This is a genomic window from Ktedonobacter sp. SOSP1-85, assembly GCF_016587415.1.
In the GTDB taxonomy this organism is placed as follows: Bacteria; Chloroflexota; Ktedonobacteria; order Ktedonobacterales; family Ktedonobacteraceae; genus Ktedonobacter.
Genome location: NZ_BNJI01000003.1, coordinates 399157 through 456827, shown reverse-complemented (window position 1 = coordinate 456827; position 57671 = coordinate 399157). Strand labels below are relative to the sequence as shown.

General features: G+C 52.9%; 45 protein-coding genes and 4 pseudogenes (2 of these 49 only partly in view). 26 read left to right on the top strand and 23 right to left on the bottom strand.

The window, feature by feature from the left end; all coding sequences use genetic code 11:
• A protein-coding gene (locus KTE_RS40095; RefSeq protein WP_201391865.1) for an efflux RND transporter permease subunit crosses the window boundary here: on the bottom strand, positions 1-1520 show its 5' portion. Its footprint begins 1675 nt before the window's first position; only the first 1520 of its 3195 coding nucleotides appear in the window; it begins with the start codon at positions 1518-1520; the stop codon falls past the left edge of the window.
• Positions 1521-1689: 169 nt separating this feature from the next.
• Here KTE_RS40095 and KTE_RS40090 point away from each other — a divergent pair, with 169 nt between their 5' ends.
• From KTE_RS40090 to KTE_RS40080, 3 genes are all read left to right on the top strand, one after another.
• Complete coding sequence (locus KTE_RS40090) at positions 1690-4101, top strand: ATP-binding protein (RefSeq protein ID WP_201391863.1); 2412 nt, start codon at positions 1690-1692, stop codon at positions 4099-4101.
• Positions 4102-4114: 13 nt separating this feature from the next.
• Positions 4115-4774 carry a response regulator transcription factor gene (locus KTE_RS40085; RefSeq protein ID WP_201391861.1) on the top strand — a complete coding sequence of 220 codons (660 nt, stop codon included), beginning with the start codon at positions 4115-4117 and terminating at the stop codon, positions 4772-4774.
• Between the two features lie 581 nt (positions 4775-5355).
• Positions 5356-5787, top strand: a complete 432-nt coding sequence (locus KTE_RS40080) for an OsmC family protein (RefSeq protein WP_201391654.1) — start codon at positions 5356-5358, stop codon at positions 5785-5787.
• A 205-nt stretch (positions 5788-5992) separates the two neighbouring features.
• On the opposite strand, the gene KTE_RS40075 is transcribed toward KTE_RS40080, so the two are convergent.
• Positions 5993-7120: an RNA-guided endonuclease TnpB family protein gene (locus KTE_RS40075; RefSeq protein ID WP_201391859.1), complete on the bottom strand. Its 1128-nt coding sequence runs from the start codon at positions 7118-7120 to the stop codon at positions 5993-5995.
• A gap of 445 nt (positions 7121-7565) precedes the next feature.
• The gene (locus tag KTE_RS40070) at positions 7566-8141 is read right to left on the bottom strand and encodes a hypothetical protein (RefSeq protein WP_201391857.1); all 576 of its coding nucleotides are present in this window, start codon (positions 8139-8141) and stop codon (positions 7566-7568) included.
• A gap of 91 nt (positions 8142-8232) precedes the next feature.
• Between KTE_RS40070 and KTE_RS40065 the strand changes: the two genes are divergently transcribed.
• Both KTE_RS40065 and KTE_RS40060 read left to right on the top strand, forming a co-directional pair.
• Positions 8233-9735: a PLP-dependent aminotransferase family protein gene (locus tag KTE_RS40065; protein ID WP_201391855.1), complete on the top strand. Its 1503-nt coding sequence runs from the start codon at positions 8233-8235 to the stop codon at positions 9733-9735.
• A 145-nt stretch (positions 9736-9880) separates the two neighbouring features.
• Positions 9881-13054 carry a LuxR C-terminal-related transcriptional regulator gene (locus KTE_RS40060; protein ID WP_201391853.1) on the top strand — a complete coding sequence of 1058 codons (3174 nt, stop codon included), beginning with the start codon at positions 9881-9883 and terminating at the stop codon, positions 13052-13054.
• Positions 13055-13151: 97 nt separating this feature from the next.
• On the opposite strand, the gene KTE_RS40055 is transcribed toward KTE_RS40060, so the two are convergent.
• A complete protein-coding gene (locus tag KTE_RS40055) occupies positions 13152-14687 on the bottom strand; it encodes a zinc ribbon domain-containing protein (protein WP_201391851.1) in 1536 nt (511 codons plus the stop codon).
• A 334-nt stretch (positions 14688-15021) separates the two neighbouring features.
• On the opposite strand from KTE_RS40055, the gene KTE_RS40050 reads away from it, so the two are divergent.
• From KTE_RS40050 to KTE_RS50250, 4 genes are all read left to right on the top strand, one after another.
• Positions 15022-15252, top strand: a complete 231-nt coding sequence (locus tag KTE_RS40050; RefSeq protein ID WP_201391663.1) for a hypothetical protein — start codon at positions 15022-15024, stop codon at positions 15250-15252.
• A gap of 120 nt (positions 15253-15372) precedes the next feature.
• Complete coding sequence (locus tag KTE_RS40045; protein ID WP_201391849.1) at positions 15373-16509, top strand: epoxide hydrolase family protein; 1137 nt, start codon at positions 15373-15375, stop codon at positions 16507-16509.
• A gap of 102 nt (positions 16510-16611) precedes the next feature.
• A complete protein-coding gene (locus KTE_RS40040; RefSeq protein WP_201391847.1) occupies positions 16612-17901 on the top strand; it encodes an MFS transporter in 1290 nt (429 codons plus the stop codon).
• Positions 17902-18172: 271 nt separating this feature from the next.
• Positions 18173-18421, top strand: a complete 249-nt coding sequence (locus KTE_RS50250; protein WP_201391845.1) for a DUF1272 domain-containing protein — start codon at positions 18173-18175, stop codon at positions 18419-18421.
• On the opposite strand, the pseudogene KTE_RS48445 reads toward KTE_RS50250, so the two are convergent.
• From KTE_RS48445 to KTE_RS40020, 3 genes and pseudogenes are all read right to left on the bottom strand, one after another.
• A pseudogene (locus KTE_RS48445) lies at positions 18374-18862 on the bottom strand (pyridoxal-phosphate dependent enzyme). The gene KTE_RS50250 and the pseudogene KTE_RS48445 overlap by 48 nt on opposite strands.
• Entirely contained in the window at positions 18804-19055 is a 252-nt protein-coding gene (locus KTE_RS48440) for a hypothetical protein (RefSeq protein ID WP_236600951.1), read from the bottom strand. The pseudogene KTE_RS48445 and the gene KTE_RS48440 overlap by 59 nt, the downstream one beginning before the upstream one ends.
• Complete coding sequence (locus KTE_RS40020) at positions 19030-19929, bottom strand: TrmB family transcriptional regulator (protein ID WP_236601050.1); 900 nt, start codon at positions 19927-19929, stop codon at positions 19030-19032. The genes KTE_RS48440 and KTE_RS40020 overlap by 26 nt, the downstream gene beginning before the upstream one ends.
• A 298-nt stretch (positions 19930-20227) precedes the next feature.
• On the opposite strand from KTE_RS40020, the gene KTE_RS40015 reads away from it, so the two are divergent.
• Positions 20228-21493 (top strand): ROK family transcriptional regulator, encoded by a 1266-nt coding sequence (locus KTE_RS40015; protein WP_201391841.1) that lies wholly within the window; start codon positions 20228-20230, stop codon positions 21491-21493.
• A gap of 138 nt (positions 21494-21631) precedes the next feature.
• Positions 21632-22825: a xylose isomerase gene (xylA, locus tag KTE_RS40010; protein ID WP_201391838.1), complete on the top strand. Its 1194-nt coding sequence runs from the start codon at positions 21632-21634 to the stop codon at positions 22823-22825.
• A gap of 180 nt (positions 22826-23005) precedes the next feature.
• On the opposite strand, the gene KTE_RS40005 is transcribed toward xylA, so the two are convergent.
• Both KTE_RS40005 and KTE_RS40000 read right to left on the bottom strand, forming a co-directional pair.
• The gene (locus tag KTE_RS40005) at positions 23006-24052 is read right to left on the bottom strand and encodes a hypothetical protein (protein WP_201391836.1); all 1047 of its coding nucleotides are present in this window, start codon (positions 24050-24052) and stop codon (positions 23006-23008) included.
• 115 nt (positions 24053-24167) lie between these two features.
• Positions 24168-27272 (bottom strand): LuxR C-terminal-related transcriptional regulator, encoded by a 3105-nt coding sequence (locus tag KTE_RS40000; RefSeq protein WP_201391834.1) that lies wholly within the window; start codon positions 27270-27272, stop codon positions 24168-24170.
• A 225-nt stretch (positions 27273-27497) separates the two neighbouring features.
• Here KTE_RS40000 and KTE_RS39995 point away from each other — a divergent pair, with 225 nt between their 5' ends.
• Entirely contained in the window at positions 27498-28445 is a 948-nt protein-coding gene (locus KTE_RS39995; protein ID WP_201391832.1) for an NADP-dependent oxidoreductase, read from the top strand.
• Between the two features lie 6 nt (positions 28446-28451).
• Here KTE_RS39995 and KTE_RS39990 read toward each other — a convergent pair whose 3' ends face one another.
• Together KTE_RS39990 and KTE_RS39985 are read right to left on the bottom strand one after the other, a co-directional pair.
• The gene (locus KTE_RS39990; RefSeq protein WP_201391830.1) at positions 28452-29297 is read right to left on the bottom strand and encodes a phosphotransferase enzyme family protein; all 846 of its coding nucleotides are present in this window, start codon (positions 29295-29297) and stop codon (positions 28452-28454) included.
• 96 nt (positions 29298-29393) lie between these two features.
• Positions 29394-30125, bottom strand: coding sequence for a MerR family transcriptional regulator (locus KTE_RS39985; protein WP_201376067.1), 732 nt, complete (start codon positions 30123-30125; stop codon positions 29394-29396).
• Between the two features lie 185 nt (positions 30126-30310).
• Here KTE_RS39985 and KTE_RS39980 point away from each other — a divergent pair, with 185 nt between their 5' ends.
• Positions 30311-31618, top strand: a complete 1308-nt coding sequence (locus KTE_RS39980; protein ID WP_201391828.1) for an erythromycin esterase family protein — start codon at positions 30311-30313, stop codon at positions 31616-31618.
• A gap of 81 nt (positions 31619-31699) precedes the next feature.
• Positions 31700-32161 (top strand): VOC family protein, encoded by a 462-nt coding sequence (locus tag KTE_RS39975; protein ID WP_201391826.1) that lies wholly within the window; start codon positions 31700-31702, stop codon positions 32159-32161.
• Positions 32162-32252: 91 nt separating this feature from the next.
• On the opposite strand, the gene KTE_RS39970 is transcribed toward KTE_RS39975, so the two are convergent.
• From KTE_RS39970 to KTE_RS39950, 5 genes are all read right to left on the bottom strand, one after another.
• Positions 32253-33722, bottom strand: a complete 1470-nt coding sequence (locus KTE_RS39970) for an MDR family MFS transporter (RefSeq protein WP_201391824.1) — start codon at positions 33720-33722, stop codon at positions 32253-32255.
• Positions 33723-33802: 80 nt separating this feature from the next.
• Positions 33803-34297 (bottom strand): hypothetical protein, encoded by a 495-nt coding sequence (locus KTE_RS39965; RefSeq protein ID WP_201391822.1) that lies wholly within the window; start codon positions 34295-34297, stop codon positions 33803-33805.
• Positions 34298-34505: 208 nt separating this feature from the next.
• Entirely contained in the window at positions 34506-34958 is a 453-nt protein-coding gene (locus KTE_RS39960) for a DUF3995 domain-containing protein (protein ID WP_201391820.1), read from the bottom strand.
• Between the two features lie 16 nt (positions 34959-34974).
• Positions 34975-35970, bottom strand: a complete 996-nt coding sequence (locus KTE_RS39955) for an alpha/beta fold hydrolase (protein ID WP_201391818.1) — start codon at positions 35968-35970, stop codon at positions 34975-34977.
• 97 nt (positions 35971-36067) lie between these two features.
• Positions 36068-36709 carry a TetR/AcrR family transcriptional regulator gene (locus KTE_RS39950; protein WP_201391816.1) on the bottom strand — a complete coding sequence of 214 codons (642 nt, stop codon included), beginning with the start codon at positions 36707-36709 and terminating at the stop codon, positions 36068-36070.
• A gap of 559 nt (positions 36710-37268) precedes the next feature.
• Between KTE_RS39950 and KTE_RS39945 the strand changes: the two genes are divergently transcribed.
• From KTE_RS39945 to KTE_RS50245, 5 genes are all read left to right on the top strand, one after another.
• Positions 37269-37514 (top strand): hypothetical protein, encoded by a 246-nt coding sequence (locus KTE_RS39945; protein ID WP_201391814.1) that lies wholly within the window; start codon positions 37269-37271, stop codon positions 37512-37514.
• A gap of 225 nt (positions 37515-37739) precedes the next feature.
• The gene (locus tag KTE_RS39940; RefSeq protein WP_201391812.1) at positions 37740-38999 is read left to right on the top strand and encodes a tyrosine-type recombinase/integrase; all 1260 of its coding nucleotides are present in this window, start codon (positions 37740-37742) and stop codon (positions 38997-38999) included.
• A 621-nt stretch (positions 39000-39620) separates the two neighbouring features.
• A complete protein-coding gene (locus KTE_RS39935; RefSeq protein WP_201391810.1) occupies positions 39621-40913 on the top strand; it encodes an MFS transporter in 1293 nt (430 codons plus the stop codon).
• A 511-nt stretch (positions 40914-41424) separates the two neighbouring features.
• Positions 41425-42660, top strand: a complete 1236-nt coding sequence (locus KTE_RS39930) for an MFS transporter (RefSeq protein ID WP_201391808.1) — start codon at positions 41425-41427, stop codon at positions 42658-42660.
• A gap of 523 nt (positions 42661-43183) precedes the next feature.
• A complete protein-coding gene (locus KTE_RS50245; RefSeq protein WP_201394545.1) occupies positions 43184-43591 on the top strand; it encodes a DUF5372 family protein in 408 nt (135 codons plus the stop codon).
• A gap of 550 nt (positions 43592-44141) precedes the next feature.
• Here the strand turns inward: KTE_RS50245 and KTE_RS39920 are convergent.
• Positions 44142-45833, bottom strand: coding sequence for an ABC transporter ATP-binding protein (locus KTE_RS39920; protein ID WP_374226885.1), 1692 nt, complete (start codon positions 45831-45833; stop codon positions 44142-44144).
• 863 nt (positions 45834-46696) lie between these two features.
• On the opposite strand from KTE_RS39920, the gene KTE_RS39915 reads away from it, so the two are divergent.
• The 5 genes from KTE_RS39915 to KTE_RS39900 all read left to right on the top strand — a co-directional run bounded on the left by KTE_RS39915 (position 46697) and on the right by KTE_RS39900 (position 50019).
• Entirely contained in the window at positions 46697-47155 is a 459-nt protein-coding gene (locus KTE_RS39915) for a hypothetical protein (RefSeq protein ID WP_201391807.1), read from the top strand.
• Positions 47156-47787: 632 nt separating this feature from the next.
• Positions 47788-48306 (top strand): hypothetical protein, encoded by a 519-nt coding sequence (locus tag KTE_RS39910; RefSeq protein ID WP_236600948.1) that lies wholly within the window; start codon positions 47788-47790, stop codon positions 48304-48306.
• Between the two features lie 398 nt (positions 48307-48704).
• On the top strand, positions 48705-49121 hold the full coding sequence (locus tag KTE_RS48430) for a transposase (RefSeq protein WP_236600947.1): 417 nt from the start codon (positions 48705-48707) through the stop codon (positions 49119-49121).
• Complete coding sequence (locus KTE_RS48425) at positions 49042-49758, top strand: transposase (RefSeq protein ID WP_236600946.1); 717 nt, start codon at positions 49042-49044, stop codon at positions 49756-49758. Before KTE_RS48430 ends, KTE_RS48425 begins: the two co-directional genes overlap by 80 nt.
• Before the next feature lie 3 nt (positions 49759-49761).
• The gene (locus tag KTE_RS39900; protein WP_201391805.1) at positions 49762-50019 is read left to right on the top strand and encodes a hypothetical protein; all 258 of its coding nucleotides are present in this window, start codon (positions 49762-49764) and stop codon (positions 50017-50019) included.
• Positions 50020-50144: 125 nt separating this feature from the next.
• Here KTE_RS39900 and KTE_RS39895 read toward each other — a convergent pair whose 3' ends face one another.
• The 3 genes from KTE_RS39895 to KTE_RS39885 all read right to left on the bottom strand — a co-directional run bounded on the left by KTE_RS39895 (position 50145) and on the right by KTE_RS39885 (position 53720).
• Positions 50145-50282, bottom strand: a complete 138-nt coding sequence (locus KTE_RS39895) for a hypothetical protein (RefSeq protein WP_201391802.1) — start codon at positions 50280-50282, stop codon at positions 50145-50147.
• 420 nt (positions 50283-50702) lie between these two features.
• Positions 50703-52634, bottom strand: a complete 1932-nt coding sequence (locus KTE_RS39890; RefSeq protein WP_201391800.1) for a hypothetical protein — start codon at positions 52632-52634, stop codon at positions 50703-50705.
• A gap of 267 nt (positions 52635-52901) precedes the next feature.
• The gene (locus KTE_RS39885; RefSeq protein ID WP_201391798.1) at positions 52902-53720 is read right to left on the bottom strand and encodes a sugar-binding protein; all 819 of its coding nucleotides are present in this window, start codon (positions 53718-53720) and stop codon (positions 52902-52904) included.
• Positions 53721-53725: 5 nt separating this feature from the next.
• Here KTE_RS39885 and KTE_RS39880 point away from each other — a divergent pair.
• Positions 53726-54118, top strand: a pseudogene (locus KTE_RS39880) (D-lyxose/D-mannose family sugar isomerase); the annotation flags it as partial.
• A gap of 23 nt (positions 54119-54141) precedes the next feature.
• Here KTE_RS39880 and KTE_RS50240 read toward each other — a convergent pair.
• From KTE_RS50240 to KTE_RS39865, 3 genes and pseudogenes are all read right to left on the bottom strand, one after another.
• Positions 54142-54811 (bottom strand): annotated as a pseudogene (locus KTE_RS50240) (chromate transporter); the annotation flags it as partial.
• 354 nt (positions 54812-55165) lie between these two features.
• A pseudogene (locus tag KTE_RS50235) lies at positions 55166-55540 on the bottom strand (ClbS/DfsB family four-helix bundle protein); the annotation flags it as partial.
• A 41-nt stretch (positions 55541-55581) separates the two neighbouring features.
• The gene (locus KTE_RS39865; RefSeq protein WP_201391791.1) at positions 55582-56046 is read right to left on the bottom strand and encodes an HIT family protein; all 465 of its coding nucleotides are present in this window, start codon (positions 56044-56046) and stop codon (positions 55582-55584) included.
• A 543-nt stretch (positions 56047-56589) separates the two neighbouring features.
• Between KTE_RS39865 and KTE_RS39860 the strand changes: the two genes are divergently transcribed.
• On the top strand, positions 56590-57671 hold the 5' portion of the coding sequence (locus KTE_RS39860; RefSeq protein ID WP_201391789.1) for an RNA polymerase sigma factor. The gene runs 196 nt beyond the window's last position; 1082 of the gene's 1278 nt are visible here — the first part of the coding sequence; the start codon lies at positions 56590-56592; its stop codon lies beyond the right edge, outside the window.

Here is a 57671-nt window from a genome sequence, read left to right as displayed (position 1 = left end):
GCGATCAATAGAGAGGCCAGAAGCGCGATGGTAACAGCTACTGAGAAGGGCTGGAAGAACTCTCCAACTAGGCCGGTGGTGAAGGCAATCGGCAAGAAGACGGCAACCGTCGTGAGTGTTGACGCTGTGATGGCGCCTGCGACCTCGCGTACGCCATTGAGAACCGCAGTGCGCTTCTCTTCACCGGAGTGCAGATGGCGATAGATGTTCTCCAGCACAACGATGGAGTCGTCAACCACACGCCCAATAGCAATGGTCAGACCACCCAACGTCAGGATATTAAGTGAAAAACCACCCACCCACAGTCCAATCAGAGCAATGATGATAGAAACAGGGATAGAAATGGCGGTCACGAGTGTAGAACGGATTGAAAGCAGGAAGAGCAAAATGGTGAGAATCGCGAATCCAGCCCCAATGGCCCCTTCTCTGACCAGGTCATTCACTGAGGCCTGGATCGATGGGGCCTGATCGGCAATGACCGTAATCGTTGCCCCTGAGCCGAGCTTTTGTTCTAGCTCTGACAGTTTGTTCTTCACCTCCTGGGAAACAGAGACGGTATTAGCATTCGAGTTTTTTGTAATAGAGATTCCCAGGCTATCTTTTCCATTGGTACGCGTCAGCGTAGTGGAGGGAGACAACACTTGCTCGACAGTCGCCACATCCTCAAGTTTGACTGGCTGCGAGGGGGTAGACTGGGTTGTCGTTGTGGGTAAAGTCATCCCAGGAGGAAGTTTCTGACCACCCGGCATGGATGACGATGCTTGTTGGGAGGTGCTGCTTCCCCCGCTCACAACAAGGTTTTTCAGGTCATCTAGCGTTGTGACAGCGTTATTGACACGTACAGCAACGGTCTGCCCATTGTCTTTCACTTCACCGACCGAGATCGTCGTATTGTTGGCCTGCAAGATGCTCTGCACCTGGCTTGTGCTCAATCCCTTCGCCTGGAGTTTCTTGAGATCAAGCGTAATCTGGACGATCTGAGCGCGCACGCCGGTTACCTGAACCTGGCCTACGCCATTCAGGCCCTCCAGAACGGGCGTGACGTCCTGGTCCAGCTTCACAGCTAGATCTTGCTGATTACTGGAAGAGGAGACAGCCAGGCGAATAATCGGTTGATCCGCAATGTTAAATGTGTTGACCTGGGGTGCCACACTTGAAGGAAGGCTTGTCTGGGCCTTATTCACCAATTGCGTCAACGTTTGATTGGCTTTATCCAGATCGACACTATAGTCATATTGCACAATAATTTGAGAGACACCCTCACTGGAATAAGATGTTATTTGTTGGAGTCCTTGCACTCCCTGAATACTCTTTTCAAGTGGATTAGTGACCTCTTGCTCCACACTCTGGGGTGAAGCGCCAGGATAGACCGTGACGATAGAAATCGCGGGAAAGGACAACGATGGCATGAGTTCCTGCTTGAGCGATGGAATGACAAACGCTCCAACCAGTATCACCGCTATCGTTACCAATGCCGCGATGCTGCGATTGGCAAGACTTAAGCGAGAAAGAGAAGACATAGTGCTCTCCTGATAAAATTTATAGAATCTTACAATGGTTGTACTTTCGTCAGCTTAACGGCACCAAGGAGCACCTGTCTACAGGGAAACCCCTAATGTTTTCCTCGCTCAAATCCGTTACAATACTGTAGGCAACGGTTACTCAGAACTTCAGAAGCAGGGACATCGCATGGATAAAGCAAAAATCTCTTATTTCCTCACGCATCGCTGGCTGGTGATTCTGTGCGGTCTGACCATTCAGGTGTTTGTGATTATACTGGCGTATACCAGTTCATTTCAACCAACTCAATCTGATATCACGCTTGTCCCGGTTGCGGGGCGCTCCGATGTCTGCCGTATTGTACATGTCTCAATGTTTACCGATGCCTGGATCAATGGCATTGAGCCAGGGATGCTTGTGCACGCGATCAGTGCACCGTTCTCTGTTGATCATTCCGAGGCTGGGACACTGGTGCATTGCCAGCCAACGGCATCATCCATCTATGTCCAGGTCATTGGCCACAACATCGTCCTTCACCTCAACGCAGCTATCTCTACGTATCCCCTTTCATCACTCATCGTGTCCTGCTTTATGGCCATCATCTTTAGCCTGACCGGGATTACCATCTATCTTCGGGCCACTGACCGGCCAGCAGCGCGTATGGCATACGGCCTGTTCTACTGTGCCTCCTATCTCTTCTTCCTGATGAATGCCAAAAGTCAACTCTGGACGAATATTGTCTTCTATATTCTGGGGTCGATGACATGGGGCATGGCAGCTACCTTTGTTTGTTTGCTGCCTCGCATCCCACCTGGACAGAAATATCGAATGCTGTCCCTCTTACCATATACGCCCCTGATCATTGGCCTCGTTCTCATTGCCTGCGATTTACCCATCATCCTGTTTCTCCCCTGGGCGCGTTCAATGGCTGCGCTTATTATCGGGATATACGCCGGAATCTGCGTCCTGATTATTGGCGGGATCATGTTCTGGGGACTACGCCATCTCAGTTCCTCTGAAAAGCAAATCAGCCGGTTAATGATTGCTGGCGTTGCCTTTTTCTTGCTCGCGCAAGCACTGAGGCATAATGTGATCATTCCCAATTCATTCGTACTCAATAGTTTTACCCACCTGCTTCCTGCCCCCCTCATGTTGTTGCCCATTCTCTGCGGCTACTCACTGATCCGTCATCAGTTTTTGGGTCTGACCAGCCTGCTCAGTCGCCAGGTGATGCGGGTCCTGATGTGGCTCATGCTGGCTTGCTTCTTTCTTGTTCCGACCATTATGCTTATCGAAACCATCCAAAACAGCATCGCGTCACAGATCGTACAAGACTACTGTTATGCTGGCTTATTGATTGTCAATCTCTGTCTCTTTCCCCAGGCCTGGCATGCCATCCGCAATCTCGGCGACCAGGTTTTCTATCATGATTTTTATGAATATAATCGCTCGCTACGCGAGTTGAGTGCTGAACTCACACGTTTACAACATTTTGACCAGATTTGCGCGTTTATTCTGCCACGCCTGGCAAGGCTACTAAACGCCACCGGTGTTGCCTTGCTGGTACGCACGCAGGGCCATGCGACGACCAGTGCTGACCACAAATACCTTGTACTACCATGGCACATCTATCTCAATACAGAGCCTCCTTTCCTGGCTGGTGAGCGATTGGCAGCCATTGCGAACCTGGCACTCACGCATATCAGGCCACACTCAGATGAACCGCTTCTACTCGATGGCGTGCTCCTGTTAGCACTCTCTGACGGTGATACACTCAATGGTTTCCTTTGCCTGGGGCCAAAGCAAAACTATGAGCCATATAGCCGTCAGGATAAAAGCTTCCTGGCGACACTGGCAGCCCAGCTTTCCGTGCTGGAAGTGAACAGCCGTTACCTGGAACAGACCCAGGCGAACGCGCGTCAGCTCACCGCGTTGAATCGGCGTGTCATCTCAGCGCAAGAGGATGAACGACGACACCTGGCTCTAGAACTGCACGACGAGGTACTACAACAGGCGCTGCTCCTGGTGCGACAGTTATCAGATGCGAGCATCACGAACGACGTTGCCGCCCCTTTGCCGCTTGCACGCTCGCTGGTGAGCAGCCTGCGCCGAACCTGTTTGGAACTGCGCCCTCCGCTGCTCGATGATTTAGGGTTAGAAGAGGCCTTACGCTGGCTAGCTCAGCAGACAGAGCAACGTACCAAATTCCTGCAAATTACCGTGTTCTGTACCAGAACAGACAACACCCGCCTGCCATCCGAGGTTGAATTAGCCTTCTATCGTATTGCGCAAGAAGCGTTTTCCAACGTGACCAAACATGCACAAGCCAGCCGCGTGATGCTGCGCTTACGCTCCACCCCGATGGGAGGTACCTCATTACTCATCTATGATAATGGACGTGGTTTTCTCAAAGGCAAACCTGAGCATGAGCAGCTAGGTCTGATAGGTATGCACGAGCGTATGATCGCGGTAGGAGGTCAGTTACAGCTACGCACACAACCTGGACGTGGCGTCATTGTTCGTGCAACATATAGATCACAAAGTATTCTCGAAACGCTCTCCCAGAGAGATGATGCCTTCACCTCTCTTGAAAGAGCGTAAAAGGAAAACGACCATGAAAGAAAACATTAGTATCTTGCTCGTTGATGATCACCCAATGATGCGCGAAGGCACAAGGCGGTTATTAGAGGAGGACCCAGGGTTCTCTGTGGTCGGCGAGGCAGGTGATGGTGCGCAAGCTCTCGCCTTGTGCCAACAATACATGCCTGATGTGGTAATCCTGGATATTTCCATGAAAGGAATGAATGGCTTCAGTGTCGCGCGCTTAATGCTAGCACATGAGAAGCCGCCAGCGATCCTGGTGCTCACTGCCTATGAGCAGAGTACCTATGTCCAGACGATGTTAAAGTTGGGAGTGAAGGGCTACTGGCTCAAAAGTGCCCGCAGCAGTGATATCCGCCAGGCTGTTCTAGATGTAGCAGAGAATAAAAGAACATTGGACCCGGAAGTACGCGAGGTGCTGGAGGAGTATGAAGCCCATGCTCTCACACCAGTAGAACAACTGACTAATCGCGAGCTCGCAGTGTTACGCCTGATTATCCAGGGCACACGCAACAGTGAGATTGCCCAGCGGCTCGCTATTTCTGTTAAAACGGTCGAGGCCTATCTTACCAGCATTTATGGCAAACTGGGCGTACAATCACGCGCGGAAGTTATCGCTCTGGCCCAGAAACAAGGTCTACTATTGGAGGATGAGCCAAATATCACAACCTAATGCATTGGCACGGAAACTATCTACCCTTCAGTATCAAGAGGGAATACGCATCAAGCTAAGGAGTAGGTGCTTGCCTCCCACGTCCGGCCGGAGAAAAAGCTAGTGCTTCTGAAGGGCGCACCTACCTTTTTCTCCGGCCGGACGTGGGGCGTATCAACTGGCCAATGCAGCCGCTCAGCAGGTGCGAAAGGTAGGTGCGCCCTTCAGAAGCACATCCTCTCGCACCTGCATGAGCAGCGGGCCGCCAGTGGTCTGAAAAACGCCTTTTTTCCCTTCGCAATCCCTTAACTTGATGCGTATTACCCTTCAGTATCAAGGGAGCATTTTCTTAAGTCTATGCATGAGAAAGTGCTATAATAGCTGCAGGAGAAGGACAATATCAGAGATTGGCTTGATACTAGCAAGACGCCCCTGTACGCCAGTATCGAATAGGCGAGAGCCATTTCATCCTGGCATGTACACATTAACTTGCTTCGGAATTACGATATGCCCATGTTCCTTTGATGAGGAAATAAGGTCCAATGAAAAGGACCACTTCATTGTTGAAGCTAATTGATGAGAGTCATAAAGGAGACGTAATTATGCCAACACGTACAGCAGACGCCGAATGGCAAGGGGATCTTCGGCAGGGTAAGGGGACCATGCGTGTGGGGAGTGGAGCCTTCGAGGGCAGCTATTCGTTTAAATCACGCATGGGCGATGAGACTGTCGGCACCAATCCTGAGGAACTCATTGGCGCAGCGCACGCCGGCTGTTACTCGATGGCGCTGTCGAATGCGCTCGCAAGTGCTGGCTTCACGCCAACGAGAGTGCACACAACCGCGCGCGTACACTTCAATCAGGTGCCCAGCGGATTCGCCATCAACCCTATTGACCTGGAGACCGATGCCGTTGTGCCAGGCATAGACGAAGAGACCTTCCAGAAACTTGCGCAGGATGCCAAGGAAAATTGCCCTGTATCCAAAGCGCTCGCGGCCACACCCATTAACCTCAAAGCAACCTTAATCAAATAATACTTCTCAGGAGCAAACTTCTCGCTGAAGTGTATTTTCTGATGAATGGGAGGGGAACCATTTTCCGTTATCCGAAACTTACCCAAATATGGACAAGCCACATCTCGTGTTCGGTTCCTGCTTCATCCACCACTGCTTGATGTCTCAAGTCTGACATGATGTCCACAGGCGTTGACTTCCGGTGTAACTCACCGTAGTTTGCGCATTATGTTAGTCGTGCGAGGTTTTTTGCGGCGTTATAGTCTCGATCCGTAACATAGCCGCAATCCTCGCACACAAACACACGTTCATTGAGTCCAAGCGTTTCGCGCACTGTGCCACAGCAGCTACAGATCTTCGACGATGGCTCCCAGCGTGACACGATAACAACCCGCACGCCCGCATAGGCCGCCTTGTACTCAATCTGCTGTTTAAACTCGTACATGCCCACATCGGCTATCGCTCGACTCAACTTGCGATTTTTGAGCATGCCTGAAATGTTGAGATCTTCCAACACTATAGCAGCCGGGCGCTCATCATCGGGCTTGGTTCTCGCCACGAGAGCACTCGTCGCCTTGTGCAGAGCATCTTGACGCACATAGGCAATACGCGCATGCATCTTTGCCAATCGAAGCGCCGCTTTTTTGCGATTGGTTGAGCCTTTCTTCTTGCGTGAATGCCGCCTGCATGTTCGTTTCAATCGAGTGATTTTTTTCCTCAGTGCCTTGGGATTGTCAAACGTCCTTCCATCAGAGACGACGGCTAACGTCTTGATGCCCAGGTCGACCCCGATTACCTCACCGGTTGCAGGCGTTGGCTCCAATTGCTCCTCATGCACGCAGATGGAGACATACCAGCGCCCACTATGCTCATAGATGGTGGCACTGCCAATCTTGGCGTTCATCGGCACGTAGTTGTGTTCCTTGAGTCGGAGCAGGCCGAGACGTGGCAATTGGATCGCATCAGGAGACACCCGAATGGTTCCGGTGAAGCGTGCCCCACCCAGGCCGCGCTTCTTGCTCTTGAATCTTGGGTAGCCACATTTGCCTTTCCATTTGCCCTCTTTCTTGAGGCGACATTTGCGAAAGAAGTGTTTGAAGGCCTGGTCCAGGTCACGCAAGCCCTCCTGGAAGGCGCACTTACTGACCTCGTACATCCACGGCAGAGAGGGTTTGAGGGCATTGATCTCACGATGCAAATCGATAGCAGTAGGCGTTTTCTGACCAGCCCTGTAGGCTTCCTGTTTGCGACGAAGGCCATAATTGTACGCCCAGCGAGAGGCTCCGGCATGTTTGCGACAAAGCGTCTGTTGCACATTATTGAGGTCAAGTTCTACCCGATAACCACATACCATCTTCTGCTTTTCTTCCTTTGTTTTGACTGTAGAACAAATATACCACAAAGCCGCTGCTTTTGCAAGGGAAGAGAAGTCTATGGATGCCTTTCTTTGTCTACACGCTCGAAAACAAATTATAGCCCCTCCCATTCATTATTAACAAAGTTCAGACCCCTTCCAGCCCTCTGTCGAGTGAGCTTGTTACTCATCCTATCATGCTCGCTTCCTCGATGCACAGGTGAGCATCATTCTCCTTACCAACCGTGGTGGAGTCCCTGTCTGGGATCTCGGGAAGGCCATTGCAGAACGTTTCCTTCTGCCTGGGGGTAAGAGAGGTTGTCCTTTGGCTCACAATGCATCTGGAAGGTGCCAACATTGATTGACTTTGGGGGAAGAATAGTAGGAGACGAGACACGTATGCGGGATTGAGTCTTCGATCTCTTGCACTATCCTTCCCGCTTGCTTATCGACCAGGTGCAAAGATTGGTTGTACTTCTACCTGCACGCCCTTGATCTCTTCTGCCAACAGGCTTTTTTGTGAGCTATGTAAACAATATTCCAGTGCTGGCCCCATCGTCATCTGTCGCTGCCACAAGATGCCTTGCTGATCGTATTGCCTCTGATGCAGAATTTCGTACAGTTTGTCGTAGCTCATGCCAGAGGGCTTACTGAACCAGGTAGCGAAATGCATCTCAGACACCTGGGTGAGATTGATTGCCCCTTCCTTCAAACGATACAGACCACCAGTCCCATTGTTCGCCAGGCGCGCAACCTGATGATGCGGCTCTCGGCAGATTTCGGTAACCGCTGCATTGTCCAATGGATCCAGTGCCGCCGAATTCTCAACGAGGTACCAGTCTTCGTACACTTCACTCCCCTCCACCATCCACGGCAACTGGGCCATCTCCAGGACCAGAGAACCCACAAAGCCCTGTGGTTGCCGCTCTTGCAATACCTGGTGAAATGCGACCAGTTTCTCCTGGTATTCCTCTCTCGCTACGTTACTCGCCCGCTGATGCCAAAATACATATGCTAACATCTTTTTTCCCTTTCATTTCTTCTTGAAGATTGCTTCTTTGTGCTATACTACAAGGAAAGTGGATGCAGGGAAAGGACCACTAATTGCAAAAATGAAAGAACCACTTGAAGGAGAGGTGCCCACATTGGCGAGAGCTTCCCTTGATCTGTCAATCACGCTGGATCGCAAGCACAAGGAGTCACTTCATACCCAATTGGTGCAACAACTACGCCAATCCATTACCAATGGGCTGCTTCCAGCCGGGGTACAATTACCATCAACGCGAGCATTCGCCGTAGATCTCGGCCTCTCGCGGAATGTCGTCATCGCAGCATATGATGAGCTTTTTGCTGAAGGGTATCTTGAGGGGCGGCATGGATCTGGAACCTACGTCAGACAGGATCTTCCGCTACACACTCGCCTGTTACGCCCTTCTCCGCCCCCCTGTCCTCGATGGGTTCGTCCTCCAACGCTCCCTGCGATCTCCGCGCCTTCGCCAGATCCCCATATGATTGAATTTCGGCTTGGCACTCCCACGATCACGCCCCTCTCGACACGTATCTGGCATGAGGTCTGGCGCAAAGCCATTGAGCACTTGCCACCAAATATGTGTGGATCACCAAACGGAGACCCACGCCTTCGAGCGGCCCTGGCGGATTATCTTGGGCGAGCGAGGGGCATTGCTTGCCAGGCAGAAGATCTCATTGTGACTTCTGGTGCAACGCAAGCGCTGGATTTGCTCGCGCGAGCCATCCTGGGACCAAACGACCTCGTAGGCTTCGAGGAGCCGGGATACCCTGTAGCTCGTCATATCCTGGCTGCTAGCGGCGCGCGGATTCTTCCGTTGCCTGTTGACGATGATGGGATGTGCGTGGATCAGCTTTCCCAGGGCCCGCTTGCTCCTGTGCTTGTTCATGTCACACCATCCCACCAATACCCCCTTACGACCAGGCTCTCAGTGACTCGCCGTCTGGCGCTGCTCGACTGGGCACAAACAAATGACAGCCTGATTATCGAAGATGACTATGATAGCGAGTTCCGCTTCCATGCTCCTCCGCTGCCAGCACTTGCCAGTCTCGATACCACGGGGCATGTGGCCTACATCGGAACCTTTTCGAAGGTGCTTACCCCTGCTTTACGTATTGGCTATCTGCTTGTTCCATCGCCGTTGCGGGAGCCAGTCGAGCGCTTGAAACGATTTTCCGATTATCACACGTCCTGGCCGACACAGCAAGCACTGGCAATCCTGCTCTCAGAAGGGCATCTCGATCGACACATTCGCCGGATGCGGCACCATTATGCACACAAACGCCAGGTGTTAAAGGAGGTTCTCGCTCCTATCGCTCACCTCGCGCAGTTACGTGGCCTTGATGCCGGTTTGCATGCGTATCTCGAACTCCGCGCGGATCTGGACGCCCATCGTGTTGCTCAGGATGCAAAGGCGCGCAGCATTCTTGTTTCAACGATAGATACGTGCTATGCCGGAACGCCAGATCGCAATGGTCTTCTTCTTGGGTATGGAGGGCTTTCGGCGAAAGATGTTGTGCGCGGAGGACAGGTCCTCCGAGAGGTAATTGAACACCTTGCTGGCGAGACAAGAAGGAATCTCGGTTGAAAGGTTTGTTCTCAGTGCTGACGCGTCCAAAATTGGACTGCACCCGCTTGTGTTGCCGTTTGCAAATCGTATTTGTTTTCTTCATCTCTACTATACTTACCCTGTTGGGGAGTTGGGGATGAAAGATATTGTGTGAAAGGAATCCATGCCAAAGCGACCCACACATACACTCATCTGGTCGAGCGAGAACAACGCCTATCGTCTTCATGTTCCGGAGCAACAGCCCCAACTCCTGATGGCAGAAGATGAAGATTCCTGGTTTACCTGGTTAGCGACGCATTCCTCCTTCTCCTTCCAGGGCCGCTCTGGTCATCTCAGCGTTCTCAAAGAGGCTCGCTCACGGGGCGAGGGATATTGGTATGCTTATCATACCGCGGCTCGCCGTACTCACAAACACTATCTTGGACGAACCCCTCATGTGACCTTCACGCGCTTAGAAGAAGTGGCTCAAATTCTCAGCAGCAAGACAGTATCCGCCACTCTTCCATCCGCCACTCTTCCACCTGAGTTTCCGCAAGACCATTCCGGGCATAAGCCGATGCTGTTACTAACCAAACTCTCTCATCCGCGTCTCCCTTCCTCGTTGGTAGCGCGAGAACAATTGCTTACACGGCTCGGTGCCACGCCCCTCCATCGACTCACGCTGCTCTCTGCCTCCGCTGGCTGGGGCAAGACCACCCTGCTCTCTGCATGGGCGGCTCGTGCTTCTTTCCCCATTGCCTGGCTCTCGCTTGATGAACTGGATAATGATCCAATACGTTTCTGGGTCTCGGTACTCGCCGCTCTACGCACCTGTCTGCCTGGGATTGGAGAGGTGGCCCTGGCAATGCTCCATTCGCCTCAGCCCACGCCTCTCACCACTGCCTTAACTACACTTTTGAATGACTTGAGTGTTCTGACAGAACCAATCATCCTGCTACTGGACGATTACCATCTTATCGATGAGCAGGCTATTCATGATTCGTTGCTCTTTCTGCTTGAGCACCTCCCAACGCATCTGCATCTGGTGCTTGCCAGCCGCGTTGATCCCCCATTGGCACTTTCACGACTGCGTGCTCGCGGTCAATTGCTGGAGCTACGGGACGCCGATTTACGTTTCTTGCAAGATGAAGCCGCTGCATTTTTGACACACACCATGGGTCTCGCGCTTGAAGACGAAGAAGTAACCCAACTGGCGCGCCGTACAGAGGGTTGGATCGCGGGATTGCAACTGGCAGCGCTCAGTCTCCAACAGCGTGCGGATCACGCTACTTTGGTGCAAAACTTTACCGGCAGCCACCGCTATCTGCTGGACTATGTGCAGGAAGAGATTTTGGAGCGCCTCCCTCTTCCTCTTCAAGTCTTTTTGCTCCAAACCTCGCTTCTGAGTCGCTTAACCGCCTCTCTCTGCCAGGCCGTCACGACAGAAGCGAGGAGCCAGGAAATGCTAGAAACGATTGAGCACGCCAATCTCTTTCTGGTTCCCCTTGATACAGAACGGCGTTGGTATCGCATGCACGATCTTTTTCGTGAAGCGCTACTCGCGCGTTTACAGGCCACCCAGCCGGAACTGGTGCCACTACTCCATCAACGAGCAGCACACTGGTATGAAGAGCGAGGAGCGTGGCAAGAAGCCATAACACACGCGCTAGCAGGGGCAGACTTTGCATATGCCGTAACGCTAATAGAGCAGACAGCCGAGAAGTTCTGGCTCCATGGTGAGAGCCAGACGCTCTACCAGTGGGTCATGGCGCTCCCCGAGGTACAAGTACGCGAACATGCTCGCATTGTCCTGACTGCGGCACTCTATCTGCTGAATGCCAGTGCGTCAATCATTGTCGCACAACGCGGGAAAACACGAACGCAGGTGGAACACTTGATGGCACGGGTAGAGGCAGTGCTCAGGCAGCAAGGCGAAGAAATGCTAGAAGCTCAGGAGGTGGCACTCCTCCAACGGCGTCTGTTCCTGCTACGTCTCTGGAGCGACGCGATTGAAGAGACGGCACGAGGTGATCGTGACCAGTATCGTCTCATCGAGCAGCGCATGCAGCACATGGACCAGGAAGACGAGATGATCTGGCAGATGATCCCGCTCTCCGTCACATTCATTCTGCACTGGACCTTGCTGGGAGAAGGAACCTCCCTGGTCCAGCGGTTTGTGGACGCAAAGCAGCAAGCATTGCAGTCTGGGAGCCACTTTGCAATCATCAAAGTCATGCAATGGCTGGCCGGAATCGCTCTGAGGGCGGGACAATTACGCCTGGCGCACCAGGAAAGCGTCACGGCGCTCAACCTGATCGCCCAGATTGATGGATATGCTCTCCTGGCAGGGTACTTTTCGTACTGGCGAGCGTGTATTTTGTATCAATGGAATCATCTGGAAGAGGCTCGTTGCCTCCTGAGAACACTGATCCAGGATGCAGAGACCTACCAGCAAATAGATTTGCAGGTTATTGGGCGTCTATGCTTGATAGACATAGAACTTGCAGCTGGAAAGTATGCTTCCGCTTCCCAGATACTACAACAGACACAAGCCCTGATCCAGAGCCAGGGGTTTTCGCTGCACCATCTTCTGCTCATCTCTACCCAGGTAAGGTATTGGCTAGCGACAGGAGACCAACCCCAGGCCGCACGCTGGGCAGCACAAGCGTCATTTTCTCAGGATACCTGGGAGAATGAGCGCCAAGGGGAGTTGCTGATGCTGGTTCGAGTCTTCTTAGCGCAACAGCAGTACCATGCTGCGCGCGAAACCCTGGAACGTTTCAGCGAGCACCTTGACCAGCGAGAGGACATCGAAATCACAATCTCTTTTCTGGCGCTCTACGTGGTCGCGCTACACCAGACAGGGGAGAGAGAACACGCGCGAACTATCCTCATGCGTCTACTCACTCTGACAGAACCAGAGGACAATGTTCGCGTGTTCCTGGATGCTGGCAAACTAATGCGCCACTCGCTCCAACGCTTCTTGAACGAACCGCAACACAAAACGAATGCCGCACCTGTAGCGTTTCGGCTCTTCGTGGCAAAATTGCTGACAGCGTTCGAACAGGAGGAACAGAGGCAGGCTTTGGGGGATGTGGTGCAGTCCGAAGTAGCGCAAGAGCAAAAGAACCGTACAGCAAGTCCCCCTTCAACACCTGTACTCCTGGACCCGCTCACAACCCAGGAGCAACGGGTGTTACGCTTGCTCGCAGTTGGACAAACGTATGTTGAAATGGCGCAGACCTTGATTGTCTCCCGCAACACCATTAAGACTCAGGTCAGCAGCATCTATCGCAAGCTCGGCGTGAGCCGTCGCGCGGAAGCTATCGCGTTGGCCCAACGTTTGTCTTTGCTCTAACGCACTCTCATTTCCACGTGACACTCCGCATGGGCTAAAGCCCAGCAGCTTCTGACACGGCTCCGTAAGCGCCTCCGTGAGACATGCCCCGTAGGGGCTACTCAAAATGGAGGCGTAGTGTGGTAGCCATATCTGAGGGGCGCGCACCCATCCGACGCAATCCCCCCTGGGCGGTGCCAGGCCCGTTGGCGTGATCCCCTTGCCTGGCTTGAGCAATAGATGGTTGCCCTTCGCCTTCGGCATCCTGGGAGATCCCAACACCTGGGTCTTTCGACCCCCTCGTCGCACGTCGCGAACGAGCATGAGGCTTTTCCTTCAACGGTTCTTGGGAGCGCTCGATCAAGCGCTGCCCGATTCTCAGACTGGCATTGCGGTCAGCATGGGTGTGCATCTGGCATTGTGGGCACAGACACAGTGGCGCACCGGGCGTGTATCCCTCAACCGGCTCGCCCTCATTGTAGCGAATGACGGGCGCGTGGCAGCGATGGCATTCCCGGCTCGTATGGCGCGGATTGACGCGGCACGTGATGAGACCACCTGCATTCCACGCCTTGTACTTTGCGTACTTGAAGATGCGCCCTTTCATCCAGTAGGCGCGTTTGAGGTTGCTGCGGCGCGAATACCTCCCTTTTTCCGGGCGCAGGTTGCCCAGATGCTCGAAGACCAGGATGCTTGCCTGCTGCTCGATGGCAAACTGGACAATGCGAGCGCTCACCTGGTGCGCGATGTGCTCATCGACGTGCCTGACCTTGCGCCACAGATCAGCATTGTCCTGTTCCCCTTGGGCAATGACGCCAGTCTGAGATCGGTTGTGCGCAATGCGTCCGAGCAGTCTTTTCCTAAAGCCCGATACCGCTGTGCCCTTTCCAATGAAGGAAGTAGCCAGGATGGTGCCTTCGACTGCTTGGACGGTACACACGGCGAGATGCTGGTCGAGGTTCACATCGACCGCGCAGAGACGTGTCTCTTTGGATACTATCTGTTCAACAACCTTGGAGGGGGCCTCCAACGGTTTCTCGATGGGAGTATGCAACCACCAGCGGTTGCCCTTGCGAACCAGTTGCGGGCTCCCTAGTGCGTACCCCTCGGGAATATCGCGAGAAAGCGCACCAATTTTGAGCCAGGACCAGCACGAGCCAGTCCACACTCTGAGCATGATGGAGTGCTGAGAGCGTTCTTTCCATAAGCCGGCGTAGAAGGAGGCCGATTTGTTCCAGGTGCGCGGCGGGACCGGTGGCCGCTCCCTGAACGGCTGCTTCTTCTTGCCCTTTTTGCATGGTTTGGCTTCGTGCTTCTCTTTGCGTGCTCGCCACGTTTTGAGCGAGGAGAAAAAGGCGCGCGCAGAGCCAAGGGCCGCATTGATGGCGGCGCGGCGGAATATCGCGGGGATATCCGGGGCGATGTCGGAGAGTGGCAGAATGGGATGGGGGCTCTTCTCCGTCGCATGGGAGAGTTTCTCCAGGGCGGTGAGGGCCTCCTTGTTCTTGAGAGAGAGGATACCCTCATGGGCCTGGATGACCTCAAAGTAGAAGGCCACGACACGATTGTAGAGCGCCTGATGCTCCGCGAAGGAGTGGGCGAACTGTGGCGGATACTGCAACGCTTGTCTGATGGTTTTCGTGGCTTTTGCCATGTTTCGTACTTTTCTCTCAAAAAAATATATTGTGTCTCTTGTAGAGTATACTCCAATGTCTTGGAGTTGTCAAACATATGTTCTATATTGTGCGATGCAAGGGCGAAAGCCAGGACACGCCTCACCGCCGCCGTTGAAACGGCGCAGCTTGCGACGGGCTAAAGCCCGTTGTGTCATCAGTGCCTTTTCTGGGTCATCCGGTATTTCCCCAAATAGCATCGTTATCACCCTTTACAATCACGAACAAGAGTGATGATTCTCCCTGCTTTCTCCCCTATACTTCTCTCAAGCACCGCAGATACGTGCCAGAGGAAGCAGAGGAAGGAGAACGCATATGCGTGTACAGATCCGTGTGAAGGAGCATCTCGACCTCTCCTGGCAAAGCAGATTTGAGGACCTATGCATTGCACATCAAAGCGATGGTACCTCGTTGCTCTCAGGAGAGCTTCCAGATCAGGCGGCACTCTATGGCGTGCTGCTTACCATTCGTCGTCTCGGTTTGAGCTTGCTCGACCTCTCGACGAGCGCGCATCTTTCATATAAAGAAAAAGGAGAGCAGGGATAAAAGCGATTCAATACACGTGACACATTCACTATAAAGGAGGGTCTATTCTGCCCTCCTTCGGCACTATACTGTCTTTGTAAGCAGAGAAAAAGCAAGATAGACGCAAGGAGCGACGGATCTATGAGCATTCAACCATTTCACATTGCTATCCCACAAGCCACCCTTGACGATTTGCGTGAGCGCCTGGCTCGCACCCGCTGGACCGATGAGGTCGAAGGTGCGGGTTGGGAGTATGGTACGAACCTGCAATACATGAAAGAGCTAGCCAACTACTGGCAGCATGAGTACGACTGGCGGAAACACGAGGCGGAACTGAATACCTTTGCGCATTTCAAAGCCGATGTTGATGGCGTGGGCGTCCACTTCATCCATGAGCGCGGCAAAGGACCAAACCCAACACCACTGTTGCTCCTCCACGGCTGGCCCGATTCCTTCTATCGTTATCACAAGGTCATTCCCATGCTGACTGATCCCGCCCGCTTTGGTGGTGACCCGAACCGCTCGTTTGATGTGATCGTTCCGTCCATCCCCGGAACCGGGTTTTCAGACCGCAAAGCGATGAACAACGATGCGCACGCTGACCTGTTCATCAAATTGATGCGTGATGTTCTCGGGTACGACCAATTTGTCTCCGCAGGAGGTGATGGCGGGACGCTGATCACCATGTCGCTCGCGCGCAATTACCCGAAGGCATTAACCGCCATCCACCTGACGGATGCTGGCTATCCAGATTTCACAAAGACCTACGATCCTCCCTTCTCACCTGCTGAGCAGGAGTTCGCGGGCTTCATCGGGCAGTGGTGGATGAAAGAGGGGGCGTTTAACATGATTCAGTCCAGCAAGCCACAAACCCTTGCGTACGGTATGAATGACTCCCCTGCCGCTCTGGCGGCCTGGATCATGAGCTTCATTTGTACTGGCTCAACGGTGGAGGACATTGAGCAGCGGTTTGGCAGAGACGAGTTGCTCACCAATATCACGCTTTATTGGGTTACGCAGACGATTGGTTCCTCGTTCCGCTGGTACTATGAGATGGCTCACGCAACTCCAAAAGCAAACGCGGAAGAACGTCCATCTGTTCCCGCAGCCGTCGCTCATTGCCCCTGGGACGCTCCTCTGCCCCGTGAATGGGCTGAGCGGCAGGTGAAGCTGAAGCACTTTACCGACTTCCCTCGTGGTGGGCACTTCACGGCCTGGGAGGAACCCGCATTGTACGCAAACGATCTCCAGGATTTCATTGGCCAACTCGGCAAATAGCCGACTTGCTTGATGCGGATCATCATTGGCGGCGACTTCGTTTGCCGCCAAGGTTTTCTTTCGTTCCAATCTGATTGGAGCAAGTGAAGGATACTCTCCACCATGAACACACTGAACAGGACGGATCTTGTGGGAAGGCGTAAATGGCAGTTCCTTCTTGGAGTGTGGATTGATGCTCTGGGTTCAGGGCTATTTCTTCCATTCTCGTTGCTTTACTTCACAAATGTCGCCAGATTGCCTCTGGCTGCCGTTGGAGGTGTGATCACCATCAGCATGCTGCTGAGCCTGCCTATGACTCCACTGGCGGGTATGCTGGTGGATCGCGTGGGAGCACGCCGAGTCATCCTCATTAGTATGGCGCTTGCCGCTTTGAGTTGTCTGGGCTACCTATTTGTGCGTACCATTCCGCTGCTCGCGTTGACGACATTGCCAGGAGCCATCGCAGGCCGCCTGTTCTGGGTAGCCTTACCCACTTTTATCGCAAGTATTTCTACAGAGGGGAAGGCGCGAGATCGTTGGTACGGGCTAGTGGGCGTGGCGCAAAACGCGGGAAATTGCATTGGAGGCGCACTTGCAGGGCTCCTCGTTGCCTTTGGAGGTCCCACTGCTTATCAGGTGATATTGTACGTTGATATTGCGAGCTTTTTACTCGCAATGGCCTGTATCTGGAGCCTACCTGTAAGCGAGCAGGCGGTATCTGAATATCAACCTCTGAATGGCCCCACAGGGCCGGGGGGCTATCGGGCGGTCCTGCGTGACAAAACGTTTCTGGGTATTCTTGTCAGCAGTTTTGTTTTTGTGCTTTGCTTAATCATGCTCTCAGATATTGTTCCCTACTACCTGGTGAATGTGCTGCATTTACCTTCCTGGATCGTTGGTGTGGAAGCAACATTCAGCGCAACCCTCCTCACGCTGCAAGCATTGATCGTACGGCTCGTTGTTTCCTTGAGGAGGACACGTATCCTGATCCTTGCTGGATGGGTGTGGATTGGATCAGGTGGTTTGTTTCTCCTGGCGCTTGCCCTCCCTTCCAACTGGCTGATTCCTTACATCTTATTGGTCGTTGGGATCTATACTTGTGGAGGACTGCTCTATGGCCCGGCAATGAATGCCCTGGTCGCTGAAATGGGGCCAGGGCCCTCACGTGGCCGTTACATCGCAACGTATCAATTCGCGGCCTGGGGATTGGGCCAGACTATCGCACCAACCCTGTTCGCGTCGCTGTTCACATTGGGACCGGCCTATCCCTGGATCGTCCTTATTGGGCTGACCCTCTTTGCCAGCCTGTTCTTGCTTAGACTAGAGGCGAGAGACTCGAGGCTTGGAGTGATGCGCAGATCTACATCGAGTACTCTCACATCCTGTGAAGAGTCAGCCGTTGTAGCTGATTGAGCTAACAAGGCATGAAACCATGAGAGCGGTCTTTTGTCGCCTGGATGCGCATGTCGATGCTTCAGTCTTCCTTTCCTGCGAGTGGCTCCCTTCTTTTTTGCAACAAGTGGCCCTTTCCTCAGATCCACGTTCTCTGTAATATGATGTTTAGAGCAAATCAAGCTAACAAGACCAGCGTTCTCCTTTCCCCTTCTATAGAACAGGAGTCTCTCTTGTCAGGGGAAAAGGAGAGAATATGCTTTTTATCTCTCTTTCATGAAGGAGGCTATCTATGCTTGCTATGCGCCCAAACTGTGAATGCTGTAATCGGGACCTTCCTGCGGATAAAGACGGGGCTATGATCTGCACCTTTGAGTGTACCTTTTGTATAACTTGTACTCAGGACATCTTGAAAGGCCAATGCCCGAATTGTGGGGATGAGCTAGTTTGTCGCCCTCTCCGTTCATCTGCAAACTTGGAGCAATATCCAGCCTCAACGCAGCGAGTCCTCAAACCTGAAGGCTGTCTGATGAAGGCTTAGTTCTGCATTTTCCCATTCGGGTTCCACGCCAATGATCTGAATAGAGGGATTGAGCAACTTGATCGCGAGGGCGATACCAGCAATTAATCCTCCTCCACCAATGGGGACAAAGACGGCGGCAGGAGCACATTGTTCCATGATTTCGAGTCCAATGGTTCCCTGTCCCAGCAGAATGTCTCGGTGATCATAGGGCGGAATGAGCCCCAGGTGGTGTTCTTCCGCTAATTGCTCGGCAAGCGCTCGTCGCGCCTGAGATGTAGGCTCAGCCTATACAATGGTTGCTCCAGCTTTTTGGGTGCGTTCGACCTTGAGCGCGGGCGCATCGGGAGACATCACAATCGTCGCGGGAATGTGCTGGAGCGAAGCGGCCAACGCCACGGCCTTAGCGTGATTGCCGGTGGAATACGCCATAACCCCTCGCCTGCGCTGTTCGGGCGACAGGCGTGCGATGCAATAGGAGGCTCCACGTATTTTTGAATGAGCCTGACTGTTGGAGGTTCTCGGCTTTGAGCAGGATGGGATGCCCGGCTTGTGTTAGCAACGAGGAAGCCTCCACGATAGGCGTCGTGATGATCTGCGGAGCCAGGATCGTCTGAGCCAGACGAAAATCAGCAAGGGTGATGTCCAAGTTCATCAGTCACTTCTTTCAAGTTCAGTGATACTCCAGGAGGCGTGAGCGTTCCTTCTAGTAAATGGCGCAATGGTTGATCAGGATCGAGACCAGCAAGCGTAATGCGGCTACTCAGATCGGTCAACTGCGATGCCAGTTCACGTTTTTGAGCCACGGGTAAACGCGACCAGAGGTGTAAGGTGAAGCGTTCGTGAGCTACATAGAGCCCAATAACACTTGCCAGATAGCGATTCCATGCCCAGATTCCTGCACTGTGTGTTCCATCTTCTGTAAGAACGCCAATGATCCCGTGAGGCCATGAGGCCAACAGCAGGAGCCTCCCCTGCTGTGCGGAGCGAATATCATCAGCTGCGAAATGCTCGGTTGCCTCCGGCCATGCTGCGGGAGGGATACCAAAGGAAATCGCTTCGATGGGAAGACGACGCTGCTGTGCTTGTTGGAGGGCTGGCGCAAGCGCTTCTAACTCGGACGGAAAGCCAGCCAGAAAGAGGGGTCGGTCGGCCTCCTGAGTAACCATACGGCATCGCTCGAGCAACGCTTGAGCATCGGTAATCGAGACAACTTGAGCTTCTTCATGGCTCTCTTGAAGGCGATGAAGGGTATGTTGTGCCTGCTTGGCAGCCAGAGAGAAACGCTCCTGCTGAAGCGCCACAAATTGCGGGAGCGGAAGTGCAAGAAAGCGATCTTCGCTGCTACGCACAATGACCTGTTTCTCAAGTAACCGTCCCAGACAAGCATAGACATTCCCACGAGCAATTCCACTCCTCTTGGCGACTTCATAGCCAGTTAAAGGACCAAAACGCAACAAGGTAGCGTAGCTACGAGCCTCATTATCGCTGAGCCCGAGAAGCATCAATTGATGAAACAGTTCTTCCATCACGAGCACAGGCCTCCTTTGCATCCACGTTCATTTCCTCACAGAGGATCCTACTTTTAGTATACCTAACCAGGTATACTAAAAGCAAGTTTTCTTATTTTCTTTGGGATCTTCGTAGCGCAAGGAAGTAGGGTAATACAGTGCTTAGGTACTTCGTGAAAGTAGCGAAAAAGCGAGCGGAGGGCAGAGTCTTGACAGGAACGATCGTCTTCAGGTATATTTCTTTTTAGAAGCAAAGTTAAGTAAGTTTCTTTACTTATCTGCTCGCCCTCAAGGCCATAGTGAAAGATGAAGAGCAGTGACATCGTTTCTTGAGATCCCGGCGGTTCCCGGCAGTTTGCGGCAGATGAATCGACTGACCGTCTTACGTTTGTTGCGCAAATTTGGCCCCATCACCAAACCCGCGCTGGCCGAATATAGTGGGATTAGTCGTCCAACTATCACCAAATTGGTCGACGAACTGGAAGAACAGGGCTTGGCGGAATGTGTTGGGATAGCCACGCCGACCGCCAGTGGCGGTAAACCTGGTGCGCTATATCGTTTTAACGCGGAGGGGGTGCAGAGTGCAGGGGTCTTTCTCACAGTAGATACCGTGCGCGTCGCGCTGGTCAATGGGAACGGGCGCGTGTTAGGTCGTCTTGAATGTCCCCTGGGGCCGGATCGGCGACCAGAACCTGTCATAAATGCGATCGTCGAGACCTTGCAGGAGCTTCTCGCCTCTCTTCATGTTACACTCCCTCAACTGCTCGGTATAGGGATTGGCGTGCCAGGTTTGACCTCATTCGCGACAGGAGTAGTACATTTTGCACCGCATTTCCCGCAGTGGCAAGATGTACCAGTGAGAGACCTGTTAAAGGCCAGGCTAGGCATCGAGGTGTGGGTAGATAATGACTGCCACGTGCAGGCACTGGCTGAACGTCATTTTGGCGCTGGCCAATCCTGCACAGACTTTGTCTCGGTCGAAAGTGGTATCGGGGTCTCTGCCGCCTTTTATTTACAGGATACCCTCTATCGTGGCGTCGGGGGAACGGCTGGTGAAATCGGCCATATGACAATCCAGGAGGATGGACCGTTGTGCGAGTGTGGCAATCGAGGATGTTGGGAGACCCTGGCCGCAACCACCTGGATGGTAGAGCAAGCATGTCAGTCTGGGCAGACCACGTGGTTGCCCCTACCCACCGACGCACGCGTCGAGAATGGGGCAATAACAACGCGAGAACCTGATGTCATGAATACACTTGCACACGCGATCTTTCGCGCTGCGCAGGAGGGATACCCAGAGGCCATTGATCTTGTTCGTCAGCATGCCATGCACTTTGGTGTAGGGCTTGCCACCATTATTAACACCCTCAACCCACAATGCATCATTATCTGGGGTGACTCAATGAAGGGGGGCAACCTCTTTCTGGAAACCGTGCGCGCTGTTGTCCGTCAGCGCGCCCTGGGGCGCCCACGCGACATGTGTACCATCATCTTTTCATCGTTTGCCCAGGATGTCGGCGTGATTGGGGCGGCGAGTCTTGTCATAGATGCGCTGTTTACCTATCATCAGCCGACATCATAACGTTCTTTGTGTAGCAACGCGGCAGGCTGGTTTTCGTCTGTCCAGAGTTCATCACATGTAGCCCGCATACGGGCATGACCCGGCAAAGCTCGATGGAAGAACTTTGCGGAACATAGTTCAGAGAGGATAAGAAACATCATGACTCAGATCAAAGAAGCAACCAGTGATCAGTATACGCCAACGAAGGCAGACAAATTTAGTTTTGGTTTATGGACCGTCGGGAACCAAGGACGTGACCCCTTTGGCGAGGTTGTCCGCCCTGAACTCCAGTCAACGTACATTGTCAAAAAGCTTTCAGAACTGGGAGCCTGGGGTGTGAACCTGCATGACAACGACCTTGTCCCCTTTGACGCCACCCCTCAGAAGCGCGACCAGATCGTACGCGACTTTAAACAGGCACTCAACGACTATGGCATGGTTGTCCCCGAGGCCACGACCGACCTTTTCCGCCATCCCGTCTTCAAGGATGGCGCTTTTACCTCGGTCGATCCCAGTGTGCGGTCTTTTGCTCTGCAAAAGACCATGCGTTCCATCGACCTGGGCGTAGAATTGGGCGCACCCATCTATGTCTTCTGGGGAGGGCGTGAAGGCGTGGATGCCGAGGCCAGCAAGAATCCCGTCGATGCCATCAAGCGTATGCGTGACGCCATCAATTTTCTGAGCGAGTACGTCCTTGACAATGGCTATCAACTGCGTTTCGCCCTGGAACCCAAGCCCAACGAACCCCGTTCCGATACCTATTTTCCGACCATCGGTCATATGCTGGCCTTCATCGCTACTCTTGACCATCCCGAAATGGTTGGTGTCAATCCCGAAGTGGCCCATGAGCACATGTTGGGGCTCAATTTCGTCCATGGAGTTGCTCAGGCGTTGGAAGCTGGAAAACTCTTCCATATTGACCTCAACGACCAGAAGGGCCCACGGTATGATCAGGACCTGCGCTTCGGGAGTGAAAACATCAAGAGCCTGTTCTTCCTGGTCAAATTGTTAGAGGAGCAGGGGTATACAGGCCCACGTCACTTTGATGCCCATGCCTATCGTACTGAGGACGAGCAGGGCGTCTGGGACTTTGCTACTGGTTGTATGCGCACCTATAACATATTCAAAGAGAAGGCGCGTCGTTTTAACGCCGACCCCGAAATCCAGGCCCTGTTACAGGAGATCAACAGCGGCGACTCCGTCCATGCCGCCCTCTTCAGTGGTGGATATAGCAAAGCGGCTGCGAATCAGATCAAGGCGATCGACTTCCAGCCTGACATGCTGGCGCGACGTGGCTATAAATACGAGAAACTCGACCAGTTGACCATTGAACTCTTGCTTGGCACGCGCTAAGCACAGGAACTGAGCGTCATCCTTGAAAAGAGCAACGAGGTTACTATCTTTGTATCCTCATCGTTGCTCTTTTCTCACTCATCAACAATGGCCTCTTGATAGCGTTTTGATGTTTAACACCTACAGGCTGAATTCTTGTCACACCTCGGGTTCTGACGATCTCAGGTCAATCCCCAGTGATCAGACATCTGCCGCAAGTTGCTGGCGCGCTGATCTGCTTGCCTGAAGTGAGGGCAGAACCACCAGCAGAGCCATCAGAAGCGCACGGCCACAGGCATCTCCAGTGAGTTCTAGCACATTGCCTACGCGCATCATTATCGGCCATGAGGTCTGCCCAAGTAAAGGAATCCAGGCTTCCAATGCCGCCCCAACCAGCGCGATATATAGGCCTGTGGACCAGCGTGATTTGGGCATCACGGCGATGATAGGCAGCATTGCCAGCACAAAGAGTATGCCACGTACCGCCTCCAAGACGAGTGTGGTTGCAGTGGAAGGCACTACTGTATGTAGTGAGGCAATAAATGCCGAATCGTAATAATACGCGTGTTCAAGTGGTGTCACCAGCATCCCGAAGAACAGGTAAATCGCCGCATAAGGCACGCCTGCGATCACGATGCGCCAGGTCCAGGAGAAAAAACGACGCTCACGCATCACCTGAGTAAAGCGTGGAGCGTTCCGTGCATCCTCATTCGCCGGAATCAGCCAGGCGATGATACCGGTGATGAATAGCAGAGGCAGTCCTTCGATAATCAGCGCCGCAACCAGGGAAAACGGGGTTAACAGGCTCGTGTAAAAATATGCCTCGATCATATCGGTAAGTGTACCAGTGATATAGAGTGGCACAAAAATCGCTAAAAAACGCGGAAAACGGTGGTAAAAGACTCGACGGGCCAGAGGAGTCATACTTGCCACATAGAACACACCAGAAATAACACGGATAATGATATTTTGTGCGGTGAATGTAGCCGATGGTTTCCCAGATGACAAGAGAGACGCAAACACGGTGAGCACAACCGCCGATAACAATCCTCCAATGACGACACGAACGATCAGATGCATTGGGGTGATATCCCTCTGGTGCGTTTTTGCAATATCTTGTTGTTTATTCATTCTTTCTACCTTTATTTTTAGAGCAGAAACAGTAGTATTTAGGTAAATTGCAACAAGGCCTTCCGCCGTCGCACTACTAGTAAGGTAAGTTGATGTGTGCGGCGTATGTAATGCCATGAGCCCTACCTTCCACGACTGTAGCCGATAAAAAGGGGGTATGTCATCACCTAAACGAGGTATTGCAATGTGCAAAGATGAAATCAATCGAGCAACTATCGAGAAGTGGGAGATGTTAGAGCAAGCCTAGTTCCCTGGCACGGGCAATTGCTTGCGTACGGCTATGGACATTGAGTTTGTCATAAATGTGTTTGGTATGCGTCTTGACTGTGTTTTCAGCCCGTACGAGACGTCGGGCTATTTCCCGATCTGTGTATCCTTCCGCCAGGCAGCGCAAGATGACAAATTCATGTTCACTCAGCAGTTCTGTGCTTGCGCTGTTCTCGGCAGGTTTCTCTGCCATATCTTGCTTGTCTAGCATAGCCAGGAGTTGTCGGGTGTAATTTGGAGAATAGTTCGCTAGTGGCTTGAGATTGCGCAAAATCTTGAGAAGAGGTAGAAGCGCTTCACCCATGTCAATAAATGTACGGCTATAGCCCAGAGGTTCGGCCAGTTCTAACGCCAGCGCTAGCTCTCCTGTTGCTTCAGGAACATGTTCTTCCGCGTACAATGCGAGAGCATGAAGAATCAGCCATTGGATACGACGCCTTTTATTCGGTCCATTCATGAGAGGACTCTGAAGTTGCGCGAGCAATCTCTTCGCACCAGGGAGATTGCCCTGTGCGAGGTACAGGCGGATCAGGACCAACAATTCAATCAGCAGAAAATAGGTTGATGGCAGCGAGGCAATGGTCTCCACTTCACCATAGAAGTAGAGCCCTGTAGCGTGGGCGCAGCGAACAGCAGCATCTATGTCATGTGCAGCCAGCCAGAGAACAACGGGGCGGCGTGTGACAAAATCCAGAAAGAACGGATCGTTGGTCTGGTGGGCCAGTTCCTGGGCTTGCTGTAAGAGCGTGTGCGCGTCCTGCAGACTGCCCTGAGCCAGTCTGACATCAGCCAGTGTCAGCGTGCAGTCAATCGCCTGGATACTATTTCCGCCACGCCTGGCTAGTTCAAGACCTGCGACCAGATGGTTCTGCGCGCCCTCCAGATCATTCCACTCATACAACAGATTTCCATATCCAGCATGGATATGCCCCATCACGGCGGAATGCATCAGACCATGATGGGTAGCGAGCTGAATACCTTGTCGATACGTCGCATTTGCCAGGCCAGGCCGACCCAGCAAAACCTGTGTCTGCCCCAAGAGATGTAAAGCAGTGAGTGCGCGATAAGGATCATGCCTCTGAAGGTCAGGGTGAACAACTTCACGCAACACCTGCTCAGCTTCGACCAGGTTGCCAGCATGCAAGTAAGCCCCGCCCATTGCGGCTCGCACGCTGGTCCTCCACTCCAGATCATCCTTTGGTAGGAGAGCCAGAGCCTCGAACACGTAAGCCAGAGACTTCTGCGCTTCTCCTCTCGAGCTATACAGATGTGCGTAGAGTGCTGCTACGCGTCCACGAAACGTATCAACCATGTTGGAAGCTATCTTCTCAATGCCTACGTGTTCCAAATCGCGCAAGATTTCTTCCGCCTGGTCCAGACGCCCACTTGCAATGTACAATCTGACCAAAGCCTGGCATAGCCAGGGGCGCTCTGTCAGTAAATCAGTTGGCAAAAGTTCCTTCCAGAGTGTGACACTGGCAAACTCATTCTGTTTGAGCATCGTATCAACCAGACGCTCAAGCAGATCTGCTGCGCGTACAAAATCCGTCGCGGCCAGCGCGTGTCGGATCGCATCTTCCAGCAAATTATGTTGCTCATACCACGCACTGGCCAGTCGATGGAGTGTGCCAAAATACTCTGGTTGTTCCTGGCGCACACGATTACTCAAGGCCTCCATTAGGAGATGATGATAGCGATACCAGCGGCCTTCGTTGTCCAGAGGAAAGAGAAAGAGATTCTTCTGTTCCAGGTAGGCCAGCATAGTTGTCCCATTCTTCTCGCCAATCAGAGTATCACAAAGGGAAGCCGTAAAGCGTTCTAGTACCGAGGTAGCCAGCAAGAAACGTTGCACATGCTCTGGCTGGCGCTCCAGCACCTCGTCTACCAAGTAGCTCAGAATAAAACGATGGCTCCCTTTGAATGAAGAGATAAACTGAGCAGTATCCTGGAGCGAATACAATGAAAGAGCGGCCAGTTGCAAGCCGGTAATCCACCCTTCGGTACGTTCCATCAGCATCTCTATATCAGCCTTTGCCAGCGCAAGATGTTCGGTCTGCGCAAAAAAGACCTCGGCCTCGGCGGATGTGAAGGAGAGATCGGCGGAATGTAGCTCAACGAGATGACGTTTGGCACGGAGTGAGGCAATAGAGAAAGGTAACTCGTGACGCGAGGCGAGCACAAGATGAACGTGCTTGGGTAGATGGTCGAGGAAAAACACCAGTGAGTCATGAATAGCCTGCGCTTCAATGAGATGATAATCATCCAGGATAATCACTGTCTCGTTGCCCTCTTCGCCTAGAATATTTAGCAATTCGCGCACTGTTGGTACGAGCGACACAGGCGGCTGGGAGCGCACCATTTCCAGGAGAGGTGTGACATTCTCAAGTGAGGCTCGTTGCAGAGCAGCAAGAATGTACGACCAGAAACGCGCGGGATCGTTATCTTCTTTATCCAACGCGACCCAGGCGATCAGCGCAGAAGATTGGCGCACCCATTCGCTGAGCAAAGTCGTTTTTCCAGACCCTGCCGCGGCAGAGAGCAGAATCAAGCGGCGCCGCAGGCCCACATTGAGGCGCTGGACAAGCCGAGCGCGCGCGACCAGATGTGCCTGGAACACAGGGATGTGCAATTTTGTATGCAACAGATGGTAAGTAGGCCGATTGTGCACTATCTTGTGGCTCTTACTCACGTTTAACGCCGCAAGAACTGCTGATTTCTCGTTTTTTTCTGTCACCCATGAATTACGTTTATCGTCTTCCTGCTCCAGACGTTGAGCCAGTTCCTGAGCCACAGCCTTGAGTCGGGCCATTGTTAACTGGTTGCTTTTGCCTAGATAGACTCGATAGAGCTTTCCTTGCTTTTTGCGATAAGCCCGCCAGTACGAGCCACCACGACCATTAGATACCCGTTCTTTGCGCGCGGAAAATGCTCCATACTGACTATGAAAGGTGAATTGCGCCACCTCCTCAACCCAGGCATACCAAGCAGGAGTCTCAACAGCCAACAATGGAACCAAAGAAGGTTTTGTAGAGGCATAGACGTATGCGTCTTCCTGTACAACGTATTTCATTGAGGACTGGTCTTCTTTCTAGTTAGTTCCCGAACAGTATAACATCAGTTCGGGAACCAACACCAGAATCGTCGTCTTATCCAAAGCTTTTTTGGACTGGTCGAGAATAGATTAGGAGCCTACTCTCTTGCCCATTAGTACAGGTTAGATACTGACCGTTTGCCTCACGACCTTGTTACACTACCATGCTACTATTGAAGGCAAATAATAGAGGAGGTTGTATGTATGCCGCCACAGACAATGAAGGCTATACAGGTTCAGCAATATGGCGGACCTGAAGAACTAAAACTTGAGGAAGTAGCACGGCCAGAGCCAGCCATAGGTGAGGTGCTGATACGTGTTCATGCTACGGGTGTACTGCCAATTGAGTGGAAGATCCGTCAGGGAGCGTTTCACGCCATTATGCCAGCATCTTTCCCTTATATTCCAGGTAGTGCTGTTGCTGGAGTCGTAGAGGCGGTTGGTCGTGGCGTTAGTGAGTTTCGGAAGGGGCAGGCGGTCTATGGTCGCAGCAATAAGGGAAGCTATGCCGAGTATACAACCGCTGCAGTAGAGAACCTGGCACTTAAGCCAGAAGCGCTCAGCTTCGATGAAGCGGCGACGATTTCAGGTGGAGCAACAACTGCCTGGACGGCACTCTTTGAGACAGCTGAATTGCGAGCTGGACAAAGCATCCTGATTCATGGGGCGGCGGGTGGCGTGGGACTCTTCGCCGTCCAGTTTGCCCGCTGGAAGGGGGCACGAGTCATTGGAACTGCGTCGACGCCTAATGTAGACTTCGTACGCTCCCTTGGCGCCGAGACTGTAGTAGATTATACAACGACGCCATTTGAGCAGGTGGTGCAAGATGTAGATGTCGTGCTGGACCCGATAGGCGGCGATGTATTGGGACGTTCTTTGCACGTGGTCAGGCGAGGGGGCATACTGGTATCGCTTCTTGTATCACCATCGCAGGAGCAGGCGCAAGCGTTAGGCATCCGCGCTACGAAGAACACGGCTTCGCTTCCCTATCCATCGACCCGCCTCCTGGGAGATATAGAGCAATTATTGGTCAAAGGCCAGGCGCGAACCGTTATTGCGCGAACCTTTCCCCTTCACCAAGCAGAACACGCCCATGAACTCAGTCAAAGTGGTCACGGGCGCGGACGCATTGTGCTTCATATAGCCGATTGAGCTTAACTATGCCTCTATAGCAAGCTCCAACTCGATCCTGTATTTCGCGGCGAGATCGTGAAAGCCTCGATTCAGCAACCACGTGATCGAACCCAGTAGGCGCAGAAGGCGATAGTGGGCCAGTAAGTGCTGTGTCTCTGCGTTGTTTGCGATGGTGCCATAGCCCTCTAGGAAGGGAGCTGTCAGCGCATGGTCCCACAGCGTGAGAACCGCGATATCCAGGAGCGGGTCGCCAGGCTGCGCGTCGATAAAATCCAGAAAGGCCAGAACCTTCTGGCTCTGGGGATCAAGCAGAATATGCTCATCCTGAAGATCACCATGAAGCAGTCCAATTGGGCGTTGTGCCAGAAGAGGCCGCAGGCGTTCAAAGCGTTCTCGCAATCCTCTTGCTTGCCCCTTATCGAGCACGCCTGCTTGCCTGGCCTGCTCGATCTCCAGGTTGCCCCACCACAAAATAAACTCTTCCCAGTGTTGCTGGCCTCCTGAGAAGGGCGGTTGTGCGCCCAACCCATGTAAGCATCGCAGATACACTCCTGCTTCCCTGGCGGCGTCTGGATAGTGTGAGGAGAGAGGAACGCCGATCACCTGGCGCATGGCGAAGACTGCGGGCGGACCCGCTTCAAAGTTCAGGACCTTCGGTGTTGGCAGCCCGGCTGATGCCGCCTGCTGTGCGACTTTATAATCACGTCGTAGCGCTCGTACGTCGCTATATACCTTCAAGGTAATGCGTGCCTCTTCAGCCAGGAAGATAGCGCGATCAGGTTGTGTATAGAGCGGCTTCAGCGGCTCTCGTGAGCCAGTAAGGCGCGTGAGCATGTCCGTAGCTGCTAATGCTAAACTGTGATTAGCCAATATTCCTTCTCCATAATTCTATAGCCGAATCAGTGGCAACACAAAGGCAAGAGACGCCTTTTCCCCACACATGTAGGGCCCAAGCTAACATGGACCTTACATGCTCTCTAGCTCCCCACAAAACTCGTGTACATAGTGCTGAAAGTTGGCCATCGCCTTAACACACAGCCAGCTTGTTCGCGTCAGTTCCTCGCGCCTCTTCTCCACTGTCACAATAGCTTTTTCTGGCCGACCTGCCGCCAGCTCGTCCAGGACTGATTGGATCACATCGAAGTTATAGCCAGCCTCCCTGAGCAGGACGATCACGCGCAGGCGCTGCATCTGTTGCTCGTCATAGAGGCGATAGCGGCTATCCTGGTCGCGTACCGGGCGCAGAAGACCCTGCTGTTCCCAGAAATGCAGGGCCGAGACACGCACACCCACCTGCCTGGCTGCCTCTCCCACGCGGAGACTCTGGGAAGGGTGCGCGCTTTGTAGAGAAGCGGGTTGCGCGGCCAATGCATGCAGCGCCGAAAACGTCTGCTCAACTTGCAGACGTTTGTTGGCAAGCTCGGCGTGGCGTGAGTCTATCAGGGCCAGCGAGGCAGAAAGGTCCCCCTGGTGAAGGGCCTGCATAATCGCCGACGTCCGTTGCCAGCTATAGCCACCGACCATGCCGCGAGCGGTCTTGAGCGCGGCAAGGTGGCGCTGGGTATAGAGACGATAGCCGCTCTTGCTGCGCGAGGCCGCTGGTAGCAGCCCCCAGGCCTCATAGTTACGTACCTGCTGAACACTGATCCCTGTGGCCCTGGCCAGGTCAATAGTACGCAGAGAATCGCGAAGTACCATGTAAAACCCTCAGATATATGTGAAGACTTTTCGCATTTACATGCCTCTTTATACCACATGGAATCAGAACTTAACTCTCCATACTTGCATCTGTGTTATAAAGTAGGTGTGATCTGAAAAAAGCCTGGCCAGCGTGGATCTGAAGCAGATGAAAGCAAAAGTGAAAACAACGGAGGTTTTGCCTGATGACTCACCCGGTCCTCACATATACAACCCTCGATGACTGGATTGCGCGCGAGGCGCTTCCCTTCTCTCTCGATGAACCGAAGGCCTTCAGCGCCGCTGTCGACCAGGTGAGCGCTTCCCTTAGCGATTCGGTGGAACTGCTTGGCTTAGGCGAAGCGCTTCACGGAGGCGAGGACCTTCTCATTCTACGCAACCGCCTCTTCCAGCACCTGGTGGAGGCGCATGACTATAGCGCCATTGCCATTGAGAGCAGTTTCCCTCGGGCGCACATCGTGAACGAGTACATGGCTGGTCATGGTCCGGCATCGTATGAGGCAGTGCAGGACACTGGATTTAGCCACGGTTTTGGCCGACTCGACGCAAATCGAGAACTCGTGGAGTGGATGAGGCAATACAATTCCGATCCTTCCCATCATATCAAACTCCAGTTTTATGGCTTCGATAGCCCAACTGAAATGATGGGCAGCGATAGTCCACGCCAGGTCCTGCACTTTGTGCTCGACTACCTCACCTCGGTTGATCCTGCTAGCGGCCAGGAGTATTGCCAGCACATTGACCTATTGCTTGGTCAAGACACCGATTGGGAGAATCCGGCCGCCATGATGGATCCGGCGCAGTCGACAGGCCTCTCGCCAGCCGCAACGGCACTACGAATTGAGACGGAGGACCTCATTTCAGAACTGCACGTACGCCGTCCCGAACTGGTGGCGATGAGCGACGAGCGCCGCTACTTAGAAGTTGTGCATTATGCTAGAGTGGCAAGGCAGTTACTGAACTATCACGCCACCGTGGCGCGAGTAACGAGCGACCGAACTGCCAAACTTCTCGGTATGCGTGATGCATTGATGGCGGATAACCTGGTGTACATGGTGGCGCGTGAGCGGGGCCGAGGGAAAGTATTTGTCTTCGCTCACAACAGCCATTTGCGCCGTGGTAAAACAGAGTGGCAGCTCGGCCCCGATCTCCACACATGGTGGCCGGCGGGCGCGCACCTTCATGAGATGCTTGGCTCGCGCTATGCCGTCATCGGTTCAGCAGTGGGTGTTTCGGAGGCCAATGGCATCGGCCAGCCCGAACCCGGCACGCTTGAGGGCCGCCTGACTGTCATGCCGGGGCCAGCACGTTTCCTTCTCACTCACCGGGAGCAGGGGCTTCCAAACGCGGAGATTACAGCACTTCCAACTCGCTCTGGCAGCGCGAAGAACCCTACCTACTTCGCCCTCACGCCTCAAAGCCTCACTGATTTCGACTGGCTGGCCATCCTGGACGCAACAACATACAGTCGTGGTGGTCCATCGTTACCATAAGGGCATTAACATTGAACACGCGTTCTTTTTTGTGTATACTGAGTTATAGAAGGATGAACAGTTTTGCGGAGGAGTCGGGATATGTATTTTGCCTCAGGCAAATCGGTAACGAATCGCTCTATACCAGCGAGCACAGTTATTCCTGTACTGGCTTACGAAGATGTACTGCAGGCTGCAGAGTGGCTTTGCAAAACATTTGGTTTTAAAGAGCGCCTACTCATAGGCCATCATCGCGTTCAGCTTACGGTGGGTGATGCTGCGGTTATTGTAAATGAGGGGAAGCCAGAAACGTCTTCTCGCGCTGAGAGTCACTCTGTACTAATACGCGTAGAGGATGTGGACCGCCACTATGAATTTACGTGCGAACGTGGCGCGCACATCTTGCGACCACCAACAACTTACCCTTATGGGGAGAGGCAATACATCGTCGAAGATCCTGGTGGCCATCGCTGGACCTTCTCACAATCCGTCGCCGACGCTGACCCCGAGGAATGGGGCGGGACCTGGCCCAGCACAGAAAAAACCTCAAAGGAAGGCTTTTAAGACACCTAGAGGCCCGACGCTGCTAAAGCACGCATCTGCGTATAATGGTATATAGATGCGCGCTTTAGCAGCGTCGGTCAGCTCTATTGCGTTATATGCCGGCTTCGACCTGGAGCGCAGACTCCAGTACCTGCTCGGGCTCGACCTGTTTCCCGCGCTGACGCATGGTGGAGGCAGCGTCCTTATCGCGCACGCGCAGGGCGAAACTGACTGCGATGACCGCGAGAATGGCCGAGGTGATGAAGGCGGCGTGATAGGCCGTCAGATTCGGCTGAACGCTACCATTGGCGATATGTGTCATTCCGACGGTGCTCATGACGGTACTGATAAGCGCTACGCCAAGCGAGGCTCCCACCTGGCGCTGGGCATTGTTCAGCGCCGAGGCCTGGCCGGTTTCAGCAGGCGAAATCGTCGCGAAGGCCGCAGCCTGCACAGGGATAAAGGCATAGGCCATGCCTGCCCCGGTCAAGAACATCAGCCCACGCATCACCCACAGGCTGGTATCCATGCCCATGCTAAGCATGCACAGCTCGATAATCGTAACCCCGATCAAGCCACCAGCGATGAGGCGGCGTGGTCCCACCTTGGGATAGAGACGCGCCACAATCTGGGTTGAGACGAGAACGCCGAGCGCCTCGGGGAAGGTCGTCAGGCCCGAGGTAAACGCGGAGACGCCACGCGCCTCCTGGAGGAAGAGCGGGGCAGCGTAGAGCAAGCCCATAAAGCCCGCGCCCGAGAAGACTGTGACCAGGTTACAGGTGCGGAAGAGCTTGTTATTGAACAGGTGCAGATCGAGCATGGGATGCGTCGAGCTGAGCTCGACAAACACAAAGGCAACCAGCATAAGCAGGCCCACGATACCCGTGCCCAGAATGGTACCGTTGGTCCAGCCATAGACCGGTCCCTCGCTCAGCGCATACATGGTCAACGCCAGGCCGATACCTGCCAGGAGGAAGCCCAGGATATCGAAGCGCTTATTAGTGTTTTCGTAATACTCATGCAGGAAGAACAGGGCGAAAATACTGGCCAGGATGCCCAGGGGGACATTAATATAAAAGACCCAGCGCCAGGAGAGCTTATCCACCAGCAGGCCTCCGATAATCGGACCCGTGGCGGGCGCGATCACGGTCGGGATATTGAGGATGCGTGAGACCTGCACACGCTCCTCGGGCGGAAAGGTCCGGTAGAGAATGGCGGTGCCGACAGGGGTCAGGGCGCCACCCGCCAGGCCCTGCAAGACGCGAAACGCGACCAGCATTGGCAGGCTCGTTGCCAGGCCACAGAGGGCGGAGGCGACAGTAAAGAGGACGAGCGCGCTAACAAAGATTCGCTTGGTTCCCACGCGATCACCCAGCCAACCCGAGACAGGAATAATCACCGCCAGGCTTACGAGATAGCCCACAACAATAGCGTCAATAGCCGTACCAGTCACATTAAACTGGCGGCTCAAAGCGGGGAGAGCCACGTTCACGACCGTCGAGTCCATAATACTCATAAACATTGCCGCGACGAAGACCACACTAACCGCCACCTTAGGATTCATCTGCACACGAGAAGACATTGATGCTCCAATTCATAGTATTTTAAGAAAAATATGTGGATATATACATGAACAAAGTGGGAAGCTGCAAATCTTCCCACTTACTCCTGGCTGGCTTTTTTCGGGCGGCGTGTATGTTGGAGACGTTTCTTTTGAGAATTGAATTCTCCACGCGACACACAGACCGGGCAGGTACACCAGGCGCGCTCACGCGCATCTGGCATATAGCGCCAGCCCACCACTCGCGAAATAGATTGGACTTTGCGAATATCTTTGGCGCTAATTGAGCGCGGAATGATCAGCTCAAACCCTTGCGGGTCATCTTGCTGCATAAGTTCGCTGATAGCCTCAGTCACGGGTAGATGCTCATGCGGTCGAGCATAACGGCCAAACCAGACCATTTCCTCATCCGGCACGTGAAAGTAGATGCCCACAAAGGTACGCTGTCCTCGGCGCTTGAGTTCGCGCAGCCACTGATGCGAGACATAGTAATTTTGCATGACGGGCATACAATAGACACCACGCCCCTTGCGGATACCAGCTTTGCGAATACGTTTTACATCTTTTGTAGCTGTCAGGTGGACCAGAATCGGCATAGAAGATACCATCCATTACTCTCTCAAAAGGGGGAGCGGTTCACACATTACTGACCGCTTACTCTTCTGACGAGTAGCGGCCGGATTTTGTCACAAGAAAAGGCGTTGTGCCTCCACTGAAGGCTCTGAAGAAAAGAGACGCCGTCCTGCCCCATCCAACAGGCTCCGGGTGAAGCAGGAAGATACGCAAAGCTGTTTCTCTCAAACCTTAGAAGGACGCTGCCGCCGCCGCGGCGACAAAGAGTACCAGGCAAAGGGGCGTATAAACTATGAGATTGAGTTTGTAGAACATTTCACTCCTGGATGCGGCCAGGCGTAGTGCCCACACAATCCCTGCTAGACCACGCAGTAGGAGTCCTATCGTAACGGCCAGAGTGCCGAGTTGAAGCAACGAACTGGGAATGAGTTGTTCAAACATCCCAAGATAATGGACCCGAGCTAACACAATCAAGGCACCACAAAACAGCAGGCAGGCGAGTGGAACAAGGACCGCTGGCCTGAAGGAGCGGGTTTTGTTTATGTTGAGTACCGCCTGCGCCAGTGAGAGTTTATCGCGTGCGGGCCAAAGTCGGCCTGTCGCCCAGTATATATGCAGTAAGCCATCGGCTACAAGCGCTAATGAGACCAAAATTCCCGCGAGTTCTTTTATATATTGATCCATTATTTCCTCCTCTTCCCTATGCGGCTAAAAAGCTCAAGAGCAACTGTTTCACTTTTTCAGGCTGATCATCATAAACGAGGTGTCCGGCATGATCGAGCACAACAATGGTGGCCTGTGGGTCCAATTGGTGCCAGCGCCGAACATAGCTGGATGAGTCCTCAATCGTATCTTGCTTGCCCCAGATGACCAGGGTCGGCGTCTTCATTTTTGGAATGAGTTGATCTGTCACGCTCCAATCAAGATTGCGTTCTAGCACCCACTGCGAGACCAGGTTGCACTGAAAAGTCAGCGGGGGATAGAGTTCTTGTGCCATATCAGCTGTCACCTCTGACTTATTGGCCAGGAGTCCCTCCAACAGTTGCCTCGTCGCATCAACGCTTGTTGGCATAGAGAGCTTCATTGCGGCTTCGCCAATTACCGGCCACTTTGCAAGCTCATAAAACCACGGGTCGGGGAGATCTAAACCTGTATTGTCCATGCCGACATATTTGATTACCCGCTCAGGATGTTTCTCGGTAAAGTACAGAGCCATGCCACCGCCCCAGGAATTACCGCCGAATACGGCCCTGGGGATGTGCAGCTTATTCATAAACGTTAGCAACGACTGGTCAATCGAGTCCAGCGTGTAAATGGTTGTAAAGTTGGGATTCTTTGCGGTCGGCGTTGTATACCCATCACCTGGCGGATCAATGACGTAGACTGAGTAATGTGGTGCCAGAGCGGCGGTGATAGAACGAAATTCATAGATCCAGGCACCACCACCTGGCATGAGTACGACCGGCTCTCCACTCCCTTCATGCAGATAATGCAAACGAAAGTTGCCCGCGTCGATGTAGTGATCGAGGTGCTGCTCCTGAATTTGTCTCAAATAGGCAGGTACATGTGTATGATCCTCCGGAGGCATGTAGATATAAGCAACGAATAATAAGGCAACGAGGCAAAGTGACAACAAAGCGACAAAACTATAAATCGTTCGACGTAACCACCTGTGCTTTAACCAGAAATGTTTCATATGCTTCTCTCTTTCTATTGATAGCCATATATTCGCTGAACATACAGCGAATATAGCAGGTAAAAAAAACAGCCTTATCTTACAAGGATAGGATCAATTAGTCTGTATTGGGATGGTCAGGGATGTCACCAAGCAACAGATGCACAACATGCTGTTTATACCGGGCATGGAAGTTGGGATCATGGACATTGACGCCCAATGGTCTGAGGAATGTTTCAGCATGGGCCGTAGGGAACCAGCAGAGAGCGGTGAGAGCAATGAGAAATTGCTCGGCATCACCTTGCCACCCTAAATCCTCCTGTAACGCGTGTATGGCCTCGCGCAAGAGCTGGAACTGAGATGGAAGATTGCCCAGGTAGCGGGCGCCATGCAAAGCTTCCCACTCGGTCAAACGCACAAAAGTTGGATGCGTTGTAAGGTCATCAAACAGACGCTCAATGACCACACGCAGAATCTCCTGCGCATTGACACCAGGAGCATGTGCCTGTTCATGAATAAACGTGACCAACTCTTGCGCGTGTGTAAAGGTTCGTGCCAGGACAGCGCGATAGAGGCCCTCCTTCGAACCAAAAAAGTAGTTGGGCAGACCACGCGTCACTCCTGCCAGATCACAAATCTCCTGAAGACTCGCAGCATCATAGCCTTTTTCCGCAAAAACTGTTTCAGCGGCATCCAGAATCGCTTGTTTGCTGGCCTCGGCAGCCTCCGTTCTGCGGGTGCTTTTCCCCTGCTTGTTCATGTTCACCTTCACTCTCAAAACAACATCGAATATTTTACTCGCTATACGTATAACTAATTTAGCAAAAAACAGAGTGATAAGTCAAGAGGCAAACTGCTTATAGTGACTTCTGAGAGGAGATCATCTGCTTTCAGAAGACTATGAAATATCTGTTCTTGGAGCGAAAAAGTCTGAGTGACATATATGCCCAAAAGGGAAGAAATTCTTCGTAGATGGAACTTTCGCTTGGGAAAAGCTCATGTATAAGAAGCTTCTCTTGAAGGCATATATGTGCAGAATTTTTTGAAAGCTCATGCATAAGAGTTGAGAGATGGCAAAACGTTTCGTAACATGCTATGTTGATCAAGCTCATGGAGATATCATCATGGGCGGATTAGCTTATCAGGCTGTTCTATAGCAAGCAGGAGGTGTTCTTGTGAAGCGCTGCCTTCCAAGCAGGCTGTCGCGAGTTCGAGTCTCGTCTCCCGCTTTTCATCCATCAATCGTCCCTTTGCAAGCTGATGAGAGGCCACTTCACATGAAGTGACCGGTCAGAAGGAAGCAAAGGGACGATGTCGTTTTGGATCAATATCCCTCCAACCACATCCTGCCTCCAAAATGGCAGACATCCTGCCTCGCGCAGTGCAACACTCTGCCTCCAAAGCAGACGACACCCTGCCCCCTGGCAGGCGACACCCTGCCCCCTGGCAGGCGACGCCCTGCCCCCTGGCAGGCGATGCCCTGCCCCCTGGCAGGCGATGCCCTGCCGCAAAAAAGGGTGTCGCAAGGTTGGGATACGCGAAACATCCTGCCCTTTCAGGCTTGACATCCTGCCGCGAAATGAGGTGTCACAAGACCTGTTTCAGGGAACACTCTGTCTTGCAGGATGTGACGTTCTGCTTCCTTCTCGGTCTGTCACGTTGTCTTCCCTCTCCCTGCCTCTCAACTCCCTCTCCCTGCCCCTCACCTGCCTCCCTTGGACAGGTAGTATTGAGCCAGGACCTGCTTACGCACATGGCTCATTGATCTCGTTGAAGAAGACAAGATACTCATGGTGACAGACAACCAACCATTACGCTCTACGCAACCAGGCACCTCTTTGGTAGAAACTCCTCGCTCTCGTGCTCGTTCCCGCAATGGGAATGGTGTCACGCAGGCGCGTGCCAGAGTCCAACGCGCCAAATCCGACGCGCAGGCGCTTTTAGGAGAAGCGCAGCTTCCCACGCGCCCATCCGCAAAAGAGCATCACCAGGAGCGTTCAACAAAAAAACGCACGATAGTCACGCTGGAGCGTGCGATCCAGAACTACCTGGATGATCACGAAGGTGGCAACCATAGCCAAAAGACACTTGAGTGGCATGAGACTGCACTTGGACTCATGCGCCAGTACCTCGAACAAGAACGAGGCATTTCCTCCATTACTGAGGTTGATGCACCCGATATCAGCGCCTGGTTTGTCTTTATGCGCAAAACACCGGGGGCGCGTGGCAAAGTGCGCGGCGAAAGAACCATCCAGACCTATGCTCGCTCTGCTCGCGCCTTTTTTTACTGGCTGATACGCCAGAACCTCCTCACGGAAAGCCCATTTGACCGGGTCGCGTTTCCGAAAGTTGGCAAGCCCTTAATCCAGACTATCACTGACGAGGAATTTGAAAAGTTGCTGCTTGCCTGTACTCCTCCCAATGAAGATGGACGTTTCGCCGAGCGAGCAACGGTGCGTAACCGTGCCATCCTCTGGCTCTTCTACGATACAGATATTCGTGTCTCCGAACTGACCAATTTGCGCCTGGGTGACGTTGATCGTAAGCATGGCATCATGACCGTCAAAGGAAAGGGCGCGAAAGAGCGACGGATAGCGCTAGGGCAAAACTGCCTGCGCAACCTCTTCTACTATGTCGACCGCCATCGACCTGATGAGGAGGAACTTGTTGAGTGGGGCAGTCTTGGAGAGGATCACCTCTTTCTCGCAGAAACGAGACGGCCATTAACCAAAAATGGGATTACCCTCTTGTTTGCGCGCCTGAAGAAGCGTGCGGGCATCACCGGCAAGCGTATCAGTCCTCACATCTTTCGTCATACCTTTGCTATTCGCTATCTCAAGCTTGACAAGGACCCCTTCAGCCTGCAAGAACTCTTAGGGCATGACGACATGGCGACCGTCAAGTTGTACATGCATATGAATGATGATGATATTCAGGAGCAAAAGCGCAAATATAGCCCTGGCGATCATCTTCCTGCAAGCATGCCTGGCCCACGTGAGATGCGCCGCAGAGGCTATACACCCGCCAAAGAGTCAAGAAGCAAGAGGTAGACAAACCACTTCCAACCGCAGAGCACCTTCAGGCACTACATGAGGGGCTGCATGCACATCCACTGGAAGCGGTAGTGCTTCTCGCCCTTGACACTGGGCTGCGTCGAGATGAGCTTCGTCAGTTGACCTGGTCGCATATGGGTAGGTTGGGGGAGGAAGGCTGGCCAGTGGTCTGAGTCTTCCCCACAGGAAAAGCTGAACAGCGAGCGCCATTAAATGGTTGATTGTAAGATGCTGAGTGGAGAGAGGAAACGACGCTTGACAGACAGAAACGCCCTGTGATAAGGTGAGCACATCTTTTCAAAAAGCAAATAGCAAGTATACCACAGCAAATATATCGATGAAGCAAGGGTGAAGCGCTGACAACTCCTCCAACAAATATTCATGGTTAGCGTTCTTGCTCATCGTACGAATGTGTTCGAGCCGCATGCGGCGCACGGCGAGGAGAGAGAGTAGCAAGAGAAGCTCTCCCGTTCCCCATTTCTTCTCCGTGAAAACCGTTCGTAAACAGGTGTGCAGCGTATCTACCGCGCGAGACAGCTGGGACTTGTTTGAAAAGATTCATGCTCCTCCTTCACAGGTGGAGGAGGATAGAATTTTTTGCAAAGGTAGAACACCTCCATGAACAAATCAGCTGGTCCTACAAACACGTCTGTAGGACGCACATCTCTTGTGCTTCTTCTCGTTATCGCCCTTTTGAATACGATGGGTATAACGATCATTGTCCCTCTTGTTCCGTTTCTCACGGTCCAGTACCTGGCTCATCCGAATACTCTCGCAGTCATCGTGGGGTGGCTGACGGCAGTCTATGCGATCTGCCAGTTGATCGCCGCGCCAGGTTTAGGCGTGCTTTCCGACCGTTTTGGGCGACGTCCCATTCTCTTCATCTGTCTCCTTGGTTCCGTGTTTGGCTATCTCATCCTGGGCCTTGGCGGTGCGCTCTGGTTGCTCTTCCTCGGACGCATCATCGATGGATTGACAGGTGGCAACATCAGTGTCTTGTTTGGCTATGTCGCTGATATCACGGAACCAAAGGATCGTGGCAAGTACTTTGGCATGCTGGGTGCTGCGGCAAGTATCGGTTCTCTCATTGGCCCTGTGCTTGGTGGACTGTTGGCAACGATCAACGATCGCGCTCCCTTTCTTGCTGCGGCTGGCCTTCTCCTGCTTACCCTTGTCTGGGGATACTTCTTGTTACCAGAGAGTTTGGACAACGAGCACCGCATCACCTCGATTTCTGTGAGCGAACTCAATCCCTTGAAACAACTGGCGTCCGCGTTTCGTTGGGCAAACGTGCGCTGGTTACTGCTGGCCTGGTTCTTGTACGCTTTCCCAGTGGGCATGTTGCAGACGACGATCACCGTCTTGATGAAAGATAGCCTTGGCTTCAATGCCACGCAGGCCAGTCTTGTGGTCACCGTGCTCGGCGCGGTAGACATTCTGGTACAGGGTGTGTTGGTAGGCAGGCTCCTCGCAATGCTGGGAAACGCCCGGCTCGGTCTCATTGCTTTCGTGCTTGTCGGCATCAGCTGCCTCGTGCTTGGTTCTATCGCGTTTCTTGCCATACCACTCCTCTTGCTTGTCGGTATCATTCTCTTCGCAGGTTCGGGTAGCCTTGTTGAAAACGCTCTGCGAGGTCTTGTCTCTGGAATGGTTGGACGGCGCGAACAAGGTCGTGTGAGTGGAGCGATGCAATCGTTGCAATCGCTTGGATGGGTTGTCGGACCACTCGTTGGTGGCTTCATCTACACAGCGTGGGGGCATTTTCAAGTCTATGCCTTAGCTTCGCTCATTACGCTCCTCGCCATTGTTTGTGTATGGATCGCTCTTCCGCTTCTTCAGAGGCACCAGATGACAAAACAAACGCTTGGTGGTGAACAAGAGGCTGCATTGCTCTCGAATGAAAAGAACTGAAAAAGGTTTTCCTTGTCGCTTGCTTTTGAGGGAGAGGAGAAATACCCCTCTCCCTCTTCCTTCTGTGCCTCCTCAGAAACTTCTGAGCTTGCCCCCCAATCCGCGTTGCCAGAATACCCATGAGCTGTGGCGTTGTCAGCACGCGCACCTCGCCAAACGAGTCTTTCCATCCCCTTGCGCATGGATGGGAAGAGTGGATGGGTGGGGTGAGCAGTCTCCATTGACACCGCTGCGGTCTCCATGCTATCATCTGGCTGATGAATAAAAGATATCTGTTCCCCTCAGGCGGTGTGAAACCGCTTTTGACCGCGTAAGCCCGGCACTTTCGGCTTACGTGGCTGTTTGTGAATAGCGCCCTCCTCACGCGCAGCGCTGATCGCGTTGGTGCGAGTATGTGTGTTGCCTTCATCCTGAGATGTATCTCAGCCCCGTATTGATTGGCCCCCTCCTGTGTTGCCGGGCTCCTTTCCCTTCCTTTCTTGCAGAAATAAGTCGAACGAAAGGATGTTTTATGACCAACACAGAAGTCATTCCACAACAGCCCGTTTCCCTTTGGCGCAATCGTGACTATCTTTTGCTTTGGCTCGGCAACGCCGTCTCCTCGCTCGGCACGAGTTGCACGCAGTTCGCGTTTCCGCTGCTCATTGTGGGACTGACGCATTCGATCGCTGCTGCCTCCCTCGCGTATAGCCTGGGGCAGCTTCCCTACGTCCTCCTGAGCCTACCCGCTGGGGCGCTGGTGGATCGCTGGCCGCGTAAACGCGTGATGCTTCTCTGTACCTTCTGCTTGATGGTGTGCGTGGCGAGCATTCCCATGGCGCTGTTCCTGACCAGCGGACCACTGCGGCTGCTTCTCCTCTACGCCATCGCCTTTGGCCTGGGAGCCATTTCGCTTTTCGACGAGCTGGCCAAACAGGCAGCACGGGCATGGGTTGTGCCAAAGAGCCAGCTCCCCACAGCAGTCGCACAGAACGAGTTGATCGTTGGCTCCTGCGCGCTTGTCGGACCCGCGCTGGGTAGCTGGCTCTTTAGCATCAGCAGGCTGCTCCCGTTCGTCACAGACGCGCTTTCCTCTCTGATCTTGCTCAGCTCATTGCTTTCCATACGCTCGCCCATGCAAGACGAACGGAGGACGGAGCGCCACCACCTGCTCTTAGAAGTGCGCGAGGGACTCACCTGGCTATGGGAGCATGAGGTCGTGCGCTCGATCCTCCTGATTTCCAGCTATGTCAACCTCGCCATAACAGCCAGTGTGCTTCTCGTCCTGGCCATTGTGCAACAGCAGCATATCCCGTCGGTGCTCTACGGCCTGATCGTCGCAGCTGGCGGCGTCGGGAACCTGCTTGGCACGGCGCTCTGCCCGCCGATGCTTCGGCGTATACGCTTTGGCCTCACGCTTCGCTGTGCCCTGATCGTGTTCGTGTTCGTCTTTCCTCTCTATGGCTTCATCACGACGCCACTGCTGTTGGGAGCCGTCTTCGCGGGCATTGCTCTCTCCGACTCGATCCGTGCTGTCTTCATAGACAGTTATCGCTTCGCTGTTGCCCCAGATGCCCTGCAAGGCTGCGTCAGTAGCATCTATCGCCTGATCTTGTTCAGCGTCCTCACCATCGGCTCCTTCGCACTCGGGCTGAGCCTGGAGCATCTGGGCGTTTTGCCGACCGTGGGCATCGTGTGGAGTGGCCTGCTTCTGATAACCGGATTTCTGTTTCTCTCTCGGCACATGCGGCAAGCGACATTCCCATAAGCGTAAATCCCACCATGCTGCGGCTGATTCTCAGATGTGGGGCTTCTCTCTTGTTCACAGGAGAGAAGCCAGCGGCTCGCAAATGATGGTTCGCGCGTACGTATGGCCCTCGCGGGTTTCCACCCAAATTGACACAAACAGGGTGAAGCGATCCGCTCCAGAAGCTGGTTTTTAGCCAGTCAATGGGGGTTCTGCTCACCATTGGGGGCAATTTCCCACGTTTGAGGGCCAAACCTGCTCACTTGAGGGATCTGGCCCACTCTTGGTGATTCAGCTCGCTTGCTTGGGGCTCGAACTGGACAAAGGGGTTGTGCTAGTATAGAATACGGCATGGAAGACTCTGCTTCGAGAATATGCCATGACGGCACCCCGGTACGAGTGGAAGGGGTGATCTCCGGCTTCGCGCGTTACAGCGCATGGAGCACTCGCTGGCGTAACAAAGGAAATTCAGCTCTCCCGAACATCATCCGCTTGATCAGCTTGAGCTTATTAACTTTCCCTTCGACCAAACCATTTAAACGAACTGTCAACTACACCTAATAACACGAATGGTGAACATTGCTTTACCATTACTCATCCCTTCCATCCCCTCTGCGGGCACAGCTTCCCCCTGCTCTCGCAGAGCCGCGCCTGGGGAGAGGAGCGTGTCTTCTTTGCTGATCCGCAGACCTATCAGATCCGCTCGCTGCCCCTGGCCTGGACATCTCTCGCTCCTCCTGATCCCTTTCTGGTTGTTGCCGCTGGAAAAACGGTACTTCGTTTTGAAGACATCGGACCTCTCAACCAGATGCTCAACGTTCTCCCGGCACCTAGCGTGGGCTTTGTAGGCGTCATGGAGCGTGTCGAGCAGAATTCTGCCATCTTCCTTTTTAACCCATGGCCCCTCCTGTTTAAGCGCCCGGCGCGCGACAGAGCGAACAGCACTGCGTGAAACGCCAGTGGCCTGACTGACCTGAGTCAGTGTTGCCCACTCGGGCAATGAGCTTTGTGTGGATATCTCACTGTAAGGTTCATTCATGCGATCTGCTCCTTTCTGGATGCAAATTGTATTGCTACTTACACCACCAAGCATAGAAAAAAGGTCCCGTTGGGACGGAGGGGGGAGGGAGGGAGGGAGGGAATGGGTTGGTTGGGGTAGGTGACTCGGGAGAAAGCACTTGGCAGGGGAAGGGATGTGGGAGAAAAACGCTTTTAGCGAAAATATCTGTAATGCATGCATAGGCAAACCAGGCGCATCGGGGAACCCAAACCGATGCGCTATCCAGTCGGGGAGCAAGAGGCAAGCACGCAGCGTCTCTTGCTACACAGGCTGCTACATGCGGCGTGATGCTTGGAGAAGCAGACCATTTGCTCTCTGGGTTTCCCAAAAGTCATCATGCCTCCTCTCAAACGGGCGGCCTGTGTTCGCCTTTGGTTTTTCATGATGATGAATTTTGAGAAACCCTGTAAAAGCAATCAGGACAGTGAAAATGGGGTCAGCCTCATATTTTTGCCTGCATGTTGTACAGATTCGCATAGGCGCTATTTAGCGCGATAAGCTCCTCATGCGTCCCCTGTTCACTGATCCCGCTCTCGGATAAGACCACGATCCTTTGAGCATTGCGGATCGTTGACAAACGATGAGCGATGACAAGCGTTGTGCGATTGTCGGCTAACTGCTCCAAGGAGTCCTGCACAGCCTTTTCGCTCTCATTGTCCAGTGCGCTCGTCGCTTCATCAAAAATGATCACAGGGGGATTTTTGATGAAGACGCGCGCGATGCTCAAGCGCTGCTTCTGCCCGCCTGAGAGTTTGACACCACGTTGACCGATGTCCGTATCATAGCCGTTCGGCAGTGCCATGATAAAATCATGCGCGTGCGCCTTTTTGGCCGCCTCAATGATTTCTTGTTCACTGGCATCGAGCTTGCCGTAACGGATATTCTCCGCGATGGTCCCGGCAAACAAATAGACATCTTGCTGGACAATGCCAATATTTCTGCGCAATGAGCGCAAGGTCACATCGCGGATATCATGTCCATCCAGCAGAATCTTTCCCGCGCTGACATCGTAGAAACGCGGAATCAACGAGCAAATCGTGGTTTTGCCAACGCCAGAAGGCCCAACCAGGGCTACATATTCTCCAGCGCGCACTCTCAAGGAGAGATTTTTCACAACATCTTTGTGGTCTTCCTTGTATCTGAAACTGACCTCCTGAAACTCGATATTTCCTCGGACATGCATCAGCTCACGCGCGTCTGCCGCGTCTTGCAGATCGGGGGCTATCTCCAGAATTTCCATAACGCGCTGGAAGCCGGTGATACCCTCCTGATACAGTTCGCCGAAGTTGATTAGTTTTTTAATAGGATCAACGAGAATGCCGACGCAGAGCAAATAGGTCAGCATATCAGCCAGATTCAGGGCAGCGTGAACAATCGCAATACCGCCCAGAACGATTACAGCAATCGTCATGAGCTGAGCAAACGCTCCCAACCCACCGAAAAAGTAGGCCTCACTTCTATAGCCATCGCTGCGGCTGGCGAGAAAACGACGATTGGCCTTGGCAAATTTGTGCTTTTCGACCTCTTCATTAGTAAAAGATTTGACCACCCTGATGCCTGCGAGCGTATCTTCAACCTGCGCATTGATGTCCCCGATGCGATCCTTGCTGCCGCGTAACGCTGTATTCATCTTCTTATTAAAGTACAACGCATATACGATCATTATGGGCATAAAGAGAAAAAGCAGCAATGTCAGCACAAGGTTGATCTTCGCGAGAATGATAAAGGCACCAGTGATTGTCAAGAAGGTCACGACGATATCCTCAGGGGCATGATGATAGAGTTCGCTCAGCCAGAAGGTATCATTGGTAAGCCTGGTCATGAGCTGGCCCACTTTTTGTTCGTCATAGAAGCCAAACGAGAGCTTTTGATAATGCTCGAAGAGTTCAGTGCGCATATCACTCTGCATCCTGGCTCCCATCATATGCCCCTGAAAGTCGATGAACATCGTACATAGGGTCTGGATCACCACCAGCGCCAGCATACACGCGCCCATGAGCAAGATGTCGCGTAGCTCATGCGGGTCATGGCCTTCCAGGATATTTTTGGTGATGTATTGCGCGCAAAGCGGAAGAAGGAGTGTGATCGCTGAGACAATGAGCGCGCAGGCGATATCTGCGAAAAACAGGCCGATGTATGGTTGGTAATACGATACAAACTTTTTGCCGCGTGTAAGAGTTGGCCTGGCTGCGTTGGATTGGGAGCCAGCTTTGGATACGGGTAAACGCTTCGTCGAGGCCGACGGTTTTTTCGTGATTGAATCGGTTGATTGCAAAGAGATGCTCCTCACGGTAGTATGCAAGTAAGCGCAAAAGGCACAAGGAAACCTGCTCCAACTCAAAACAGACGAGCGGAGACAGGGTGAGGATGCGCGACAGGAATACCAGCAGGAGAAGGGAGAACGTGGGAGGTCAGACCGGGAGACGCGAAGATATGGCGCGTGGAGATTGAAAAGAGGATACGTTTGTGGGAACGAGAAAGATCTAGAGCAAAATACACTCTCAATGTCTACACGCTCAAAACATCCCCCATGGATCCCCATTCCTTCATGCCAGGCATCGATGTTGCGCGGTATGCGCTTCTAAGCATCACAACACCTCCTTTCTGAACTGGCAACGCGCCAGAAACACGTCAAATACAATCAAGTACAGGAGTGATAGTAGCATATGGAACGTGTCCAGTCAACGATGAGAAGCGAGAAAGCCAGAGTTTCTCAAAAGACTCGGTTTGTCTCTACAGCGACTTTCGGCCTCTTTGCGCACAAGGCAGGCGATACCAGATGCTCGTTGATCGTCTGGCTCTCTGCTATGAGCCTCTGACGCAGATCCCCTGCTATGAAGAATATCCTGGCGGCAGGCTCTGTCACGAAAACACCCGATTAGTTTAACGATAATAACGTATCTCCTTTCTCGAATGACTTGCAGCTAGCGAGGAAAAAGACTAGCGGTGATATGATAGTAGAGTATGCGTATCTCATTCATCTTGGGAGGAAGTTCTATGAAGGAAGCAGTCCTGGCAGTACCGCTCTTAGAATCGCAGATTGAAGCGGCGAACAGACTTCATCAGCATCTTCAACAATGGCAGGTCGCAGACAAAGCTCTTTCCGCTTTGCAGCTTCGTTTTCCTGGATTCGATATGGAAGCAACGTTGCTGAAAGTCGTAGTAGTCAATCAGCTTTACGGGACTAATATCCTTGCTGTGACGCGTATGGCCGAGCATGTGACAACTATCATGCTCAGTGCAGGCGGACGAAATGCCTTCGATCTCGTAGAGCAAATTGCCTTGTTTTCAGGCAAGAAACATCTCAGCTTTGCCTCAAAGTTTGCTCACTTTTTTATTGATATGGAACGCTTCCCAATTTATGATTCTTTTCCCAGATGGTCAACTACCATCTGGGAAAACATGGACAAGTTCTTGACAAGGAGCACCCTTACAAGGCTTTTCTTGAGAACATAGATAGGCTCAAGAAGGGTGCTCACCTCTTATGTACAAACAAGGAATTAGATCGTTATTTATGGCTAGCAGGTTTGTATCGTGAGTGGCAGCATGATCCAGCCAAAAAGAAAATGAATGTAGAGGTTGCGGAACTTTTCAATGCTTCGGTGTCAGTTGCGGCCAACGACCTGGCTCAATTGTGGCCTGGCGTCACGGTTCCCTCTTCCTAGAAGGTCGCCTTTCTGAAGGGCAGCTTCCGTTATATGAGTGGTTGCGTGCCCTTGAGTTTTCCAACGTTGTCTCCACAGAAAGATCCATCGTTGCCCTTGTAGAGCCGAGTTAATGAAGATTGTACCCAAGTTTGGTACAATCTACAGTTAAGGATTTTACCTCCAAAGAAAAATCTGCCACAATATGTTGCAAATCATAAGGTACTCTAGATAGATTCACTGAGAGAACAATTTTCTTCTTCGGGAACATTGTTATGGGGAATTTGGTCCTTTTAATGCCTGTGCTAGCCCTTTTGAGAGAACCTCGTGTTCTAGAAGGACCACGACGCGTAGTGTACTATCTAGTTGTGTGAGCGCCTGCTGGATCTTCTGGGCCGACTTTTGCGTGGGTGTGACTGCGATTGAAAGTGGTAAATAACCGGTTTGGGCCCAAAAACTGCCTTGATTTTTTGGGCCATCATAGCTACAATCAAGAACATGGAGAAAAAAATCGGAAGCGAAGCATTACAACCAAACCCAGCGCTTGAACCCTTTAAGGTTTTCGTGGGCCAATGGCAAACCATTGGGTCTCATCCCTACCTTCCCGGTATTCCCTTGCATGGCCGTACAACTTTTGATTGGCTTGCTGGCGGCGCGTTCTTGATCATGCATACAGAGATTGACCACCCTAGTTTTCCTGACGGGGTTGCGATTTTTGGCAGCGATGATGTGGCGAAAACCTATTTTCAGCTTTCCTTTGATGAGCGTGGCGTCTCAAGAAAATACGACGTGACCATGACAGGAAATCAGCTCAAGTGGTGGCGTGACGAGCCCAGTTTTTCTCAGCGATGCACCATGACCATAGAAGACAACGGCAACAAGATGGAAAGTCAGGGTGAAATGTCACGAGAGGGAGCAGCCTGGGAGAAGGACCTGGCACTGACGTACGTACGAGTAAGGTAACTCATCACACTTCCCTCCCTTCCCATTGTGTGATGCATCTCCAGGAAACGACACGATCTATGGGGGAAGTGCTCGCCTGCTCTCGTGTATCAGCCTGCTCAGTGCCTGATCGATAATCAGACCCTATCCAGAAGACAAGGATGCGGTAACTGCCAAGAGCGTTCGAGCTATTTACAACTTTCTCTGATGCTACCCTGGATATGGAGCGGTTTTTCCTGGCATCGAAGCGCCAAGTTCCATCCTTCGGTGTACATTCTCACCCTTCAGTGCACATTTGGTCCACCCTTCAGTTAATTTACCAACAAACATGAAAAAGCTTCATGAACTTCTCTAATCGATGTGACATTCTGTAAGTACGAATGCTTGATTTGTGAAATTCCATCAGAAAGGAGAAGTTCGTGAAGCAAAATCAACATATCATGCTCGCTGGCATCAAAACAACCTCTGCTGATGTCTGCCGGTGGGCGCAAGCCCTGTTCCACCTGCATGCCCGCCTTGCTCCTCGCTTTGGCCGCCCGGAGCCATATTGGCGTGCCTTGAAGTATCTGCAAGGTATCTTGAATGATGTGGCTCGCAAAAACGGGTGGCAATTGGCTGAACACGCCGGAGAAGAGCATCCAAGTGGGATGCAACGCTTGCTCTCGCAAGCCGTCTGGGACACCGATGGGGTGCGCGATGATCTGCGGAGGTATGTGATGGAACAGTTGGGCACCGAGTCTGCCGTCCTGGTCATCGATGAGAGCAGTTTTCCCAAACGGGGCACGCGCATCCGCTGGAGTCGGCTGCCAATATTGCGGAAACACTGGGCAGATTGAGAACTGTCAGGTGGGAGTCTTTCTCAGCTACGTCACGGCTCGCGGACACGCGCTCATTGATCGAGAGTTGTATCTGCCCCTGGATTGGTGCGAGGACGCTGATCGCAGAAACGCTGCTCATGTCCCTGAGAGCGCCCACTTCCAGACCAAACCCGAATTGGCAGCACAAATGATCGAGCGGATCAGCAAAGCAGCGATTCCCATCTCCTGGGTGGTGGCTGATACGGTCTATGGAGGCAACTTTGATCTGCGTGCTTGGTTGGAAGCTCATCACTATCACTACGTCCTGGCCGTTGCTTGCAACGGGCCAGTTGCCTTCCAAACACCGCAGGGGCGCAGACGTGAGGAGGCCGCTCTGGTCGAGACCTTTCTCCCAGACCAGATAGTATGGCACCGGACCCGCAGTGCCCATGAAGAGCAGACCGTCCGCGGCATATTGAATTTCTTGCGGCTGATAATAAATTTCTCCCTGATAGCGAAAAACATAATCCGTGCTCCGCGCCGTTGTTATCCGCACCCCCCAGGGCGTAGAAGCACCGTCCGCGACCTGGAGATCTTCGCGATGACTGACCACAACCAGCACATTAGACGCGCTCCCATCCAACTCGCTCTCCAGACGAATGCCACGCGAGGTTGACGTTTGCACAATGCAAGCGGCTCCATCATCCTGTACTACACCTCGCACTGCGCGAATAAAAGGCAACTGATCAGGCAGGTAGGCAAAGCTATTGGCATCTCTCCCGGTTGGTTTTGTCAGCGTAAACCAGGACCAGGCGCACCGCTGGCCCGGTACAATCGCGTCATAGGTCACAATATAGTCGCTACCAACCAGCAGCACGCTGCGGCTGCGATATTCCGGCAGCGCGTAATTGTCCTGCAATGGCCCGGAATCATCTAACTCTGGCGTCCCGCTGCGCGCGACAATTTCCGCATACTGAGCGATCTCCAGATCATAGAACGGTTGCTCCAATACATTCTCGCCAATTGTCCGAAACGTCCCATCCTTCCAGACTCCAAATGTACTCAGCGCAACCAGATCTTCTCTTTGCCGATCACCGATATCTTCCCGGCCATGCCCGCTATACGCACGCCCGTTCGCGTAGTAGTAGAGCGTGCCGCTGCTATTTTCTCCGCCGATACCCCAACGATAGTTCGGTCCACGATCTACCTGCTGCAATACAACTGCTATTTCGCTGGGAAGATCGACATCCGCCCGCAGAATGATGCCATAGCCGGTGTATTTGCAACTTCTGAGATGAGGATTTGTTCCACGATTCTTCTCCCCTGGATCGGCCAGCACCCTCCACGGATCGGGGATGCCGGCATCAGCCTCTAGACGATAGGCTGCCGGATCGCTACCCCACAGCAGATGTTCCGCAACCAGAGGCTGATAGTTTCGCAAGAACTGCCCCAACATCCACATTTCTAATGGAGGGCGGCGCGGCCAGGCGCTATGCGCTCCCTGGGGCGGATGGAAGCGTCGAAAGCCATTTTCTCGTGTCAAAGGGGTGACGCCAGGTACATAATCTGTGAGTGGCTGGGTTGCAATCGGCGCGCTGAGTGTATTCACAATCCAATCACCTACAGCCCCAGAAAAGGTTGCGCGCAGCGATTGCGCTCATCGGTCATCAGGCCCAGAAAATTACCGCTCACCACGGGACGCAGAAAGGCCCATAGATAGACCGCGAGGCTCTCGGTCCAACGTCCTCCACGGGCCTGCAACGCTGGCAGTTCCGGGCGCGTATGAAATGTCCCCACAAGCGTCAGGAATGTTTCAAAGATATCCCGCCATTCTCCAGCCAGCGTATGGTCCGGGTAGAGCCAGGCAAAGCAAGGAAGCACTGCCTTGCCATCAGCCATAAAATTCGGATGCCCGCCCAGCATCCGCAAAAGGAGGACAATCTCCTCCCTGGCCGAAATATAAGCGGTGAGCAGAAAGAGCGCATCTACCTCAGCTTGCTGCTGTGTCGTTAGCTGCGCAGAGTGCCGATTATAGCCGTCGAGAAAATAATCGTAGATCGGGCGCTGCCCTATATTTAAATAGCCAGCTAACTCATTGATCCCCTGGGCGATCAGTCTGGGGCCTTCGCTGCCCGTGAAAAGTTTTTGCCACAACTGGCGAGCAGAATTGATCTGCCCCTCCTGGAAAAACACCTTTGGGCGCGTTCCAGAATACGTAAGTATCCAATCTTTCACCAGATCTAAGTTCAAGGTGCTATACCAATGATGAAGGTGGCGTGTATAGGTTGTCAGATAGCGTGTATTCGTTAGAGCTTGAGATAACGGAATATCATAGCGTTCCGCTAGCTCCTGTGCCTGTCTGTCCTGTTCTTTAAGGACATGTAAATCTTTTGCATGATTATAGAACGCGATCCCTATCTGGCGCGTTCCATTAGCCAGCGGGCAGGTCCAGTGCAGCTTTCCTTGCTTGTAGCGAAAATGAATTTGGAGGATGTCGGCGGAAGCCCAGAGTGCATAGGCCTGATCGTCCCAGCGGTCCGGGTTGCGAATAAATACGCCCAGGCTTTCCGCATTTTTCCGATCCCAGAATGTGGCGTGCGAGCGTATATTCCAGGCATAGGAAGGCGCATATGGGCCAACTGTAAAGGCAAAATCTTCTTCAGGCTGTTCAACGCGTGAGCGTCCGAAAAAAGCTGGATCTTCGCCATTGTAACCAACCACAATTGGATCATCGATGGCGCGCCATTGATAGAGCTCAGGCTCACCCTCCGGCGCCACATAGTCTGATGCTTGCTGTGAGCCAGGCCAGGTCGATGAGAAACGATGCGTGGGTGAAAACTTATCCCATGCGATCTGCATGCTTGCTCCTGCCTGCTGCTCAAGGTCCTGCATCTGCTCAGAGAGCTCGACAAAATCGTAGTTGAGGATTGCCCTCACCGTCGCTGTGTAGGTCGCGCCGCCCACAAAATGGTAGCGGATCTGATAGGTAACAAAAAGTGGGCCAATCTCTATCTGTCTCGTTTCAAGCGAGCAGATACCCAGTCGGCCACCCTGGACCGTACCATTGCCAATCCAGCCATGCTCGCGCTTCATCTGGATAATCGGCCCTGGTGCGATTTGCGCAGACACCGTTTGTGAAGCAGGTATCCGCACTTGCAGTGCGCCGGCATAAAGAACGATTGTCTCTCCTTCAACTTCCGCGCGCATCTTGTCTCTTGTCTCCTGTTGTTCCTCCTTGCCTCTTTCTCGCTGGAGCCGGAAGCAGCGAGTGGCGCCCGAAGGGAGGTCAGAAAAAAAATGTAGACGCGCCGAGACAAGGTCGATACCGTTCGTTTGCTGCTCCGTCAGTTGAAATGGGACCTCTTTCCCTGTTTCCTGGTCGATCAGGTGCAGTTGATCCGCACGTATTCCCTCTGGCTCAAAGATGAGCGGGTAGCTGAGCAGAGTTCGCGGCCAGCAAAACTGTGGATGGTGTAATTCATCCTTCAGTTTGAATGTGATGCCCGTTGCTCCTCGTCGCCAATATTTTCGCAATTGAATTGTATCGTCCATCACCGGATCTTTATCTCCTCACACGAGCGTCATCCATTTCACTTCATTACACAGCTTGACAGGGGGCAGCTCTTATCAGATGTTCTTTATCTAAGAGCATTGAGTTCAAAGCCGACTGCCCTATCCTTTTTGCTTTATTTCCCCTTCATGTTTCCCTACTGCTGAGGACGAGCCAGTTTCCATCTGGCCCGTCCATTCTCGCCCCGCAGCCTTTCCACGCCCACATTTGTTGATGCCTATGTAAATTTTGTACCTAAAAACGTCAACTCAGCGTGTAAAACCCCAGCGGGTGATGACGCGACTGCCCGTTGACTTCAGGCCGGTCCCCCAGAAGGGCGCGAAACTGTAAGCTCCCGACTCCAGAATGCCCGCCTCGTTTGTCCAGTAAGAACGCCCAACCGCCGGTGCCTTGCCCGCGTCCTCAACAGAGAAGGCAAAATGCACATCCAGAACATTCCTCTGCTCCAGCTTTTGCAGCCGCGCCTGTAATTCTGGAAGTTGCGACCAGGCAATCGCGATCTCGTAAGTGGTCAGGAGCTTGGTGTTGTCGCGAACCACGTTGATCTGGCCTTCCTGCGTACCCGTGGTACCCGTATTCAGGGGTCCCAGCGGCGGATTCAACGGGGCATTGGTCGGATAGAACGTCTGATAGTTTGTGCCAGGCGCGGCCTGTCGATGCAGTTCCGGGACATTGTTTGAGGCCAGCGTCGCCACATAAAGATGGTCCACGCTGGTCGCACAGGCCTTCTCGTAGTGCGCATCTCCAGCCAACAGATCCTCCGCTTTCTTATCCAGCGTATCAAAGACCAGTTGGATACTATCGACATTAAAAGGAAAGGCATAGGGATTCTGCTCAAAGGGCAGGTTGGAAACCTGCACATCATCCGCGATCTCCGCCGCGAAGTAGAAGTAATTATCATCCCAGGCCATTCGCGCCTTATATGTCCTGGTCGTTCCATCCGTGGCCTTGCCGGTGATGCTCACCGGGATAATATCCTCCCAGTCAGAAAGATCGCCATCAATCGTAACTGTTTTATAAGGGGCATAAGCGACCTGAATACTTTGCTGTCCCTGTTGTTGCGCCACCTGTTTATATCAATACTGACCGCTATTGCGCGAAAGAGTTGATTATGTTCCCGCGCCAGAGTTGCCCTGAGCACAAACATCCGCCGATAGCGGGCGAGCCGGGAAAAATGGAGACCTTTCGCTGTCGCCGAGGTACAGTCTGGCTTTACATCGAAGGCCAACCCTGCTCGCTGCCTCAGGCCCGTATCCCATCTGGAAGCGAAGCCTATTATACCGTTTTCCACGAAATTGAACTGCACCCCGGCGAGCAATACACAATTCCTCCTGATACCCTCCATTGGTTCCAGGCGGGCGATGAAGGGGCGATTGTCTCAGAATTCTCCAGCACCAGCCGTGACGAATTCGACGTTTTTACCGACCCACGCATCAAGCGCATCCCAGAAATCACGCAGTCTTAATATGGTAGCGTAAAACCAAGTCAAGCAGCCAGCCCACCCCAGGGGCCTGCGCGTGTAATACCCAAGGCGATTCCCATCTGACTGCTAGAAGGGCCAGGTAAGAACTGGCACAACGTCAGCAGGTCTGCGTAGTTCTGTTCGTCGAGCCATCTCCGGCGTACAACAACCTCCTCTCGAAAGTAACCCAGATGGGCAACTGGGCCTCCAAACGAAGTCAGACCAAGTCGCATAAATACGATCAAGATTTCCCAAAAGGACCCTTGGGGGATAATATGAGCACTGTCCATATTCCTCTGAGTCTTGTCAATTTGCATCTGTTATGCGCTCCTGTATATATACCGGATGCTTCTGGGGCGCCTCTTCCACGGGAAGCCCCTGCGCTTCCCAATTGGGATAGCCATCGGAGAGCGTCTGCACCTGGTACCCTTTGCCCCTGAGTTGTGCCGCAGCTTTTTCTCCGCGTGACTCGATAGGGTGATGCATATTACAATAGGTCACTACAAGCCGATCCTGTGGAATCTGCGCAAGCTTGCTTTCTAATTGGCCTAACGGAATATTGATGGCACCCGCTATATGACCAGCTGCATACTCCGCAGACCCGCGTACATCGATCACAAAAGGAGGGGCATCCTTACTCATGCTTGCATACAAGTCTTGAGGGAGGATCAATTCACTCACCGGAACCTGAGACAGTAGCACTGGATCGTTGAATAGAGCCTGGAAGGCTGGATTGGAATGCAGGGAAGCGAGATCAGAGTCACGCCTGGACCATTCAAGGAGGGTTGGCCTGCGTTTCAGGGCTTCTGGTAAAAGAGAAAGGGCTTTCTCTGGCAGACCATTTTTGGCGTAGAAGCAGGCCAGATTATAGATGGTAACTCCGACGCCTTCAGCAGGCAATCCGCTTGCACGAACCACCTCAACGAGGGACTCCTGAAGTTGGAAAGCGAATTGCCTGTGTCCTTGCTGGAGAGAGAAGGTCGTAAGTTGCTCACAAGGAGAAAAGAGTCCATAGTTTAAAACTCCGCCTCGGAGTCGCTCTCCTTCCTGCCAAGGGTAGTAGTGTGGATCGTTGAGCTCTTCTTCGCTCATTGCTTCCACCTGTGCGATGAAAGCGTTGAAGATCTGCTCTGACTCTTGCTCGATTTCCTCAAACGTGTGGGTTTGATAGGCAGTAAATGTCTGGCTGTTGACCTGATGGATCTCATCCATCCCTCGCCAGGAAGGTGGTACGTCTCCGCGCTTTGCCGCAGCTAGCTTTTGTGTATGTAACTCTTTCCAACGCATGATATTGGCGAGAAAGTCTTTGGCAGCCCAGGCGCCCGGCGTGCCAATGGCGTTTCGCTCGACGTCTTTGAGTTCGGCTACGAGCGTTAGCTCTTGTTGACGAGCAAAGTGGAGAAGTGTGAGGATATTAGAATTCATGGGCATGTTTTGCACCAGCATCCTTTCATACTTACTTTGTGCTATTTTGATACAAGGTTACTAGAGGTGTTTGTACCCAGGCGAGCACGTAACTGATCACAGAGGGCTGCAACTTCGGATGCATTCCCGCAAGGAGCCTCGGGCCAGCGGCCAACCTTCCAGCGCCAATATTCTTCTGGGGTTCCAGGGTAGCGGGCAATAAGATGCAGGTGCAGATGAGGATTCACTTCCCCGTATGCTTCCAGGTAGACTTTCACCGCACCTGTACAGACTTTGAGTGCATGGCTCAAACGGGTCACTGCAAGCCCGACAGCTTGCGCTTCGGCTTCATCCAGGTCTTCGAAGCCAGGTACATGGCGTTTCGTCTTAAGTAGGAGATAGCCGAGATAACTAGGCCCTTCGTCTCGACAATAATGATGGGCGTAGACGAGATCGTCTTCATAGACAAGTCCGCCTATCGCAGATGGCAGATATTTGTAGCTCTGACAAAAAAGACATGTTTCCATAATATCCCTCCATGTTTTGATGTGTTTGATCTTAAGCTCTTGTACGTTGACTGTGCTGAGAGCAGCGCAAGGACGTGCTTGAGAGCTCGGTCAATATCCTATCGCTTATATGCTATTTTCCTTACAGCAATTTTTGGCAGCATTCTCTACTGGGTACACCACACTTTTTGCAAATCTCTGATTTCACCTATGAACAGGACTCTTCTACTCGAAGAACAAGAGCCAATCCTTTCCAGATTTCGTCGGTTTTGTTATCTGCATCATCTTGTGCTCAAAAGCACAATGAGATTATGTCTCCCTTTCTCTCTACTAGAGGCATCGCGGGCATGTGCCTCCTCATGAAGGCATGTCATTGCAGACGGGGATAGCGTGAGTTACATGAGAATTGACACCTATGGAGCAGGGAAGGCGGTCACATGGCTCGCTCTCTGCATTGAAGCAGGAACCGAACGCCAGCGCTCTGATACTCGTAAAAAAATGTGTAAGAAAAACCATGTTTAAGCGATAAGAGGGGTAGGCTAAAAAAAGAGGTAGAGTGTTGCAATGCAAAAAAACAGTGATTTGCAAGCCCCACAGGGCTTCCTTGGTGAATGGCAATGGCTCAAGTCAGGATTACTTGAGGATCGAGATGGCATCTTAACTGCGACCCTGCTGCGCCTCACACGCATTGCTCGTGCGCGTGGCGTCGAACCTCATATCATCGACGATGTGGTCCAGGAAACTTTGCTTGAAGCGTGGAGTCATCTGGAGCGCCTATCTTCCCCAGCGGGCTTCCAGCCCTGGATTGACGAGATTTGCCGCAACATTTGTCGTCGCGCGACTCATCGCCGTAAAATAGATCTACTTCGGCATACCTCATTGGTACAACGACATTCTGAGGCCGAGCAGGGAGAAGCCTTGGAAGAGACAGGTCTTCGTGCTTCCAATACTCCTGATTTCCTTGAAGAACTCAGTCACCAGGATCTGGTCCGGCTTCTTGATCAGGCCCTTGGCTCGCTCCCTCCGGCTACCCGCCAGATCATGGTGATGTGCTACCTGCTCGAACTTCCTCGCACCGAGGTGGCTACGCGCCTGAATCTCTCGAGCAGCGCTCTGGATGTTCGCCTGCATCGAGCTCGCCGCCATTTACGCCAGGTTCTCAGCGGCCCTTTGCGGAGAGAGGCAGAGGAGTTAGGGATGGCGCTGGGGTTGGATGAACCTCTGGCAGAAGGATGGCAAGGAACTCGTCTGTGGTGCCCTCATTGTGCGCGTCACCGACTCCAGGGGTGTTTTCTGCCTGCTGACATTGAAATGGAGGAATCCAATCTCCATCTACGTTGTCCAGACTGCTATCAGCGCTATGGTAAGGATACAGTTCATAGTATGGGTCTAGTTCCCCTGGCAGGTCTTCGCTCATTCCGACCAGCCTGGAAGCGGACAATGCAGGGGCTGACTGACCGCATAATGCAAGCGCTCTCACAGAAGGTCTACCCCTGTATGGATTGCGGGAAATCCGCTCTGATCCAAGTAAGAGGCGGCGAGAAGGAAACATTGTCGTCCTCTAGCCCCTATCGATTCTGGATCTACATCCATTGCCCCCACTGTGGCAAAGAGGCGGATACGAGCGGGAATATCCCTTCTGTTGA

Coding starts and splice junctions, on each gene's coding strand:
- KTE_RS40090 (WP_201391863.1), top strand. CDS start 1,690: ATGGATAAAGCAAAAATCTCTTATTTCCTCACGCATCGCTGGCTGGTG.
- KTE_RS40085 (WP_201391861.1), top strand. CDS start 4,115: ATGAAAGAAAACATTAGTATCTTGCTCGTTGATGATCACCCAATGATG.
- KTE_RS40080 (WP_201391654.1), top strand. CDS start 5,356: ATGCCAACACGTACAGCAGACGCCGAATGGCAAGGGGATCTTCGGCAG.
- KTE_RS40075 (WP_201391859.1), bottom strand. CDS start 7,120: ATGGTATGTGGTTATCGGGTAGAACTTGACCTCAATAATGTGCAACAG.
- KTE_RS40070 (WP_201391857.1), bottom strand. CDS start 8,141: ATGTTAGCATATGTATTTTGGCATCAGCGGGCGAGTAACGTAGCGAGA.
- KTE_RS40065 (WP_201391855.1), top strand. CDS start 8,233: ATGAAAGAACCACTTGAAGGAGAGGTGCCCACATTGGCGAGAGCTTCC.
- KTE_RS40060 (WP_201391853.1), top strand. CDS start 9,881: ATGCCAAAGCGACCCACACATACACTCATCTGGTCGAGCGAGAACAAC.
- KTE_RS40055 (WP_201391851.1), bottom strand. CDS start 14,687: ATGGCAAAAGCCACGAAAACCATCAGACAAGCGTTGCAGTATCCGCCA.
- KTE_RS40050 (WP_201391663.1), top strand. CDS start 15,022: ATGCGTGTACAGATCCGTGTGAAGGAGCATCTCGACCTCTCCTGGCAA.
- KTE_RS40045 (WP_201391849.1), top strand. CDS start 15,373: ATGAGCATTCAACCATTTCACATTGCTATCCCACAAGCCACCCTTGAC.
- KTE_RS40040 (WP_201391847.1), top strand. CDS start 16,612: ATGAACACACTGAACAGGACGGATCTTGTGGGAAGGCGTAAATGGCAG.
- KTE_RS50250 (WP_201391845.1), top strand. CDS start 18,173: ATGCTTGCTATGCGCCCAAACTGTGAATGCTGTAATCGGGACCTTCCT.
- KTE_RS48440 (WP_236600951.1), bottom strand. CDS start 19,055: ATGAACTTGGACATCACCCTTGCTGATTTTCGTCTGGCTCAGACGATC.
- KTE_RS40020 (WP_236601050.1), bottom strand. CDS start 19,929: ATGGAAGAACTGTTTCATCAATTGATGCTTCTCGGGCTCAGCGATAAT.
- xylA (WP_201391838.1), top strand. CDS start 21,632: ATGACTCAGATCAAAGAAGCAACCAGTGATCAGTATACGCCAACGAAG.
- KTE_RS40005 (WP_201391836.1), bottom strand. CDS start 24,052: ATGGCATTACATACGCCGCACACATCAACTTACCTTACTAGTAGTGCG.
- KTE_RS40000 (WP_201391834.1), bottom strand. CDS start 27,272: ATGAAATACGTTGTACAGGAAGACGCATACGTCTATGCCTCTACAAAA.
- KTE_RS39995 (WP_201391832.1), top strand. CDS start 27,498: ATGCCGCCACAGACAATGAAGGCTATACAGGTTCAGCAATATGGCGGA.
- KTE_RS39985 (WP_201376067.1), bottom strand. CDS start 30,125: ATGGTACTTCGCGATTCTCTGCGTACTATTGACCTGGCCAGGGCCACA.
- KTE_RS39980 (WP_201391828.1), top strand. CDS start 30,311: ATGACTCACCCGGTCCTCACATATACAACCCTCGATGACTGGATTGCG.
- KTE_RS39975 (WP_201391826.1), top strand. CDS start 31,700: ATGTATTTTGCCTCAGGCAAATCGGTAACGAATCGCTCTATACCAGCG.
- KTE_RS39970 (WP_201391824.1), bottom strand. CDS start 33,722: ATGTCTTCTCGTGTGCAGATGAATCCTAAGGTGGCGGTTAGTGTGGTC.
- KTE_RS39965 (WP_201391822.1), bottom strand. CDS start 34,297: ATGCCGATTCTGGTCCACCTGACAGCTACAAAAGATGTAAAACGTATT.
- KTE_RS39960 (WP_201391820.1), bottom strand. CDS start 34,958: ATGGATCAATATATAAAAGAACTCGCGGGAATTTTGGTCTCATTAGCG.
- KTE_RS39955 (WP_201391818.1), bottom strand. CDS start 35,970: ATGAAACATTTCTGGTTAAAGCACAGGTGGTTACGTCGAACGATTTAT.
- KTE_RS39950 (WP_201391816.1), bottom strand. CDS start 36,709: ATGAACAAGCAGGGGAAAAGCACCCGCAGAACGGAGGCTGCCGAGGCC.
- KTE_RS39940 (WP_201391812.1), top strand. CDS start 37,740: ATGGTGACAGACAACCAACCATTACGCTCTACGCAACCAGGCACCTCT.
- KTE_RS39935 (WP_201391810.1), top strand. CDS start 39,621: ATGAACAAATCAGCTGGTCCTACAAACACGTCTGTAGGACGCACATCT.
- KTE_RS39930 (WP_201391808.1), top strand. CDS start 41,425: ATGACCAACACAGAAGTCATTCCACAACAGCCCGTTTCCCTTTGGCGC.
- KTE_RS39915 (WP_201391807.1), top strand. CDS start 46,697: ATGAAGGAAGCAGTCCTGGCAGTACCGCTCTTAGAATCGCAGATTGAA.
- KTE_RS48425 (WP_236600946.1), top strand. CDS start 49,042: ATGAGAGCAGTTTTCCCAAACGGGGCACGCGCATCCGCTGGAGTCGGC.
- KTE_RS39890 (WP_201391800.1), bottom strand. CDS start 52,634: ATGGACGATACAATTCAATTGCGAAAATATTGGCGACGAGGAGCAACG.
- KTE_RS39865 (WP_201391791.1), bottom strand. CDS start 56,046: ATGGAAACATGTCTTTTTTGTCAGAGCTACAAATATCTGCCATCTGCG.